Genomic DNA, 57,671 nt, shown 5'->3' on the forward strand with positions numbered 1-57,671 from the left:
ATTAATCGTAGATCCGGTGCTGTTCACACATAAATTCAACGGAACAGATTAATAAAGATTAAGGAAACGATCATACTACCAACCGATGCCCCGGACACACAACACCGGCAAGTTCTATTCATCACGAACCTGCCGGTGTTATTCGTTAAAATATTTAAACAAATAGTATTAGTATTTATAATTATTTAATACTCATATTAACATATTAAATTAATTTTAATAAAATAATGCAAAAATAATACTACCTATTGCAAAATAATCGTTAGTGCATCCTTTCAAACCACCATATTTTTGATATAAAATGAATATACGGCAATATAAACAGGGTTAAAAAGAGAATTAGTCAATTAAAAAGGGGTAAAAGTCCACAAAATTTACAAATTCGTGACATTTAACCTAATTCTAACACTTCTCAAGATCCATTTTCATTACCGGTATTCGCTAACTACTTAACAAACATATTTAAACTTAAATCATCAAGTATGGTAAAATTACACCTCAAAAGGTTACATGCTGAGAAGGGCTATCTAATGATACTTTTCTGCATACTGGGTGCTTTTTATGGTTTTGCACAGGAGCTTCAGGTTTCTGGTACGGTAACATCTTCAGCAGATAATATGCCTTTACCGGGAGCCAGTGTGACTGTGGTGGGAACCACTAATGGTACCATGACGGATTTTGACGGAAATTACAATTTAACTGTTGACGCTAACGACAAACTAGTGATCAGTTATGTTGGATTTCTTTCGAAAACGATTGAAGTAAATGGACGTACCAGGATCGACATCGATCTTCAGGAAGATGTACAAAGTCTGAGTGAAGTGGTCGTGATCGGTTACGGTGTACAAAAGAAGGAACTTGTTACCGGGGCGAATGTTCAGGTAGAAGGAGACCAGTTACAGAAGCAAAGTACCACCAACGCTTTACAGGCAATGCAAGGGCAAACCGCCGGGGTTCAGATCACCTCTACCTCAGGTCAGCCCGGTTCAAACCTGAACGTTGTGATTCGCGGATTAGGATCAACGGGGAGCAGTGCTCCACTTTATGTCGTTGATGGAGTACTGACCGGAGACATTTCTTATTTGAACAATGCTGACATCGAATCGATATCAGTTCTTAAGGATGCAGCATCTGCCGCTATCTACGGATCACAGGCTTCAAACGGGGTTGTTCTCGTAACCACTCGCGGTGGTAAAAAAGGTAAGGCTCAGATCACTTTCGATCAATACTACGGACTCCAAACGGTAGCCAATAAGATCGATATGCTCAATGGCTACGAATATGCAACCATTCTGAACGAGGCAGCAGTTAACTCTGGTAAACTTCCTTATTTCTCCAATGAAGAAGTAGCTGCTTTCGGAGCCGGAACTGACTGGATGGATTATATGTTCAAGGATGATGCAATAACACAGAACTATACCCTTGGTGTAACCGGGGGATCTGAAACTTCAACATACTCTTCTTCCTTGTCATACACCCAACAGGAAGGGGTTGTAGGCGGAAAGGATCTTTCCAACTATGAAAGATATAACTTCCGTATAAACTCCGAACACAAGCTTTATAATGACCGTATCAAGTTTGGTGAAAATCTGAGTTTTGCGTATATTAAGAACAATGGTATCGCAGTTGGAAACCAATACAGTAACTCGTTGAGAGGTGCCTTCAACACCAATCCTTTGGTTCCTTTCTATGACGAGAACGGCAATTTTTATAATACTGCCGATGATAGTGAGCCTTGGCTGGCAGGACAAAATAATCCCTATGCATCGATGTTGTACGGGAATCAGAACGAAAATAATTCCCAGAAATTACTCGGGAATGTTTATATGGAATTTGAGCTGCTTAAAGATCTTAAATTCCGTACCAGTCTGGGATTGGACTATTATGCCAGTGAAGGTCATTCGTTTAGTCCGATCTACCAGCTTTCCATCTATAGTTTCAGCGAATTCACCAGAGCTTCCCAATATATGAATAAGGGGTATTCTCTTCTTTGGGATAACCTGTTAACCTATACGTTCGACCTCAACGAAGAGCACAATTTCGAAGTGATGGCAGGTACCTCCTCCTATAAATTCGAGGGATCCTATCTAAGCGGCAGTAATGTGAACCTGGTCTTCGATGATCTCAAACACGCCTGGCTCGACAATGCGACCAATACTGATGGTGCGCAGATAGACCTGAGCGGCGGTCCTAATAATATCAATAAAAGGATGTCCTATTTTGGTCGTCTGAACTATAACTATAAGAATAAATATATCCTCAATGCTACTTTCAGAGCAGATGGTTCTTCTCAATTCTACGAAGAGAACCGATGGGGATATTTCCCTTCTGTATCTGCAGGATGGGTGGCTACTAATGAACAATTTCTTGAAGGTTCAGACTGGCTAAGCTTTCTTAAGCTCAGAGCCAGCTGGGGTCAGGTAGGTAATCAGAATGCCGGAAACTTCCAGTATCTGGCACCGATAACCTTCGCAAATACCAATTACATCTTTGGACCGGATGAAGGCGTACTTACCCCCGGCGCATATCCTAGCCGTCTTTCGAATCCGGATCTGAAATGGGAAACCTCTGAACAGATCGATATCGGATTTGATGCCAGATTCTTCATGAACAGATTCACCGTTAACTTCGACTGGTATAAGAAAACAAATAAAGACTGGCTTATCAAAGCACCAATCCTTGCAACGGCAGGGGCAGATTCCCCATGGATCAATGGTGGTAATGTGGTCAATAAGGGTGTTGAACTCGCATTGAACTATGCTGACAACATCGGGGAACTCAATTTCAGCGTAAGTGTCAATGGTGCTTATAATGAAAATGAAGTTGGTGATATTCCTACTCAGGATGGAATCATTCACGGTGAAACCAACCAATTATTTGATAACTCACCTGAATTTTACCGTGCACAAAGCGGTTATGCGCTGGGTTATTTCTGGGGACTTGAAACTGCCGGAATCTTCCAGTCTGAACAGGATGTTCTGGATCATACTTCCAACGGTACTCTGATTCAACCAGGTGCAGCACCTGGAGATGTGATTTATGTAGATCAGAATGGTGATGGGGTAATCAACGATCTTGATAAAGTGAACATCGGGGATCCGAATCCGAATCTCACTTACGGTTTCAATCTTTCACTCGATTACAGGGGATTTGATTTTTCTCTTCAAGCCAATGGAGTTGCGGGAAATCAGATCGTTCAATCCTACAGAAACAATGCGAACATATATGCAAACTATACCACTGCCGTACTGGACAGATGGTACGGTCCCGGTTCATCTAATACGGTTCCCCGTGTTACCGAAGATAACAGAAACCTCACTCAATTTTCAGACCTATATGTTCAGGATGGTGATTTCCTGAGAATCAGTAATGTAACCATAGGGTATGATTTTGCGAATCTTTTCTCGGAGGAGAAAGCATTTGCAAGTCAATGCCGTCTGTACTTCTCTGCACTGAACCTCGTAACTTTTACCAGTTATAACGGTATGGACCCGGAGATCGGTTATGGTATCTCCAATAACGACTACGGATTTTCTTCCGGAGTTGACCTTGGATATTACCCTAGACCAAGAACATTTATGATGGGATTAAATGTTAAATTCTAAAAAAGATGAAAATGAAAAATATACATATATGCTTACTAGTGGCAGGTCTGTTGACACTGGGATCTTGTTCTAAGGATTTCCTGGATTCAGAGCCTATTACTGATGTAACAGATACCAATTTTTACAAAACACCCGAGGATGCTTATGATGCACTGATCGGATGTTACGACGGGATGCAGATCGCTTCCGGTGGAATCGGTGGCCTGAGTTTTCCGGTGGCCAGTGAAGTACTCTCCGACGATTGCTTTGGAGGTGTTGGAAATTCTGACGGTTTCGGTTTCCAGGCAGTCGATGAATTTGATAAATCTCGATCTCCCGCAGATGTGAATCTCTTCTCCAATAACTGGACGCAATATTACCGTGCAATATATCGGGTTAATGTATTGCTTCAGAAAATGGAGCAGATCGATTGGACCGGTAACGACGACCTTCGTCTTCAATATGAATCTGAAGCACGCTTTATCCGTGCTCATATGTACTTTGAAATGGTCAGACTTTGGGGGAATATCCCATTACTCACCGAACCGTCTTCCGAAAACCTGCCTCAATCAGCCCCGGAGGAAGTTTATAAGGTGATCGCCGAAGATCTTGTATACGCCGCAGAAAATCTTCCTGATGCTTCACTGGCAGCTGCAGATTTCGGCAGAGTGACCAAATGGGCTGCGGAGGCCTATGTGGCGAGAGTATATCTTTATTATACCGGATACTACGGAGCCTCCGATCTTGTGGGGGTGGTAAGTAAAGCTCAGGCACTCTCCTATCTTGAAGATGTTATCGCAAATAGCGGACATTCCCTGCTGGATAATTTCGCCTCCTTATGGCCGGCTGCGTCTACTCTGGATGGCACCTATGCGGGTGAAGTAAATCCTGAAATTCTTTTTTCGGTACGACACACCTATACGAGTGATTACAATGGAAACACCGACGGTAATCATTGGATGGTCATGTTTGGTATGAGAGAATTCACCTATTATCCTTATGCAACAGGTTGGGGTGTAACCGTAACTCCTTCCCTTTGGGATGCCTATAGTGAAACCGATACCCGAAGAGGTGCGAGTATAATTTCTGTAGATGACGAAGACATTCCCTTCGACAAGATCGGAAGTCAGCGGGAATACACCGGATATTACAACAAAAAGTACTCGCCGATGTCTGATGAAGACGGAAATAGTGTTACCGTAGGTGTCGGAGGAACCGACTTCCAGATCGGGCAGTTCCAGGACTACGTCGTGATGAGATATTCCGATGTATTGCTGATGGCCGCTGAACTCGGCAGTCCGAATGCACAAACCTATTTCAATCAGGTACGCCAGCGGGCATTAAAATCTGATTATGTACAGATTCCTGTGAATACACAGAATATCATGAAGGAACGTCAGCTGGAATTTGCGCTTGAAGGACTGCGTTACTGGGACCTGCTTCGTCAGGGAGTCAGTACTGCAGCTTCAACTATCGCAGTTTCAACAGAAGTGATGAACGGTGGCGTAACAGTCAGCAAGACCATCAGTGCCTCTAAAATTCAGGAAACGATGGGACTACAACAGATTCCCAATGACCAGATAACGCTGTCCAATGGTGTTTTACAACAAAATGCCGGTTGGTAAACTAAACTTAAAATCAGACAAATGAAAACAATCAAATATATCTTTTCGATCTTGTTGCTCGCTGGCCTGATATTGGCTTCCTGTGAGAAAGAAGACTATGAATTGGGACGCATGCTGGATGCATCAGAGATCGAGTACGAAGTAGTACAGGATCTGCAGGCTGATGCGGGAGGAAATACAGTGATCCTACGAAACCTGACACCGAAGACCACGTCTATCTGGGATTACGGAACCGGGCGATCCAACAGAATGATCGATACCATCAGATTTGCTTTTAAAGGTGAATATACAATCAAGTTCTCTGCGCTGACCGCAGGAGGTGTGGTGGAACTCGACCCTGTAACCGTTAGTGTTACCGATGACAACCTGAATTATGTGAACGACCCATTATGGGATGCGCTTTCCGGAGGTGTAGGAAATTCAAAAACATGGTATCTCGACCTTAACGCAGAAGGTATCTCCAAATACTTCGTCGGTCCTCAGTACTTTTATGGTACAGACAACGGTTGGTTAGAAGGTGGTGATAACGGTTGCTACGGAGATGACTGCTGGAACTGGAATCCGGATTGGGCAGGTAATTCCTGGTTGATGCCTGCTGCCGATTACGGAAGTATTACCTTCAGTCTGCAGGGTGGACCCTTTGTTACCAGTGAACATTTAACGATCCCGGGACGAGGTACCGAGAACGGAACCTATTTCCTGGATGCAGATGCTAAAACGCTTACCATGACCGATGCTACGATCCTGCATCCCGTAGGCATAGAATCCTGCGTTGACAACTGGGCAAATATGAGGATCTTTTCTTTAACTGAAGAAAGTTTACAGTTAGGGGTCCTTCGTAAAGGATCATGTGATGGCGCCGCATATCTTGTCTATAATTTTATTTCAAAAGAATACAGCGACACCTGGGTTCCGGAAGAGACTATTCCGGAGCCGGATGAAGGCTTCGACCCTACATTTGCGGAAGGAGAGTTACTCGAAATGCTCACCGGAGGTGTAGGTTCCGGAAGAATCTGGAAACTGGATGGTGACGGAAATGCGGTCGACTGGCTGGCAGGAGGAATCGGATGGACCTCAAGCTCGGATGATTCAAGAGACTGGGGATGGAATGATGAATGGGCAGCTATTGCATCGAATTCATGGGTACGCTTCGATCAATTCGGAGGAACCCTAAACTATACCAGAAATCAAAACGGTGTAGAAACCACCGGTACATTCTCGATCGATGAAGCGTCCAACGAGATCACGCTGAATGGAGAAATGCTGATTCAGGGACCTGACGGACACTGGATGAATCCCACTACGAATGTAATCACCGTAGTGAAGGCATTCCCCGGTGAGTTCGGTACAAAAGGGATCTGGTTCGGAACTAATTATGATGAGTCCAAAGATGAATGGTTCGTATGGCACTACGTCATACCGTAATACATAAAATCTTATAATTGAAGTTCAGGAAGAAGTCAGGAAACCCAGACTTCTTCCCTTCTTCATATAAAATAAAACCTTTTCCTTTATAAAATTATAAGAGTCGGATATGATCAGAAAACTGGGAATTTTATGTTTTAGCAGTTTCGCTTTACTGTTATTTCTCCATTGTAATACACCCGAAGAAAACCCCTATAACCGAAAGATGGAATTCAATGACAACTGGCAATTTCAGTTGCTTGATTCCACTCAAAAAGATACAACTGCAACCTGGAGAACACTTTCCTTACCCCATGACTGGAGTATAGAAGGCTCCTTTGATGAAAAGCATCCTGCAACTTTTGGTGGTGGTGCCCTTCCTGGAGGACTCGCCTTCTACAAGAAAGAATTTAAACTCCCCAGGAATACAGAGAACAAGAAAGTCTATATACAATTCGACGGAGTATATATGAACAGTGAAGTCTGGATCAACGACCATCATTTAGGGAAACGGCCTAACGGATATATCAGCTTTGAATATGACCTTACACCATGGCTTAACAGGGAAGTTACAAACACCCTTGTTGTAAAAGTCGATAATTCACAACAACCAAATTCCCGATGGTATTCCGGATCAGGAATCTACCGTAATGTTTGGTTAAACTTTACAGATAAACTACATATAAAGAATTGGGGGACCTATGTAACCACCCCTGAAATTACAAACGATCACGCTAAAGTACATGCGGAAATAACAGTTATGAATCACTTCGAGCATGATCGCAATGCTGTTTTACGTACATCAGTTCTTAAAGATGGTGTGACTCTTGAGCTTTCTGAAATGGAAATACAATTGGCTGCGGGAACTGAAAAAACATTCAAAACGGCAATCGAAATTGTTGATCCCGAACTTTGGTCGGTGGAAAATCCTGAAATGTATACGCTGATGAACGAGATTATATCCGAAGGCATAACTGAGGATCTCTATGAGACTCCGTTTGGAATCCGTGATTTTAAATTTGACGCAGAAAATGGTTTCCTGCTGAACGGAAAGCAGGTAAAGATCAAAGGAGTTTGTAATCATCATGATCTGGGAGCTTTAGGTACTGCTATAAATATCCGGGCTCTGGAAAGACAGCTGGAAATTTTGAAAGAGATGGGTGTGAACGGAATCAGAACCGCACACAACCCTCCTGCCCCGGAATTACTGGAGCTTTGTGATCGTATGGGCTTTATCGTTATGGATGAAGTCTTCGATATGTGGAAGAAAGGTAAATCAGCATACGATTACCATTTATACTGGGATGAATGGCATGAAAAAGACCTTGTCGATTTTATCAAACGCGACCGTAATCATCCTAGTGTTTTCGTTTGGAGTATCGGGAACGAAATTCTGGAACAATGGGACTCTACCGGAGTTGCTATTACCAGAGAACTCGCCGCCACGGTAAGAAAACTCGATACCACAAGACCGATCACCACAGCAAATAATCCTCCCTCACCCACGAACAGCCTGAATGCTTCAGGGGTATTGGACCTGGTGGGCTATAATTATGCATTGAATTCCTATGAAGACCATCTTAAGGTATTTCCTGGAATGCCCTTTATAGCCACTGAGACCACGTCTGCACTTGAAACACGTGGCTATTATGACCAAAGATCAGATACCATAAAAAGATGGCCTTATAAATGGGATGAATTGTTTCTTGACGGAAATCCGGGAAATACGGTTTCCTCCTATGATCAGGTTAGCGCACCCTGGGGATCTACGCATGAAGAAACCTGGAAAGTGATCAAAAAACATGATTATATGTCGGGTATGTATATCTGGACCGGCTTTGATTATATCGGCGAACCAACCCCATATGTTTGGCCTTCAAAAAGTTCATATTTCGGAATTATCGATCTGGCAGGTTTTCCAAAAGATGTATATTACATGTATCAAAGTGAATGGACCGACAAGGATGTTTTACATGTATTTCCTCATTGGAATTGGAAACCTGGCGAGGAGATAGATATCTGGGCCTATTACAATCATGCCGATGAAGTTGAACTCTTTTTAAATGGAGAATCACTTGGAATTCGTTCCAAGGCGGGTGATGATCTCCATGTTATGTGGCGGGTTCCCTTTACCCCCGGAACCGTAAGAGCAGTTTCACGAAAAGATGGAAAGATCGTTAAGGAACAAGAGATTAAAACCGCAGGAAAGCCTGAAAAGATAGGCCTGCATGCCGACCGCGCTAAGCTGGATGCCGATGGTAAAGATCTTGCATTCATCACTGTTACCATTCTCGATAAAGAAGGGAATATCGCACCGATAGCCAGCGATACAATCTCTTTTGAGATTGAGGGCCCCGGAAGTATTGCCGGAGTTGACAATGGAAATCCTGTAAGTCATGAATCGTTTAAAGGAAACCAACGCAAAGCCTTTTATGGAAAATGCCTGGTCATCGTGAAAGCCGGAGAAGTACCGGGAGGAATCATAACACTAACAGCCAGTGGATCGGGACTGGAATCTCAAACCATTGAAATAACAACCTTATGAAATCAGCAGGAAACAGAAGGCTCTGTAGACACGACAACAATACCGCCCCTTTTAAGAATGCTGAACAGTATAAAATCAACATTATGAAAAAACTGATATTCCTATTAATGACGATCTTAACAACTCCGGCTATATTCGGACAATTACAGGGTACCAATGTTCTCAATGAACCCCCCGATATCAGTCAGGATTTTGAAAGCTTCAAAAATACTTTTTATCTGGCAGATGAGTTGACTTCCTTTGATCCGCAAACCGGAAAAGGAACTATAAAATACCTGAGACATAATCTTGCAACACGTCAGGCATTCAACAATATGCTAAGCAAGCTGATACCCGCTGAAGCTAATGAATTTCCAACGACAGAATATGCCGCGTCTCCGGAACTGCCATTCACCATAAGCTTTGTTTCCGACAGAACGATACGTATACAAACTTGTTCGGGACCTAAATTCCGGGAAGAAGAACCTTCACTGATGCTGATCGGAGGTCAGGCACCGGATGCCCGTAATTTATGGAAATACAGCAAAACAGCCGAAGGTCATCGTTATACCGGACCCCACGGATCGGTTTTGATCACGGAAAAACCCTGGCATGTATACATCTATGATACGAACGGAAAATTATTGACCGGTACACTACATCTGGATGATGTAAAAGGAACCTATACTCCCGTGACCCCTTTTTCCTTTATCAGAAGAGCGGATGATTATTCCAGATCCTTTGACGCTGCCTTTTCCATGTCACCTGAAGAAAAGATCTTCGGTTGCGGCGAATCCTTTACACAATTCAATAAGCGTGGCCAAAAGGTTATATTCTGGACCGATGATGCGAACGGTGTTCAGAACGAAACCATGTATAAACCGATTCCCTTTTATATGAGTAGTCGCGGGTATGGGGTCTTTATGCATCACTCCTCACCCATCACTGCTGATTTCGGAAAGTACTATAACGCTGCTAATTCAATGATGATCGGTGATGATGAGGCAGACCTGTTCGTTTTTATCGGAGAACCAAAAGATATCCTTGATGCTTATACAGATCTAACCGGTAAACCAGAACTTCCTCCTTTGTGGTCCTTCGGATTCTGGATGAGCCGGATCACCTATTTTTCAGAGCAGGAAGGTAGAGCCGTTGCCGAAAATCTGAGAAAAAATAAGATTCCCAGTGATGTGATCCATTTCGATACAGGTTGGTTCGACGTTGACTGGAGAAATAACTATGAATTTTCTGCAGATCGATTTGAGAATCCGAAGCAGATGATTAGCGACATGAAAGCACAGGGATTCAATGTTTGTTTATGGCAGCTACCCTATTTCACTCCTAAAAACACCTTGTTTCCGGAAATCATAGAAAAAGGACTTGCCGTTAAAGATAAAAAGGGGAACATCCCCTATGAAGATGCCGTACTTGATTTTTCCAATCCGGAGACCGTTTCCTGGTATCAGGCCAAAATCGCTTCCCTTCTTGAAATGGGTGTGGGGGTGATTAAAGTGGATTTCGGTGAAGCTGCCCCGGCCTCCGGATTGTATCATTCCGGTAAAACCGGTTTCTATGAACACAATCTGTATCCGCTACGCTATAATAAAGCTGTTGCTGAGATCACTAAAAAAGTAACAGGAAATACTATAATATGGGCGAGAAGTACCTGGGCTGGAAGTCAGCGCTATCCACTTCATTGGGGTGGCGATGCAGCTACGACGAACACCGCCATGGCTTCCACACTCAGAGCCGGGTTATCCATAGGATTAAGCGGATTCAGTTTTTGGAGTCATGACGTTGGTGGCTTTACTACAAAAAGTCCGGAAGATGTTTATCGCAGATGGACTCCTTTTGGAATGCTTACCTCCCACGTAAGAAGTCATGGAGAACCTCCCACAGAGCCCTGGGAATACAGTAAAGAATTCTTAAACGGATTCCGCAAAGCAGACAACATGAGATATGAATTGATGCCATACATTTATTCAGAAGCCAAGTATGCCACAGAACATGGCTTACCGATGCTTCGAGCATTATTCGTAGAATTTCCGAATGATCCGGGCTCATGGCTCATCGATGATCAATATCTTTTCGGATCTTCAATGCTCGTGGCTCCCCTATTTGAGAATATGGAAGAAAGAAACGTCTATCTTCCACCGGGTACCTGGATAGACTATCAGACCAACAAGGTCTATGAAGGTGGCTGGCATACGATAAAAGCCGGTGAAATCCCGATTGTTGTACTCATAAAGGATGGTACCGTGATACCAACGATTAAACTGGCTCAATCAACCAATGACATGGACTGGAGCAAGATCAACCTAAAAGTTTATAAGGAGGAGGCAGGAACTGCAATTGGAAAGATATTTCTCCCGGGAGCAGATCAAATTAAGGAAGTTGAAGTGACAAGATCCGGAAATAACCTGAAGATCACCAAGGCTCCTTTTGAAAATGAAACTACTTTTAAAATCAAGAATTAATAATAATTTACATATAACTAGTAACTATCAACTATTTAACTATACCGTTTAACTGAAAATATAAAAAATGAAAAAGACTTTATTGAGTTTGTTCGTCTTTGTCGGATTGGTATCCTGTCAACAGGAAGAAGTAAATACTGTGACGGCAACGTCTCCTGATGGACTAAACGCAGTTACTTTTGAACTTATCGATGGTAAGCCAGTCTATAGCGTAACACACGGAGACAAATCAGTGATCAAACCCTCGGCATTAGGATTTGTATTTCAGGACCATGATTCATTGTATTCAGGATTGGAAGTCGAAGATATTGTAGAAACCGAGGTTGATGATGAATGGGAGCAGGTATGGGGTGAAAAACAATTTATAACCGATCATTACAAGCAACTGGAAGTGGCACTTAAAGAAAAGAAAGCCCCCTACAGAACTGTAAAATTACAATTCAGAGCCTTTAATGATGGCGTTGCCTTTCGCTACCTGTACCCGGGAAATGGCTCCAAAGACAGTTTAAAGATCATGGATGAACTGACTACTTTCGATCTCGGATCAGACGGACAAGCCTGGTGGATCCCTGCTTATCAGGACAATCGTTATGAATATCTGTTCACAAAAAGTGCGATTAGTACACTGGACACAGTTCACACCCCTTTAACCATCGAAAGTGATAACGGCCTCTACGTAAGTTTTCATGAAGCAAGGCTTATCGATTTTGCAAGCATGACACTTGCCCATACCACAGGAACAACGCTAAAGGCTGATCTTGTACCGTGGGCTGATGGTGTAAAAGTAAAGACCAACGGTAGTTTCACAACTCCCTGGCGAACGATTCAGATAGGTGAGAAACCAGGCGACCTTATCACTTCGTATATGATCCTGAATCTCAATGACCCTAATGAGCTGGAAGATACAAGCTGGATCAAACCTCATAAATACCTGGGGATTTGGTGGGGAATGCATATCGGAAAATATTCCTTTTGGGAAAGTCCGATCCAGGGCGCCACTACCAGTAATTCTTTTAAATACATCGATTATTGTAAAGAACTCGGAATCGATCATCTGCTTATCGAAGGTTGGAACAAGGGTTGGACACCTCAGTGGTATGAAAATCATATGCATATGTTCAGTTTTACTGAGAATGCCGATAATTTCGATCTTAAAAAAGTAACCGATTATGCTCGTGAAAACGGGGTTAGCATCATTGGATATCATGAAACCGGTTCCAACATTATCAATTACCGCAAGCAGATAAATGCCGGAATGCAATTATACCATGATTATGGTATTCATGACGTGAAAATCGGACAGGTTGGTTCCCGAATGAACATGAAAGAATGGCATCATGGCCAGTTCGGAGTTGCATATTACAGGGAAGTTTTAAAAACCGCGGCTCAGTATCAACTCACTGTCAACTTTCACGAACCCATCAAAGATACAGGAGAGCGCAGAACCTTTCCAAATATGATGGCGAGAGAAGGCGCCCGTGGTCAGGAATATAATGCGTGGAGTGAAGGTAACCCACCCTCTCATACCGTTATACTTCCGTTTACGAGAATGCTGGCAGGGCCTATGGACTTTACCCCCGGGGTGCTGGATGTTGAAATTAAACAAGGATATGCAGGAAGAGACGTTCATACCACCGCAGCCAAACAACTGGCTCTATATGTGGTCCTCTACTCTCCTATCCAAATGCTTGCGGATCTCCCTGAGAATTACGTTGGAAATCCTGCCTTTAAATTCCTTCAGGATGTCCCAACCGATTGGTACGACACCAAAGTACTGAATGCCGAGATCGGAGCATACATCACCACCGTCAGAAAGGATCGCCATAGTGAAGACTGGTATCTAGGAAGCATCACTAATGAGCAGGAACGTACTCTGGAAGTTCCGCTGGATTTTCTTGAGGAAGGATCGGTTTATGAAGCGCAGCTCTATGCCGATGCAGCGGGTACCGGTTATGAGACCAATCCTACTGCTGTAACCATAAGCACCAAAGAGGTTACTTCTAAAGATTCCTTAACGCTGAACCTTGGAAAAAGCGGCGGCACTGCTATACGATTTGCTAAAAAATAAGAATCAATGTGCAGGTATATTTACATATTCATTCTATTGATCACTTTTCCGTCGGTGGCTCAGGAACGAAAATTTCCGTTTCAGGATCCATCAATTGCAATAGAGGAGCGCATCAATAACCTGTTATCCCTGATGACCCTCGATGAAAAGGTGGCTGCCTTAAGTACCGATCCTTCAGTTCCAAGATTAGGAGTAACCGGCACAAAACATGTGGAAGGCCTTCATGGACTTGCACTTGGTGGACCTGCACAATGGGGAGGGAAAAATAAAGATCCGCTTCCGACCACCACCTTCCCTCAGGCTTATGGTCTTGGAGAAACCTGGGATCGGGAGCTCCTCCAACAAGTGGCTGCTATCGAAGGTATTGAAACACGATTTGCTTTTCAAAAATATGGAAGAGGCGGCTTAGTGGTACGTGCACCTAATGCTGATCTGGGAAGAGATCCGAGATGGGGCCGTACCGAGGAATGCTACGGGGAAGACCCTTTCCTCACCGGTTCTCTGACGGTTGCTTTCATCAAAGGCCTGCAGGGAGACGATCCGTTTTACTGGCAAACCGCTGCACTTATGAAGCATTTTCTTGCCAATAGCAATGAAGATGGTCGCACCTATACTTCTTCAGATTTCAATGAACGCTTATGGCACGAATACTATGCGGCTCCTTTCCGTATGGGCATCCTCGAAGGAGGTTCGAGAGCTTATATGGCTGCTTATAATAAGGTAAATGGTATACCGGCAATGGTACACCCCATGCTTAAAGAGATCACGGTTGAGCAATGGGGACAGAACGGAATCATCTGTACCGATGGAGGAGCTTATCGACTGTTGATCTCCGATCATCACTATTACCCTGACAAATATTTAGGAGCTGCGGCTACGATTAAAGCAGGTATCAATCAATTTCTTGATGACCACACTGAAGGAATCTACGGCGCTATTGCGAACGGGTATTTGACCGAAAAAGATATTGACGACGTATTGAAAGGTGTTTACAGGGTTATGATCCATCTGGGAATGCTTGATCCCGCTGATAATAATCCGTATGCAACGATCGGTAAACAGGGAGAAACCGATCTCTGGGAAACTGAGATGCACAAAAAAACCGCATTACTGGCTTCTCAAAAATCGATCGTTCTTCTGAAGAATGATCCTCAGAATTCGCTCCTCCCGCTGCAAAAGGAAAAAATTAAATCCATTGCCATCATCGGTAAAAGAGCAGATAATGTTTTAGAAGACTGGTATAGTGGAACTCCACCCTATATGATATCTCCTTTGGAAGGTATAAAAAATCAAGCCGGAGCAAAAATTAAAGTCACCTATGTTCCGTACAATGCCGATGGCAAAGCGGTTGCAGCCGCCAGGAATGCGGATGTCGCTATTGTTATCACCGGAAACCATCCGACTTGCGATGCAGGATGGGCGGATTGTCCGTTACCGGATGAAGGTAAAGAATCGGTAGACCGTCAATCACTGGACCTGCCTGAAGAAAACCTCATAAAACTGATATCAAAAGCCAATCCCAATACCGTTGTGGTACTTATCTCCAGCTTTCCTTATTCGATAAACTGGACTGCTGATCACATCCCAGCCATCCTTCATATGGCTAACAACGGACAGGAAACCGGTAATGCGCTGGCCTCCGTACTTTTCGGCACATACAACCCAGCCGGAAGACTCACTCAAACCTGGGTGAGATCGATCACGGATCTGCCAGACCTCATGGATTATGACATCACCCACGGAAGGACATACAGGTACTTTAAAGGTGACCCCTTGTTCGCTTTCGGACATGGACTGAGTTACACCTCGTTTGCATACACCACAGCTGAACTCATTAAGACACGATACAAGGCTGATGAGGACATCGAACTAACTGTAAAAATCACCAATACAGGAGATCGCGATGGTGAAGAAGTTATCCAGCTCTACGCATCTTTTCCCGAATCATCAGTCGTTCGTCCGTTAAAACAATTGATCGCTTTCGACCGAACCCATATTGAAAAGGGGAGCTCCCGATCCGTCACACTGAAAATACCGGCAAAAAGACTGGCCTTCTGGGATGGTAAGCGATTTAAAGTAGAAAAAGGTAAGGTTTTATTATCCCTCGGACCGGCTTCCGATAAATTATTACAAACACTTCAAATAACTATAATCTAACGAACATGAAAAGAAATGTATTACTAATAACAGGCCTCACTGCCTTGCTTCCAATACTGAATTCCTGTAAGGAAGATGGAAAGCAACCGATCGCTGAAGTAGTTTCTCAGGAGATAAAGATCCAACCCACCGAATTTTCAACCAAATATGATGCTGAGATCGATAAGATCATCGCGCAAATGACACCGGAAGAAAAGATTGGAATGTTACACGGAAACAGCATGTTCACCACAACCGGTGTTGAAAGACTCCATATTCCGGAATTAAAAATGGGCGACGGACCATTGGGTGTTCGGGAAGAATTGGAAAGAGATACCTGGACACCGCTGGGACTGGATAATGATTTTGCGACTTTCTTCCCTGCCGGCGGTGGTTTATCGGCAACCTGGAATCCGGAGATGGCAGCACTTTTCGGTAAGAGTATCGGTGCAGAAGCCCGAGCAAGAGGAAAAGATATTCTTCTTGCCCCTGCCATCAATATCATCAGAACCCCTGTTGGTGGAAGAACCTTTGAGTATTTTTCTGAGGATCCTTTCCTGAATGCTATGATCGCTGTTCCATACACCACGGGAGTTCAGAGTCAGGATGTAGGTGTTTGTATCAAACATTATGCGGTGAATAATCAGGAGACCAATCGCGGAACAGTTGATGTTTTACTGGATGAACGTACGTTACGGGAAATTTATCTTCCCGCTTTCAAAGCTACCATAGATGCCGGAGCCTATTCGGTTATGGGAGCCTATAACAAGCTCAGAGGTCATTACCTGTGCGAAAATGAATATATGTTACAGGATATTCTTAAAGGTGAATGGGGTTTTAAAGGAATTGTTATCAGCGACTGGGCTGCGGTTCACAGCTCTGTAAAATCTGTTGAAAATGGCCTGGATATCGAAATGGGTTCAAACCTTGCTTTCGATGATTTCTATCTGGCGAATCCACTACTCGATTCACTCAAAGCAGGTAAGATCGATGAAAAAACTATCGACGGAAGTGTCAAACGAATCATGCGTGTTATGTTCAACTTAAAGCGTATGGGAGATACCCTTTCGCGTAAAAAAGGTGGACTGAATACACCGGAACATATCGAAAATGCCTATAAGATCGCTTCAGAATCCATCGTACTTTTAAAAAACACCGAAAATCTGTTACCCCTCAGCACCGACAACCTCCAAAGTATTGCGGTGATCGGAGATAACGCTGAACGAAAGTTCGCTTCAGGTGGATTCGGAGCAGGTGTTAAAACAAAATCGGAAGTTTCCGCGATGGAAGGATTAAAGAACAGACTTCCTGAAAATATTACTATCAATTATGCACAGGGTTATAAAGAAAGTTATGATGATAACCAGACCAACATGAGCTATGGAAGAAAATTAAGTTACGAAGCTGATGAAGCGATGATCGCCGAAGCGGTTGAGGCTGCCACTAAATCAGATGTTGCAGTGATCTTTGCCGGTTCTAACCGCTCTGTAGAATCAGAGGCTGCTGACAGAGAGACGTTGCAATTACCATTCGGTCAGGAAAAATTGATCGCAGCCGTAAAAAATGCGAATCCTAAAACCATTGTAGTGATCATTGCTGGCGGTCCTTTTGATCTTCGTAAAGTCGAACAATCAACCTCTGCATTGATCTGGTCCTGGTTCAATGGATCCGAAGGAGGAAATGCTCTGGCTGATGTAATTCTTGGAAATATAAATCCTTCTGGCAAATTGCCATGGACACTGCCTAAAGAATTAAAAGACTCACCTGCTCATGCCACTAATAGTTTTCCAGGTGATGAATCGGTAACTTACAAAGAAGGTATCCTCGTTGGATACCGATGGTTTGACACCCAAAAAATCGAACCTTTATATCCTTTCGGATACGGACTTTCCTATACCGATTTTCAGTACAATCAGGTAAACACGGATATGGACACTTATGACAAAAATGCCACTATCCATGTTAATGTAAAGATCAGTAACAGTGGAAGTATAGACGGAAAAGAAACCGTTCAACTCTATGTTTCTCAACCGGGATCAAACGTTGATAAAGCATTTCAGGAGCTAAAAGCTTTCAATAAAGTTGCTATAAAGGCGGGTGAGACCCTGAATGTACCGTTAAGCTTCAAAGCCAGTGACCTCGCTTATTATGATGAATCGAAATCAGCATGGGTGGTCGAACCAGGTACCTACACCCTAAGAATCGGATCTTCATCCAGAGATATACGCGGCGAACAAACCATAAGCATTAAATAATTTACCATGAAATTACACTTTTTAGATCGGAGTGATCTCCTTAATAAATCAGTTACGGTACATCATAATTGCTATTCAAATTTTTTAAAGGTTTGGCATTATCATGAACAACTGGAACTCGTATATATTCTAAAAAGTACCGGAACAAGGTTTGTGGGAGATAATATTGAAAAATTTCAGGAAGGAGAGATCATTCTCCTCGGTAGAAATGTACCCCATATGTGGTTAAATGATAAGATCTATTTTAAGGAAGATTCGAAATTAAAAGCAGAAGCCATCGCTGTCCATTTCCGTGAAGAATTTCTTGGGGAAGATTTTTTCCATACTCCCGAAATGAAACCGCTACGGCAATTGCTGGATCGTGCCAGAAGAGGTTTACGTTTTAACGGGAATCTGGATCGAATACGGTCAGAAATCGTGCTTTTGAATGATATGGATGATTTCAATCGGGTGATCAAAACACTGGAGATTCTTAACCTTCTCGCGCAGGAAGACGATGTCATCGAACTATCCAGTACTGGTTTTCTAAGTTCTTTTATGAAGACTGAGAATGAAGTATTAAGCCGGGTTTATTCTTATATGTTCAAAAATTTTAAAAATCCAATATCACTGAATGAAATGGCTGAAGTCGCGCATATGAACCCTTCCGCATTCAGTAGATATTTCAAGAAAATGAGTCGCAAGACCTTTTCCAGGTATCTGAATGAAATTCGAATAGGATATGCCTGTAAGCTCTTACTCGAACAACGTTATAATATTACAGACATATGCTATGAATCAGGGTTTAACAACCTTTCAAACTTTAACAGACAATTTAAATCGATAACCAGCCATTCCCCAACGGAGTATATCAAAGATTATACGCAGGTAAAACAACTCAGTTAACTTATGAACCACAAGATCAAAATAACGGATATTGAGGTTAAGGATGTAAGATTCCCTACCAGTAAATACCTCATCGGATCGGATGCCATGAACCCTGATCCCGACTATTCAGCAGCTTACGTCATCTTAAAAACAAATCACCCAGCTAAACTTGAAGGACATGGTTTGACCTTTACCATCGGTAGAGGTAATGAACTCTGTGTTAAAGCGATTGAATCACTTTCCTACCTCATTAAAGGAAAAGAACTGGAAAGCTTCACTCAGGACATGGGAGCTTTCTGGCGTATGATAACAGGTGATAGTCAGTTTCGTTGGCTGGGACCTGACAAGGGTATTATCCATTTGGCTACCGGCGCCCTGGTCAATGCCGTGTGGGATCTCTATGCTAAAGCAGAAGGTAAACCCTTATGGCGTCTGATCTCAGATATGAGCCCTGAAGAATTTCTGAGTTGCATCGATTTCAAATATATCAACGATGCGGTCTCTCCGGAGGAAGCCTTAACGATGCTCAAAGCGATGGAAGCCGGGAAAAACGAAAGGATCACTATTCTGGAAAACGAAGGGTATGCCGGTTATACCACCTCAGCAGGATGGTTGGGATATACTGATGATAAGATCAGAAAATTATGTAAAGAAGCCGTACAAGACGGTTGGAAACATATAAAAATGAAAGTTGGCTCAGACCTCGGGGATGATGTTAGGCGTGCCGCAATAATACGCGAAGAGATCGGAATGGATCTGAAACTCATGATGGATGCCAATCAAAAATGGGATGTTGAAGAAGCGATCGAAAATATGAAAGTTCTTTCGCAGTTCCAACCCTGGTGGATCGAAGAACCTACCAGCCCGGATGATATCCTGGGGCATGCCCGGATCGCAAAGGAAATTACTCCAGTAGTAGTGGCCACCGGTGAACATTGCCAAAACCGTATTATCTTTAAGCAACTGTTCCAGAGCAATGGTCTCGGCATCTGCCAGATCGATAGTTGTCGTGTTGGCGGTGTCAATGAGGTACTCGCAATCTTACTGATGGCCCGTAAATTCAACATCCCGGTTTGTCCTCATGCCGGGGGTGTCGGACTTTGTGAATATGTTCAACACCTATCGATGATTGATTTTGTAGCTATCAGCGGTTCAAAAGAAGGCAGGGTAATCGAATATGTAGATCATCTGCACGAACATTTTATCGAACCGGTCGTGATACGAAATGGTGCTTACATGCCCCCGAAATTACCCGGATACAGCATAACCATGAAACCGGAATCCTTAAATGAGTATAGTTTTCCGGATGGAGCTTACTGGAAGAACGAAATGGATGAAAACACTAAAAAAATGTCCGTATAATGGGGAAGCCTAAATTTAGTCTTGAAAATAAAACTGCGATCGTAACTGGCGGCGCCAGTGGCATCGGAGAGGCGATATCATTGAATTTCGCCAGACAGGGTGCACGCGTGATCATTTTGGAACGAAATCGTGAAGCAGGCAAGAAGATCATGGCTCAGGCCGATTCTGAAGGACTGAACATTCAGCTTGAACTGTGTGATGTATCCGACAGTGAACAGGTGAACGAAGTGATCGCAGATATTGCAAACGATTACCGTATCGATATCCTCGTTAATAATGCCGGGATCGCGCATGTAGGAAATGTGGAAAACACCACTCCAGAAGATTTGGATAAACTTTATAATGTAAATATCAAGGGCGTGTATAATTGTCTCTATGCGGTAATCCCTTATATGAGATCACGGAATTACGGCGTGGTGATCAACATGGCCTCCATAGCATCAACGGTTGCTGTAGCAGACCGTTTTGCCTACTCCATGACCAAAGGTGCCGTTCTGGCGATGACCTATTCCATCGCCAAGGATTATATCGGTGATGGTATTCGGTGTAATGCCATATCCCCGGCCAGGATCCATACGCCTTTCGTAGACGGATTTATAAAAGCTAACTATCCGGGTAAGGAAAAAGAAATGTTCAAAAAGCTTGCAGCTACACAGCCGATCGGACGCATGGGTATGCCTCAGGAAGTTGCCGATCTGGCACTCTTTCTGGCTTCAGATGAAGCCTCCTTCATCACTGGAACGGAATTTCCCATCGATGGCGGATTTATTAAATTAAACGGTTAAAAAATACAATAAATGAAACTCATACGATTCGGAAATCCCGAAAACGAAAAACCCGGTTTACAGCTGGAAAACGGTAAAAGAATAGATGTCAGTACATTCACTTCAGATTACGATGAACAGTTCTTTGCTGCTGACGGAATTAAAAAATTGAAAAATTGGTTGACCGAAAACCTTACATCCTGTCCTGAAATACCTGAAAACACCCGACTGGGATGTCCGGTGAAAAGACCATCCAAATTAATCTGTGTAGGTCTTAACTATGCCAAACATGCTGAAGAAAGCGGAATGGCCATACCAAAAGAACCCGTGCTTTTCTTTAAAGCCACCTCTGCTATTGTCGGCCCCGATGATGACCTGATCATTCCTAAAGGAAGTACCAAAACTGACTGGGAGGTGGAATTGGCGATCGTTATCGGAAAAAAAGCCAGCTATATAAATGAAGAAGAGGCATTAGATCATATAGCGGGCTATGTATTGCATAATGATTATAGTGAACGTGCCTTTCAATTGGAACGGGAAGGACAATGGGTTAAAGGTAAAAGTTGTGATACGTTTGCACCGATAGGGCCTTTTATGGCAACCAGCGAGGAAATTCCCAACCCGAACAATCTGGAACTATGGCTAAAATTGAACGGGGAGATTAAACAAAAAAGCAACACCTCAGATTTTGTCTTTAATGTACAGGAAGTTGTTAGCTACATCAGTCAGTTCATGACCCTCCTACCGGGAGATATCATCTCTACAGGAACACCTTTTGGAGTGGGAATGGGACTTAAACCTCAACGTTATCTGGTTTCAGGTGACGTGGTTGAACTCGGTATTGAAGGACTGGGAGAATCCCGTCAAAAAGTAAGAGCCTACGGAGAATGATCATTGACGCCCATCAGCATTTCTGGAACTATGATCCTATCCGGGATTCCTGGATCGATGATTCTATGTCGGTATTACGTCAGGACTTCTCTCCGGAAGCTGCCCGGAAACTTTTGCGTGCAAAGGGTATCTCCGGTTGTGTAGCCATACAGGCAGATCAATCGGAAGAAGAAACGCGTTTCCTGCTGACTCAGGCAGAACGATACGATGTGATCAAAGGAGTTGTTGGATGGGTTGATCTGCGAGGCTCCAAGGTGGAAGAACGTCTGGAATATTACAAGATGAATTCATTTTTTTGTGGCGTACGCCATATAGTACAGGCAGAACCTGTCGGATTCATGGAGGATAAAAATTTCAGGAACGGAATCTCTAAACTTCAGGATCTCCAACTCACGTATGATATTTTGATCTATCCTCAACAATTAACAGAAACACTCTCGCTGGTAAGAGCCTTCCCCGAGCTAAAATTCGTCATAGACCATATCGCAAAACCCGATATTAAAAATATTCAGATCACTGATTGGAAACAGGCAATCAAGGAAATCGCTGGTTTTGATAATGTTTACTGTAAAATCTCGGGAATGGTTACGGAAGCTGGAGATGATCTCAGAGAAACCGTATTCTCCCCTTATCTCGATGTCGTGACAGAAGCCTTTGGATGTTCCCGGCTTATGTTTGGCTCCGATTGGCCGGTATGTCTTTTAAAAACAGATTATAATCACGTTTTCGAATTAATCGATAACTACTACACTGACTTCTCTCAATTTGAACGAGCACAGATCTTCGGGCAGAATGCTATTGAATTCTATGATCTTTCAGTATGAGAAATCATAAAAAAACCTTGAAATGTAGTTCGACATTCGACCTGACCGATTTAAAACATTGAATTATTTCTATGAAATTAAAACTTAAAAGCATAGCAATACTGATCATCTTTTTGATCACCTCCTGCAATAAGGAAATTGCAGACACCTATGAAGACCGCATTTGGTATACCGCTCCGGCTTCTGAATGGAATGATGCCCTTCCGGTAGGTAATGGCCGTTTGGGTGCCATGGTCTTTGGAATTCCAGGGCTGGAGCGAATTCAGTTGAATGAAGATTCCATGTGGCCCGGAGGCCCAGAATGGGGTAATTCAAAAGGAACCCCGGAGGATCTCACATTATTGAGAAATCTTATGAATGCGGGCGACCTCGAACTGGCCGACAGTCTTATCGTAGAAAAATTCTCCAATAAATGGGTAACTCGCTCCCATCAGACCATGGGAGATCTTTGGATACAATATCCCGAAGGAGAAGTTACCGATTACCGGAGATCTCTTAATCTTGACAGGGCACTCGTCATTTCTGAATATAAACTCGATGGTTTCCAAACGAGTCAGCATGTTTTCGCAAGTGCTCCCGATGATGCATTAGTCATTTCCATAGCTTCAGAAAATCCTGAAGGCATCTCCATAGAATTACAGCTTAGTCGTCCTGATGATAAAGGTCATCCAACCGTGAAAGTACATGCGGATGAAAACGGAAGTATTATCATGGATGGTATGGTTACCCAATTTGGAGGACAACTCAACTCCACTCCTGCCCCACTGGATCACGGAGTAGCCTTTCAAACGGTACTTAAGATCAATGGCCTCGATGGAAAATATGAGGTAAAAGGCAATAATCTTATCCTGTCCGGAGTAAAAAAACTTTCATTGGTACTGGTCTGCAATACCTCCTTTTATACACCGGATTTCAAATCGAGAACCGAAGGGCAGATCGCTAAACTTGACAAACTTTCTTTGGAAAAACTTTATCGCAATCATTTAAAGGATTACAGCAGTTTGTATAATCGCGTGAATCTGGATCTCGGTGGACAGGATTTAGATTCCATACCAACAGACCAACGGCTTGCTCAAATAAAAAATGGTAAACTTGATCCCGACTTTATCGCAAAATTATTTCAATACGGGAGATATCTGCTGATCTCCAGCTCCAGACCCGGTACCAATCCCGCAAACTTGCAAGGAATTTGGAATGAACATATCGAAGCTCCCTGGAATGCCGATTACCATTTGAATATCAACCTTCAGATGAATTACTGGCCTGCCGAGGTGACCAACCTTAGTGAACTTCACATGCCGCTTTTCGATCTTTCCGATCGACTTATAGAGCGTGGCAAAGTTCTGGCGAAAGAACAGTACAACATGAACGGTGCGATTGCCCACCATACAACAGATCTTTGGGTTGCACCCTGGATGCAGGCAGCACGTTCACAATGGGGATCCTGGATTCATGGCGGACCATGGCTTGCGCAGCATTACTGGGAACATTTTCGTTTTACCAAAGACACTACATTCCTAAAGGATCGTGCCCTACCGGCCTTTAGTGCCTATGCAGCGTTTTATTGTGACTGGCTCGTCGAAGATCCTTTAACTCATGAATATTATGCCACCCCAGATACATCTCCGGAAAACGAATATCTTACCGCTCGGGGTAACCCGGTGGCAGTGGCAAATGGAACTGCAATGGGACATCAGATCATAGCCGAGATTTTCGATAATTATCTGGCTACTACCGATATTTTGAATATTGAAAATGATCTGACAAATGAAGTTCGTGAAAAACGCAAACGACTACGTCCAGGTATTCGAATAGGTAGTGATGGCAGAATCCTGGAATGGGACCAGGAATATCCTGAGCCGGAAAAAGGACATCGTCATATCTCCCACCTTTACGGATTATACCCGGGAGATGATATCAGCATCGATCAAAAAGACCTTTTTAATGCAGCTGAAAAAACCATTCATTTCCGGCTGGACAACGGCGGTGCAGGCCCTGGATGGAGTCGTGCATGGATCATAAATTTCTTTGCAAGATTACAGGATAAACCCGCGGTTGCTGAAAACATACAACTTTTTCTGCAACGCTCTATCTTTAGTAATATGCTGGATATTCATCCCCCTTTTCAGATCGATGGAAATTTCGGATTCACAGCAGGAATCGCTGAAATGCTACTACAATCACATGACGGATTTCTTCGCATCTTACCCGCTTTACCCGAAAATCTTCCGCAGGGAAGCATTTCAGGTCTTAAAGCACGAGGAAATATCACCGTTGACATCGCCTGGGCAGATAACAAATTAACAAGTTTGATACTGCTTAGCGAATCGCATCAATCGATCAGTATCAAATATGGAAATACTGTGAAAAAGATCGAACTTGAAAAGAATAAACCATTAACTTTCAATGGACAACTGGAAACAAACTAACTAAAATGGATCTTAATTTAACAGATAAGGTTGTTATTATAACGGGAGGAACCAAAGGGATTGGCGAAGCAATTACCCGAGGTGTCGTTGCGGAAGGTGGAATTCCTGTGTTTATAGGACGTGGGGCTGAAAGTGGCAATGAACTTGAAAATGTATTCAGATCCGAATCGAAGAGAGCCCTGTTCATCCAGGGCGACCTTAGTGATTCAACTACTTGTAAAACCATAGTAAACCGGGTAATCAAAACTTTTGGCAAGATCGACATCCTGATTAATAATGCCGGGAAGAATGACGGTATCGGCTTGGAATCCGGAGGACCTGAAGCATTTAGAAATTCGCTGGAAACAAATCTGGGTCATTATTATGATATGGCGCATTATTGTCTTCCTCATTTAAAGAAAACCAAAGGAAACATCGTAAATATTAGCTCAAAGACTGCAGTTACTGGTCAGGGAAATACTTCCGGATACGCTGCCGCCAAGGGAGCTCAATTGGCGTTAACACGCGAATGGGCCGTAGAACTACTACCCTTCGGAATCAGGGTAAATGCGGTAATTCCCGCTGAGGTTATGACACCACTTTATCAGTCCTGGTTAAAAACATTTGCAGATCCGGAAGAAAAATTGAATCAGATCATCGCTCGTATTCCTTTAGAAAAAAGAATGACCACCAAAGAAGAAATTGCTGATTCCGTTCTGTTTCTTATCTCTGATCGCGCTTCACATATAACCGGACAACAGATCTATGTCGATGGTGGATATACGCATCTCGATCGCTCCATTACCTGATCAAAACACCAAACTACAAACGAACACTATGCCAACTAAAATACTTTCTAAACAAATACTACTGCCCTTTTGTATTGTCACAATACTTTTCGCTTTATGGGGGTTTGCAAATGCTGTCACCGATCCTATGGTTTCAGCCTTCAAAAAGGTACTGGAATTAAACAATTTCCAAGCTTCACTTGTACAATTGGCCTTCTACGGTGGTTATTTCACCATGGCGCTTCCAGCCGCATACCTTATGAGAAAGTATTCCTATAAGGCGGGTATTCTGGTCGGATTGGTTTTATATGCCTCCGGGGCAATACTCTTTTACCCCGCTGCAGCCATAGAAAGCTATCCCTTTTTCCTGGCAGCATTATACATTCTAACTTTTGGATTGGCTTTCCTTGAAACTTCGGCGAATCCCTATATTCTGGCGATGGGCGATCCTGAAACCGCAACACGCCGTCTGAATCTGGCACAATCCTTCAACCCAGTGGGGCTTATTACCGGACTCTTTGTTGCTCAGAACTTTGTTTTAAGTCGTTTGCAATCGGATGATATCACCGATTTTAAAGCCCTTGACCCCGGGATCAGAGAGCAGATCAGAACATCTGACCTCGAAGTGATCAGGAATCCATATGTGATACTCGGACTGGTATTGATCATCATGATCGCGCTTATTAAAAGTAGTAAGATGCCTGAAGTAAAACATGAACACGAACATATCGATATCATGAGTTCCATCAAGAGGATCTTCAGGATAAAGCGATTTCGAGAGGGAGTGATCGCACAATTGTTTTATGTAGGAGCCCAGATCATGTGCTGGACTTATATCTATCACTATGCAGAACAGATCGGCATCCCCAATGAAAATGCCATTAATTATGCCTATGTCGCCTTCGGACTCTTTCTCGGTGGGCGGTTTATATGCACCTGGTTTTTAAAATATGTTAAATCGGCAACTTTACTGGCGTTACTTTCCATAACTGCCATACTCCTCTGTATAGGTACCATATTTATTTACGGTATTTACGGGCTGTATTGCCTGGTTGGAATTTCTTTCTGTATGTCACTGATGTTCCCTACGATCTACGGTATTGCTCTGGAGGGGCTCGGAGAAGATGCCAAATTCGCTTCCGCCTTTCTGGTAATGGCAATCGTGGGCGGAGCTATCATGCCTATGTTTCAGGGTATCATACTGGATATAGGAGGTAGCGGTTTTGATGATCACCGCATACTCGGGGTTCCGGAAGTTAATTTTTCGTTTATCCTCCCGATGATCAGTTTCATAGTGATTACCATGTACGCTGTTCGCAATAATCAATAAATGCTCGAAAAAAAATAACGACACTAGTGGTACTAATGTTACCAGTGTCGTTATTATCACAAATGAAATTAGTTTATTTTAGTGCTGAAAGGAGAAGCCGGAAGATCCAGACTATTATACAGATTAGCCTTCGATGGATTATTCGCCCAAGCATATCTAACATGAACCGGTGAAGTTACTTCCGGAGTACTGACAATGACTTTATCACCTTTTAATTTGGCTGTGGCCGGATAGAATACCCCGTCTGCACCCGCAAGATCAAAACTGAAGATTTCATCCGTAGCTCCTTTAGCTTTTAGTCCTTTTCCGGTATGATCGAATGTCAGGATCACCTGGTCATTATCTTGTACAACCGATTTTAAAACCGGACCTGAATATTCTATATCCTCTCCGAGATAGATCTTTCTGGCCGGAAGAGAAAGTCTGTACCCGACATCCTGTTTGTTCTTAGGATGTATATCATCAGCCTCTCCTAGATCGATGATCACCGCTTCGCCCGTGTAAGGAAGTTTCAGTGTTTGCGATTGCGCCTCTCTTAACAATGCCCAGTTACTTTCTTCAGGACCCGTTTTCGGCGTCATGAAATTAGCAAGCTGAACCCATAGAAATGGTAGATCATCCTGATTCCAGTCCTTACGCCATTGTTGGATCATATCTGGAAAAAGTTCTTTATAAGCCACTGCATCGGCTTCGTTATCTGCATTTGATTCCCCCTGATACCATATCACTCCAGCTAAAGGAAAATTCAAAATAGGATGAATCATTTTATTATAAAGAAGTGTTGCTATTTGATTATATGCGGGTTGCGGAGGAGTGATCTTACCAATCCTGAATTTCCAGGTACCTGCAAGACTATGAGTACCCGAAGCTGTTTTAAGATAGAGACCTTCAGCTCCTCCATGAATTCCTCCACCTCCACCCGTATCTTCCACACGGATAGTGATCACATTCTTTCCAGCTTTTAGAATACCGGATTTAACCGGATATACACGATCTGACTCATAGGATTGTTCGGTTGAACCTACCAATACCCCATTGACCCAGGTATAATCGGTATCATCCACTTTTCCAGCGCCAAGTTCTGCAACCTGCTGAGCCTCCTCGGGAGTAAGCTCAATGGTCTTCCTGTACCAGGCAAAACCGTCAAGAGCATTAAAACCCTGCGACTCCCATAACCCGGGAGCCTGGATATCAGCCCAACTGCTTTCGTCGAGATCAACAGTGTTCCAAAGTGGCTTAATCCCTTTCATTCCCATATCCTTGTCGGAAATGTCCAGTTCCCTGAACTTTTTACGGTACTCGTTGATACTGGTCTCAAATTGTCTGGCACTTTTAACTTCCTGTTCTTTCAGGTAAGCTTTAAGATTTTCGATGTCCAGTGTCTCCATACTCATCCAGGGTTCGATCCTGCTGCCTCCCCAACTACTGTTTAGGAGTCCGATCGCCACATTACCGTTATAGGGTAGTAAATTCCTGGCAAAATAATAACCAACAGCCGTAAACATACCTGTATTCTCCGGATTACTTACCTGCCATTCACCTCCTGCCAATTCACTTTCCTCCGCAGTTGAATAGGTAAGCGGTACCTTAAAGTGACGTATTAGAGGATTTTCCGCATTGCTGATCTCTTCTTCTGCATTATTGGCGTTCACCACCAGCCATTCCATATTAGATTGACCTGAACAAAGCCAAACATCTCCCACCATTATATCTTCCAATGCAATTTCTTCAGTTCCGGAAGAAATGGCCATTTCGAAAGGCCCGCCCGCTGTCATCTCGGGAAAAGTAACCATCCAGCCTCCTTCCTTATCGGTGATGACGGTTTCAGTGACGTTGTTGAAAGTTACCGATACTTCAGCACCGGGGCTATTCCATCCCCATACATTTACTGGTTTTTCCCGTTGGATCACCATATGATCTGTAAATAGTTTAGAAGTACGTAATTGCGAGAATCCAAATAATGGCAAGAGCCATGCAAGAATTCCCAGAAGTCGAATTTTATTGTAGTATTTCAAAGTAGTGTTTATTATGGATTAATGTCTTTGTATTTATCAAGTTCTAAAATTTCAACAGAATAACCTGGAACAGAAAATGGATCACTGTTCAATACCTGTGAAAAAACATGAATTTCCTTAGGGTTATTCCTCCGAAATTAAATTGGCGAATAATTTTCAGCACCAGAGAATTTTATCCTTCCTAAACTTAGGTGCTATTATTTCTGCTGGCACCCAGCATAGATTTCCTATAAAAATAAAAACTTTATCCTATAGTCTGAAAATAAAAATAGAATCCTTCCTATTTGCAAAAAGGGAAGCATTTTGCTTCCCTTTTGTTTAAAGAACAATTTTCCAAGTAGCTAACTAACAATAATTATTCTATCTAACTATTCGGTTAAAATTACAACTTCAACCCTGGCTTTACTAGTAAATATTTAGCGAAATATCATACTATAATTGCCACTGATCAACTACAATTGCAAACGTTACTTCGATTTCTCATTTTGAGATATATGTATTGTCTCCGATCACTTATTTCCTGGAATTATCGGTTTCATAATAAACTCATACGACATATCCTCAGCATATAACCGGTATTCTTCCCAGGCTTTTGCTCCCCAACTGTTATCACCACCAAGTCCCATCTGTTCATGATCGATATGCACACTGATCAGCGCTCTCGGCTTGACATCGGTAGTATGACGATTATGTTTTTCCCGACCTTCATCAAAATCTTCGGTAAGGTTATGATGCGCACTGAAAGAGAAAGCAGGCAACCCCTGGAACAGGATTCCTTTACCATTAGCATCTTCGAACTTCAACCAGCGAACACCTGTTCTGTTACCATTTTCCTGAGGCCTGATATAGGCAAAATAGAGGTCCTTAACTTTCATATCATAGGTTCCCATGAATGAAGATGCCTTTCTGTCTATATAATTTTCATGTGGACCTCTTCCATACCATTGTACATTATCCATAGCTACGGGTAAGATCATATCCATACCGAATCTCGGCAGTTCTTCCTTCTCTGAATTTGCCGCTACTTTGAATTCATTTCGAACAGAAATTTCACCGGCCCGATTGATGGTATAGATCTCTTTTAACATTGCCTGCTGAGCGGTTAATTCCTTTTCGATTGTTACCCTGATCGATTTACCCTCCTTATCTATCGTCACATCCTTAATCAAAGCCTTTGTACTTGCTTCTTTCCAGCTTTCCGTTCTCTTTTGCTGATTATTCCCATAATCATTATCCGTTGGCGCTCTCCAGAAATTGGTTTCCGGTCCTGAAGTCATCAATTCATTTCCATGATCTGTCCAGCTAAGTATTGTACCTTTTTGTAAGTCAAACATCACTTCAAACTCCTCCCCGTATACACGCAACTCAGTCTCTGACTTTTTATACTTAATCTTTTTGCCATCTACCTGTGTATTCAACCCTACGAGGTTCAATCCTGATGATGCTATTGGAAGTTGATCAAAGAATTGCTGATGACCTTTATTTACCAGAGGGGTAGTCTTTGTTGTAAATCCTTCGATCGTCACAAAATACTCACCAGGTAAGCTCACAATACTCTGATCGACAGGTAGCTGAATAACCTCAGAAGCCTGAGGATTTACTTCAGCAGTGAATTCACCACTTGCAACGACAGCACCATCCTTTAATACCGTATATTTAAATATATAATCATCCAGTTTTGTAAAGAAGAAACGGTTCTGAAGTCTTACTTTGAATCGATCTTGATCTTCCCATTCAAATTTCGCGTTCTGATAAGCAAACTTAACCTCTTCCATAGCCGGATGGGGTGTTCTGTCCGGATTCAAAATTCCGTTAAGGCAGAAGTTACCATCGTTTCTATATTCTGACGGAGCGAAATCACCTCCATAGGCCCAGTATTTCTCTCCATCCTCCGTATATTTCACCAATCCCTGATCTATATAATCCCAGATGAAGCCACCTTGAAACTTGGGTTCCTTATAAACCATCTCCCACCAGTCAGAAAGATTTCCGTTGCTATTTCCCATCGCATGGGAATATTCACACCATATAAAAGGTCTTTCCGGATCCCCTTTCAGGTAATTCGTAACCGATTCTCTTCCTGCATACATCCAGGCTATGATATCCGTATGCTTTTCTGTCGTATTGGTTTCACGTTCTGCTCTTTCGTATTGCACTAACCGGGTCGGATCCGTTTCCTTTACCCAGTTATAAGCCTTTACAAAAGTAGGACCATCTCCTGCTTCATTTCCTAATGACCAGATAATTACGGAAGGATGATTTCGATCACGGGAAACCATACGCGCCACCCGATCGAGGTGCATCGGTTCGAATTCAGGTTTATTTGCCGGTGTCTTATCGATATCATACCCAAATCCATGAGTTTCTATATTTGCTTCATCGATAACATAGATACCATATTCATCACAGAGTTCATACCAATACGGATCATTCGGGTAGTGACAAGTACGTACCGCATTGATATTGTTCTCTTTCATCAAACGAATATCCTGCAGCATCAGCTCCTTACTGACAACATGTCCTTTACTTTCGTCATGTTCATGTCGATTTACACCTTTTAAAATAATAGGTTTCCCGTTAACCAGTAACTGACCATCTTTTAACGCAACACTGCGGAATCCGATCTTTCTGGAAGTTGCATGTGTTACCTGCCCCTTGTCATCAAGAATTTTGATAAGCATCGTATACAGGTACGGTGTTTCGGCTGTCCACGCGTCTACATTTTCAATCACAGCAGCGATCGAAACCACTGCCTCATCCTCTGTAGCCGCCTTAAACGCTTCAGCTTTTTTGAAAACTTCCGTATTCCCTTTAAGCAGGGATACTTCAACTGTACCTTTTGAAGAACGATTTCCAAAGTTCTTCAATGTAAAAGCAGCGTCGAACTTTCCATTGGTATAGGTAGGATCTAAGGTAGCATCTACGATGATATCCCTAAGGCTCATCTTTGGAGTCGCGTACAGGTAGACATCTCGTTCAATTCCGCTTAAACGCCAGAAATCCTGATCTTCAAGATACGAACCATCAGACCAGCGAATCACTCTTGCAGCAATGCTGTTCTCTCCTTTTGTGATATAAGGTGTAACATCGAACTCCATCGGGGTTTTACTTCCCTCACTATAACCGACCTGTTGTCCGTTTACCCATAGATACATGGCAGAATTAACTCCTGCGAAATGAAGAAATAGCTGTTCCCCATCCCAGCCTTCCGGCAATTGAAAGGTTCGATAATAATTACCTGTTGGGTTATAATCATGTGGGACGTAAGGGGGATTTATATCAAAAGGATATCCTGCATTGACATACAATGGAAAATCATCGGTATGAAATTGCCAGTCTGCAGGAACCGGTATTTTTTGCCAGTCGGAACGATCAAATGTTTTATCGAAAAACCCTTCCGGAGCCTCCTCCATATTTTTTGATAATTTAAAATCCCATTCTCCATTCAATAGCAGATACCTCTCAGAAGCGAGCACTTTAAGAGCATTTTGAGCATTAGAATACGGAATAAAAGTTGCATGTGGTTTCGTTGTATTCACAGAGAACACCTTAAGATCTTCATATTCGGGAGATTGCTGATCTTGAGCAATACCGGCAAACGTACCGGTCAACATTAATAAGCAAAGTGGTAATTTTCGCTTGTGGCGGGTTAAAAACATCTATGTAGGATTAGTTTAAAATTTTCTAAAACAGAAAATGCAAGGTAAGAATTTATAAGTGTATTCAGAACACTAATAAATTGAAATCTTTCTTAAATTTTTTATGAATTATGGAATATGGATTATGAATTATGAATTATGAATTGTGGATTAAGGATCACTGGAGTCGGGGTATAAGCCCTAAATAGCGACGACACGCGACGACTGCGCCGCATAGGATCCTGCCTCGCCGGTAGGCAGGATCGTCACTTCCATTGCGCCAGCAGACAAAAATTTTTTAAAATTAATCTTCAGCCATATGCTTTACCGAACCCAGCGCTCTCGGCCATGTCTTATCAAAATATTCAAGGTTTGCCTCATCGATATCCATGCTCACTTCCACCAGTGTATTTCCGTTATTCTCCGTGAGATCATATCGCTCAATCGCGCCTGCCCATTTCTTCACATTTTCGCTGTCCAGGTCTTCCACCCCATCCATGATCATCCCGAGATGCCTGAAAACCATCAAAGATCCCGGGATTATATCTTCGATCTCGGAGACCATACCATCACCCTTGGCATCATGAAAGATCACCCTGCTACCTTTTTGCCAATCGGTGGTGACATCTGAACCCTCTGCAAATGCGGAGGTCCATTTGGGATAGGTTCCCTCACCCCATAAAACTTCCCAAACCTTATCTTTTGAGGCTTGAATCGTAATCGAATATTCTCTGCGTTCCACTTTCTTATCGTTTAAATTTAAAGTTACATCATAATCTTTCCGGTACTACTAATTTAACAATAGAAAATAATCCGGAACCAACGATTTTCGAAGTAATATTGTATCTTGACCGGAATTAAAGAATATCGAATGAACCGCTTTCTAATACTATTTTGCCTGTTTCTTATCAGCACCTCCACCACCTTTGCACAATCTTTAGAATCTTATCTGATACCCAACCCCAAAAATTTGGAAACGGCTTCAGATATTGCTTTGGAAGCCCCCTCCAGGGATGCATTATATGCATTTATATTACCCTTAATGGAAGCTTATGCTTCTCCACTAGAAGCCAGATTTTTGGTTCCTAACGGAAATAAGGACAGCTTATCGGTTCATCTGGATACAAGTAATTCAGCACTAAAAGCTCAGGAATACGTCCTTGATATCAAACATAATTCGATCTTTCTTATTTCCGGAGATGATGCGGGCTTGTATTATGGAGTACAAACTTTACGACAGGTATTATCTTACTATAAAGACACAGAGACCGCCGTTCCATCGATGAAAATACAGGATCATCCCGATTTTGAAAGAAGAGGTTTTATGCTGGATATAAGCCGGGATAAGGTTCCAACCATGACATCCCTTTATAAACTGGTCGATCTGCTGGCAATGCTAAAGATCAATGAATTACAGCTATACACCGAACACACCTTTGCCTTCAGGAATCACCGCACCGTTTGGGAAGATGCTTCCCCTATGACCCCGGCACAGATCCGCGAACTGGACGCATATTGTAAAAAGCGTTTTATCGATCTCGTACCGAACCAAAATAGTTTCGGACATATGGAAAACTGGTTGAAGCATGATGAATATCTTCCCCTTGCGGAATGCCCTGACGATTGTAATACGATCTGGGGAATGCGAAAAAGAACCAGCCTCGATCCAACCAATCCGAATTCCCTTAAATTAATGGAAGAACTCTATGCCGAACTTTTACCAAATTTCAGCAGCGAATACTTCAATATCGGTTGTGACGAAACCGTAGAGCTCGGTCTTGGAAGATCTAAAGAAATATGTGATGAACAAGGAAAAGGCAATGTTTACCTGGATTATGTCATCAAACTTAATGAAGCTGCGAACAGAAATGGTAAAAAGGCTCAATTCTGGGGAGACATTATTTTAAACCATCCGGAACTTATCGCCAGGATCCCGGAAAACATGACCGCATTGGTTTGGGGTTATAGCGCCGATTATCCCTTCGAAAAAAACCTCCCGAAATTCAAGGAGGCCGGTATCCCTTTCTATGTTTGTCCCGGCACTTCCAGCTGGCGTTCACTGATCGGACAAAATGAAAATGCATTCACCAATTTAAAACGTGCTGCTCAGGAAGGACTTGCGAATAAGGCTAAGGGGTATTTAAATACCAATTGGGGAGATTATGGTTACTGGCAACCTTTCTCGATCACTTATGCACCCTTGATGGCTGGTGCGGCCTATTCATGGAACGCAAACAGTGATCCTGTTAAAAACCTGGAATTTCAATTGAACCGGTATGTTTTTGAAGATGAAACACAAAATACTGCCAGGGCCATTCTTAAACTAGGAAATGCTTATACTTTAACCGGAATACCGGCAGGTAATGCCAATCTTTTTCACCTGATGCTGCACCGTTATAAATGGACCATCAATGGAAACTATCAGACAAAACAAATAAATAAAAATGGTCTGAACGCTGCTGAGAAGGAAATCAATGATGCCCTTGGAATTCTTGAAAGCGGTGCGATGCGTTCAAAAGATTCTGCTCAGGTAATGGCCGAGATAAAACTCGCCGCTGCCCTTTCTCTCCATGCCATCCATCTCGGAGAAGCAAGAATGAACGCTCCCGAAATGGCTACAAAGAATATACCTCAGGATATTAAACAGCAACTTCATGATGAATTGGAACCCTTGATCGAAAAGTATAAGGAATTGTATGTGATCAGAAATAGAAAAGGCGGACTGGAAGATTCAGTCAGCAAGCTTCAGGAGGTTTTAGATGCTTACAAATAGAAGGTTTTACACCAAAATTAAACGTTAAACAAAATTTTATTCCTGCAGATGATCTTCATGATTTAACAGGAAAAATATCTTGATCTTAACCTTTAATTATAAGTTATTAATTATCTGATTTGCAATTACTTATATTATATTTTAACAATAGTGCTCAAGTAAAGAGCGAACAGGGATTTTATCGAGTCAAATTCATTCACAAGTCCAAAAATGAAACATAGCCCCGATCATAAGCACTATGCCTGCATCCTTTCAATAGAATTGCGACATTCTTCTTATTACCGTCAATAATTCATCATGATCATGCATGGAAGAATGCTTTACAGGTCTTACCTCAGTCAGACCCGTCGTAATTCCATCTCCACCTGCGTTGACCTCTTTTTGAAACTCTGAGACCGTCAATAGCATATCAGCATCGGAAAAACTGTCATTCATACAATTTCCTGAGTTTTCCAAGAACCATGCATCCTGTGAAGGTCCGTCATAAATCGCACCCCACAGACTTACAAGTGTACCATTACGCAACTGATCGATTACAATATAAGGAGGATCCACTCTGTTTTCCAGAATAATTTCCAGAAGATGTGGCGACAAAGCTCCTTGTTCTCTACCCATATTCTTTTGAAGCGATTGCATACTATGATCACATACAATGACCGGTGATATAGTTGAGATCTCAGCGATAAGCCGATCCATATCTTGTACAGATATTGCATTATACACCTCCAGAAGCACCACCGCCTGGCCATATTGTCTTGATTCCAATCCGCTTACCATTAACTTTTGTAAGTGTCCCTGCTGAGCATATGATGCGTTAAGCGATATTAAAAATAGGGGTATTGAAGTAATTAGGGTTCTGATACTTTTCATTGTTAGTTCCATCTTTCTGTATTTAACCTTAGTAGTATTCGATAAAGGTTTGAGGAACCATAAAGACAATTCAGGTCAGTTCCGGACAAGATGAATTGCGGCGATCACATCGTGGTAACTAATCGCTGATTTAAGTGTAGTATCCCAGTTCTCAGGCAAGTCTGATCGGGTTTCAGCTTTTACTCCTTCTGAGACAGTAGCATTATAGATCGCAACCATCCAGGCGATCTTATCCATCTCCTTATTTCTTTGATCCGCAATATCCTCAGAGGATGCAATAGAATCCTTATTCAGTAGGATAAGTCGTTTAGGTTGATCAGGATGATCAGGATCATATCCTGTAATTCTATAGGCAACCGGATCATCATCGACAATGATAAAAGGAGTATCATAGCCGATCTCAGCCATCAGCAATTCTGTTTTATTGGATAATAAGAACCGATTACCCTCCAATGAATTTGAAAGCAAGTCCTGATCAGATTGATCGAGACAGATGACCGGCCCCTGGGATGCGATGACTTTCATCAATTCATGATGATCGGATAAAGAAACCCCATGACCATTTCTGAGTATCACGATTGGTTCCATGGTCCAGTCTCCTGAAAAGCCTGCTACATGTACCTGTGGATGTTCCTGCATTGCAAAGACTGAAGAGAAGGTTAAAAAGATCAAGACACCGCAAAACCTTTTTAAATTACTAAAGGTGTATTTCATATCGATAGTATTTAATTAAACGCGGGGGAGTCTTATACTATAAAGATAACGATAATACCACAGTTGTTACAGGGTATATTTCACTGTTTTTCAGGTAAATACCCCCTTTTTACTTATATCAGTACATCGGCGATAAAAAAACCCGCTCTTCAGGCCAAAGAGCAGGTTCTTCAAAATCAAAAATCAAAAATCAATCAAACCGATAAAGATTTATAAAGATCCATTCCATGATCAATAGGATCATTATTCACCTGAATTTCCGGATTAGTACAGTCAGGTCAGATTCGTATGAAAATAAAGAATTCTTACCCCCTATGAACACATCCGTATCGGTGTCAATTACTATTAAGACGTTTGAAAATTGAAAAACCCTCAATAAAAAAGTAAAAAAATGGAAAAAAAATGTGATTCGAATACCTTGTAAAAATTCCATCACTATTCAGATACGCCAAAATTAATCATAGCAGGAACATTTATCATCAGTCTTTTTGCAGTATCACAAAAAAACCCGGTCATTCTATTGACCGGGTTCATTCATACTTTTTATAGCGTTGCTATCAAATACTCAATTGATCGAATACTTCCCGTACTTCTGTATCGGAAGGACGTGGTGCATCATAATCAACGATCTTTCCTTCCGGATCGACAATGATAAATCTTGGAATACCCTTGATCATATAATCTTCCACGAATTGAGATTTCCAATTGTTATCAGCAAGTAACTGAACACCTTTCAATTCTTCGTCTACTACCATCTTCTTCCAGGTCTCATAGTCTTTTTCCTCATCGATCGAAATACTGACGAACTCGATGTTCTTCCCGTGATAATCTGTTTCCAGTTGTTTTAAAGATGGAATCTCTCGCCTACAGGGTCCGCACCAGGTTGCCCAAACATCGATATAAAGATATTTTCCTTTCAGGTCTTCCAGTGAAGTGGTTCCCCCGGCATGATTTTCGTAAGACTTGAACTCCGGTGATGGATTTCCTGAAGCCAAGGACATAAGTTTATTATAATCGGCAGTGATCTTCTCTTTGTGCTCGGCATTGGTTGAAGACTTCTGAAAAAGATCATAATAATTTTCAAGTTCATCTTCTGAATATGCCATATTATAGCGGGCAGCATCCCAAAGCAACGTATTTCTGATCGGTTCGCTCTGGATTCCGGCAACCTCTTTAAGATAAACCATATAATAATTAGCTGTTGAATCCTTTTTCATTGCTTCATCCGCTAATTCATTATAATGAGCACTTACCAGATTCTTATAGGCAGAAGAAAAAGTAAAATCTTCAGTTTTATTGTAATCAATACCATCAAGCTCGCTCTTTAAGACATCTGAGGCTTCATAATCGGGCATTTCGGCATAATGTTTATGATACATCGGATAGCGATTCAGCATTTCCAGATATGCATATTCCAGATTGCGTTCCTCCTTAGCTTTGAAGTCTTCTGATACTCCTGCCGTTGCGCTTAATAGCGTTTTTTGTGCCTCCTTAGCCTCCTTTAATGCTGCTATATAAGCAGCTTCATCCAATTTATAAAGTTCTACACCCTGACTTCCGATGATCTCTTTATACTTCTTCGTCTTTTCAAAGAGATAATTACTGTTAGCGATATTATCACCAGAAAGAGCAAAGGTCTTGTCATGATCGGTAGCATCATAGGTCATGTTCAGATTTGAACCTGGCTCGATGTAGAGATTATCAACATTTTTTCCATCATGGATCGTGTAAACTCCAGGAGCGAGCTTTAGTGTATCCATAAAGCTTCCATCCTCTTTAAGAGCGACTTTCAGGTTTACACTTCGATCATTGTTAAACATAGTGAGCTCTTTTGCTTTCTCATTGGTGATCTTACCTGAGAGCACTGCATAATCCACAGGTGTTTCCTGCTTACAAGCTACCACCGATAGTGCAGCAAGGAAAATCCAGTTTTTTTTCATTTTTGGGTAGTTTTAATTATTAAAATTCATTTAAGTGTCAGGGGCTTATAATCATTATAATGAATCCGGTTTTTAAAATTATCCGTTAACTTCCAAAAACACAATTCAAATGGCCTGATCTTAATTATCAGCATCCCGCAAATCACAGCTAAAATAAAGAATTTCCGAAGGTAATAGAGGTAATTTTACACAACAAAAACTTAATAGCTTATTTCCAGTCACTTACGTTTAATCAGTGATAGAAACGATCAATTTTGAACCGGCTATGAATCCCAATATTTTCTTAAAATTTTATAAGGCATTACTTTAAATTTTCAGGACTACAGGCTCGGGACCTGAATTTTTATATATTTATGAGCTTGAAATAATAATCCTAACCATAACTATGAAGCAAATCTTTTATTGCGGATTAATTTTTGCCATGGGCTGCAATAGTGCTCAGAACAAATCTGCTGATCCGGAGAAACTCACTGAAGCAACCGAAGAACAGCGTATAAGCTTCGCAAACACCATTACTGAAGAAGAATTAAAAGAGCATCTTTACACCTACGCCTCTGATGAATTCAAAGGAAGAGAGACGGGAACGGAAAGTGAAAAGACCGCAACAGCCTATCTAAAGAAGAATTATGAGGAAATGGGCATACCTGCTGCTAAAGGAGGGGATAACTATTTTCAAAATGTGCCTATTGAACAAACGGAAATCCCTACCGGTTCGATCACAATTGACGGCAAAACCTATACGATCGGCAGCGAAATAATCACATACTCAAGTCTGAAAGGAAATGATCTAGAAATTGCTTATGCAGGTTATGGAATCGATTCTCCTGATTATTCCGATTATAATGAACTCGATGTGAACGGCAAGATCGTACTCATCAAGTTAGGGGAACCCATTAGTGCAGACGGTACCTACCTGCTCAGTGGAAGCAAGGAGCCTTCAGACTGGTCTAACTGGAGAGAAACTTTATCGAAACGTGTACAGATCGCAAAAGAAAAAGGCGCTGCAGGTGTATTATACAGTGATGACCAATATTTTGGACGGACTAAACAACGATTTGATTATTATAAATCTTCAGGTCACAGCGGTCAAATGCGTTTGAAAAGTGACGATAACCCGATCGCGGTTATGTTCATCAATTCGGAAACCGCTGCAAGTATCTATCCTGAGTTTGCAACTGCTGAATCAGGTTCAGTGCTTGCAACGAAAGCACAGATCGATATCGATAATCATGCTAAAGAAGTTACTGCAAATAATGTGGTAGCCCTCATCAAAGGAAAAACCAAACCCGATGAATATGTTGTGGTTTCTGCCCACCTCGATCATGTTGGAGTGGACGCCAATGGAAATGTATTCAATGGTGCAGATGATGATGGTAGTGGTACAGTAGCTGTATTGGAAATCGCCGAAGCATTTAAAAAAGCTGCAGATGCAGGTTATGGTCCTGACCGTTCTATTATTTTCCTCCATGTAACCGGAGAAGAAAAAGGATTGTTCGGTTCCGAGTATTATACAGATCACCCGATATTTCCATTGGCTAATACGGTAGCTGACCTGAATATCGATATGATCGGTCGTATCGATCCAGACAGAACCGGAGACAGAAATTATATCTACCTGATCGGCTCTGATAAGCTCAGTACTGAACTACACAACCTTTCAGAGGAAGTAAATAAGAAATATGCTAATATTCAACTGGATTACAAATACAATGATAAAAACGATCCAAACCGTTTTTATTACAGAAGTGACCATTACAATTTTGCAAAGAATAATATCCCGGTAATCTTCTATTTTAATGGAACACATGCCGATTATCACAAGATTTCGGATACTCCTGACAAGATCAATTATGACTTACTGACCAACAGAGCAAGACTGGTTTTCCAAACTGCCTGGGAAGTAGCCAATCGCCCGGAAAGAATCATAGTTGACAAAGCAGAGGCTACCGAATAAAAAGTAGTAAACATGTAAACAGATAACCGTTTACATAGAATGTTTTACGGAAAACAGCAAACAGTGATCGGGTGACTGATAATTGTTTGCTGTTTTTTTTATGTTATGAAGTTACAGAGTTACGAGGTTACAGAGTAACAATGTAGTCACAGAGTCACAAAGTCACAAAGTCACCTTGTAACATTGTAACATAGTTACAGCTGTAAAATTCAATAAACAAAAAAAGCCTCCAGATAAATCTGAAGGCTTAAACGGGTGGAAGACCGGGTTCGAACCGGCGACCTCTGGAACCACAATCCAGCGCTCTAACCAGCTGAGCTACAACCACCGTTTTAAAGAACTGCTTGCTGTTGTTGCAAAGCAGGTGCAAATGTAATCTATTTTATTATTTCCCGCCAAAAAAAAAATCAAAAAATTATCGGGATTTTTATAGTGATCTCTATTTCAGATCCCAAACCGAATTAACTGCTAAGAGTCGCTCTACAGTAAAGCCCTCAGCATGATCCGTTCCGGTTAACCGGCCCAGATCACGTGCCCTGTAATCCAGACTGTCAAAAAAGTTTCTCGAAGTTATCGGTGTTTGAGGTTCCTCGCTATTTGGATCATAGAATTGGGAAGCATAGGCCTTGATCGACTCCATTTTCACATCCATATATCCGGTAACATCAACCACGAAATCAGGCTCCAGGTTTTTCCATTGGATATAATGATACACCACTTTAGGTCTCCATGGAAGTTGCACTTCCCCATCCAGTAAGGTCACAACCTTTACGAGTCCACTTAAAAAGCAGGCATCGCTTACCAATTTACTACCTTTCCCGTGATCGATATGACGATCATCGATCGAGTTACAAAAAACGATCTCCGGACGATATTTACGAATCATTTTGATGACTTCCAGTTGATGCGCCTTGTCATTAACAAAAAATCCATCGGCAAAACGCAGATTCTCCCGCACCGACACCCCTAAGATCTCCGCAGCTTTAGCGGCTTCAAGATCTCTGAGTTCTGCGGAACCGCGGGTTCCGAGTTCTCCACGGGTAAGATCGATGATCCCGGCCTTTCTTCCTGATTTAATTTCTTTAGCAAGTGTTGCTCCACACCCAAGTTCCACATCATCCGGATGACTTCCGAATGCAAGAATATCTAGTTTCATAAATAGTATGCTGTTTTCACGACAAAAGTAAGCAATGTTTTACATTCGTCCCTAATGCCCTGAAATACATCCAGTGGTATATTACCCTTCTAAACGTAACGTTTTAGGCAGTTACGGTCATTTTACCTGCGGCGAGTACTGCCTGTTCAATATCAGCAATTATATCCTTACGGTCTTCAATCCCAACTGAAAAGCGTAACAAACGATCACTGATACCCTGGGATTTTCGTTCTTCAGGAGTCAAAAGTGCATGTGAGGTTTTGGAAGGATAAAGAATTGTCGACTCCACCCCTGCCAGACTCATCGAAGGTTTAATAAGTTTCAATGCTTTCAGGAAAGCTGAAGTATCCAGTCCCTCCTTCAATTCGAACGACATCATTCCTCCAAAGCCATTCATCTGTGCTCTGGCGATCTCATAACCCGGATGATCTTTCAATCCTGGATAATAAACCGTTTCAACCGCTTCGTGCTTCTTCAGATATTTTGCAATACGGCGCGCATTACGATTGTGAGCCTTAACCCTTACCCCCAGCGTCTTTATACTGCGCTCGAGTAACCAAACCGTATAATCACTTAAATTTCCACCTAAATTCTTAGCCAGCGAAAACACCTGTTTTATATGTTCATTACTGGCACAAACAGCTCCGGCAAGTATGTCACTGTGCCCACCCAGATATTTAGTCGCAGAATGGATGATAATATCGATTCCAAGATCGGAAGGGTTTTGATTTACCGGACTGGCAAAGGTATTATCAATCATAGAGATCAACCCATGCTTTTTGGCAAGTCCGGCGATCATTTTCAGATCTGTAATGGTCAGTAACGGATTAGATGGCGTTTCCACATAGATCACCTTGGTATTTTCTCTTATCTCCTTTGCAAAGGCATTCTCATCCCAACCTGAGGTGAATGAATAGGCTATCCCGAACTTATCGAATTCTTCCATAATTAAGTTGTGCGTACCTCCATACAGGGTTTGTTGTAAAACCACATGGTCTCCTTTACCAAGAAATGCTAAAAGTGCTGTACTTACAGCTGCCATACCACTTCCAAAGATCAACGCATTCTCAGTATGTTCCAATGCAGCCAGTTTAATGGCCAGAGCCTCCTGATTAGGTGTATTGAAATAGCGTGGATATCTTTTAACTTCAACATCCTCAAAAGCATAAGAGGTAGCCATATACAATGGGGAAACCGCTCCTTTGAATTGTTCATCCTTTAATTCTCCTGCATGCGTACAGACTGTATTAAGTCCGGGCCTTTTTTTCATGTCCATTATTTGCTGATTATCCAGTTTACAATTTCATCATCCATAGGGTCGGTCTTTGGGCTGATCACCTTTTCCAATTGTCCGGATTCATTGATCAGGTATTTCTGAAAGTTCCAGGTAACTTCTGAATCCTGCAGACCATTCTGAGATTTTTCAGTCAGAAAGTGATATACAGGATGCATATCATCCCCTTTCACAGATATCTTAGCCATCATCGGAAAAGAAACTCCATAATTCTGTTCACAGAATTCCGCGATCTCCTCATTGGTTCCAGGCTCCTGATTTCCGAAATTATTTGCCGGAAAACCAACGATCACAAACCCTCTTCCAGAATAGGTCTCATAGAGTTCCTGAAGCTTTTCATATTGCGGGGTAAGACCGCATTTGCTGGCGGTGTTCACGACCATCACTTTTTTGCCTTTCAGGCTTTCCATATTAAAAGGTTTTCCTTCCAGATCAGTCACCTCGAAATCATACAAACGCTTTAACTGTATCGCACTATTAAATTCGATCGATTCTGAATCTTCTTCAGAACCAAAGCCAGAGAAGACCATGGCAAGCACGATCATACACATTGATTTATACATTACTTTTCAATTTTGAACTAAAATTACTAATTCCCGGGTGAATATCGACCGGGCTATTTTTAAATATTTGTTATAAAAATGCTTATACCTGTACACTTTTCCAGGCTCCTTTCCGGAACCAAACCAACGCTAACAAGGCAATCAGGGATTCTGCAAGTGTAATGGCTATAAAAACACCGACGGGACCTTTCGACAAGACAATGGCCACGAGATAAGCAAATGGCAATTGAAAGAACCAGAATGCGATTAGATTGATAACAGTTGGTGTTCGTGTATCCCCGGCACCATTAAAGGCATTGGTAAGCACCATACCATAAGCATAAAAAATATACCCGGCTGCAATGATCTTTAAACTCAGACTACCATATCGAATCACTTCCTGCCCATCACTGAAGAACCTCATAAGCTCGTCGGAGAATACCAGATAGAATACCGATACCCCACACATAAAAAAAGCGGTATATTTCCCGGTCACCCAAACCGATCTTTCCGCCCTATCCGGTTTTCCAGCACCTAGATTCTGACCTACCAAGGTAGCAGCAGCGTTACTCATTCCCCAGGCGGGCATCAACGTAAATACAAGTACCCTTATCGCGATGGTATAACCGGCAAGAGCCTCGCTTCCAAATTCACTCATGATCCGCATTAAAAAGACCCAGCTGGAAGTTCCGATCAGAAACTGTCCGATTCCCCCCAGAGAAACCTTCACCAGTTTAAACATGATCACTGTATTCAGGCGTATACGAGCCAGTGTCAAATGTATTCGCTTGCTGCCGCGAAACAATAGATAGCATTGAAATAAGACCGCTGTACCCCTGCCGATGGTAGTAGCCACGGCAGCCCCTTTAACCCCCATTTCGGGAATGGGTCCAAATCCGAAAATAAAGATCGGGTCCAGCACAATATTCAAACCGTTGGAAAGTATCAAAGTATACATGGCTAAAGAGGCATCTCCTGCCCCTCTAAATACGGCGTTGATAAGAAATAGCATCACAATGGTTATATTGAAACCGATAAGTATTTGTGTATATCCGAATCCTTCCTCAATCAACTCCGGCTCCCCTCCCATTAATTCCAGTATCTCTCTGGGATATAAAAATCCAAGCACTCCGATTACCACTGAAATCATCACCCCGAGTATAATTACCTGGACGGTCGTGATATTAGCGCCTTCAAAATCCTTTTCCCCAACTCTTCTCGCCACCACCGCAGTTGCAGCCATACTCAACCCAATGGCCAGTGCATAAACCAGCGTGATCACAGATTCGGTGAGTCCGATCGTTGCAACCGCATTCGTACTTACTCTGGAAACATAAATGATATCTACCAAGGCGAAAATAGATTCCATACACATTTCAAGTATCATTGGTACCGACAACAAAAAAATCGCCCTTTTAATACTGATATTCGTAAAATCGATATCATTTCCCCTAACTGCCTCCTTGAATAATCCCGGTAAACGTTTCCAGATCGAACGTCCTGACGTCATAATTTAATGGTAATGGTTGATTAACACGAAACTATAAAACATTCGTATACAACCCTGTTTTCGAATTAGAATAATTTTAATGACGTATATATCCTACATTAAAGTAGCCAAACCCCATTAGAATGTTAAATTTGCATTTTTTAAGTAAACTTTAAGACTTAAAAGTAAGGGATTTTAGAATTTCCTGCGTCTATAAGGATAGAAGACCAAGAGTGATTTTATACCTGTTTAACCTATCATATAAATAGGGTAGTTACGTGGATTTTTCCGAGAATTTGATAAAAACAACAGATAAATACTATCGAATTTTCAGAATATTTAAATAATTCTTAAAGTTTTCTAAAAAATTAACAACAGTTTGTGCTTAATCAAACAACCCGCTTAGTTTTGCACAAATCTTGAAATACCTGACTATGAGAAAATTTTTACTAAGTGCCTTACTTTTAGCCACTTCACTGGTATCTGCCCAGATACTGGATCCGGTCACATGGAAGACCGATGTCAAAAAACTATCCGACACCGAGTATGAACTCATCGCCACAGCCACTATCGATATGGGATGGCATTTATATTCACAGGATGTACCCAAGGGAGGACCGAATCCAACCTTATTCAGTTTTAAAGAGAACGATAGCTATGAACTACTAGGAAAGGTAGCTGAGGAAGAAGGTCATACCGTTATGGATCCGACCTTTGAAATGATGATTAAATTTTTCTCGGATAAAGCTGAATTTCGTCAAAAAGTAAAGGTTCTCAAGGATGTAAAAGTTATTAATGGTGAAGTTGAATTCATGGTATGTAACGATACTCAATGTCTTCCTCCAAAATATGTAGATCTTAATTTCAAGGTTAATTATACTGCTCCTGCCGCTGCATCCACTACGAAAGCATCGGAAGCTCCGGTGAAAGAAGAAGTTGTAGTAGAAGAAGCTGAAAAAGCTGTCACAGAGGAGGTTATTCCTGAAGAGACTCCGGAAGTCATCAAGGCAACTGAGACCGAAAAATCACTGGATTCAAAGCCGTCAGCAATTGTCAAACATGAGGACACTCCTAAGTCTGACCGAAGTATCTGGACGATATTTATTCTGGCCTTTCTTTCAGGATTTGCAGCACTTTTAACACCCTGTGTTTTTCCTATGATCCCGCTAACCGTATCTTTCTTTACTAAGCAAAGTAAAACCAAAGCAGCAGGGATTAGAAATGCAATATTATACGGACTCTCAATAATAACGATTTATGTCTTATTGGGAACCTTTGTAGTCTGGATCTTTGGTCCGGATTCATTGAACAGACTTTCTACCAATGTTACCTTTAACATTATATTCTTTCTATTATTGGTGATCTTTGCTATTTCCTTTATGGGTGCTTTTGAGATCACACTACCCAATTCATGGGCGAACAAAGTAGATCAAAAATCCAATAAAGGAGGAGTTGTAGGGATCATCTTTATGGCACTTGCCCTGGCGATCGTTTCTTTCTCTTGCACTGGTCCTATCGTTGGTACTCTACTGGTTGAAGCGGCTTCAAAAGGAGGGTATGCTCCCGTGATCGGTATGTTCGGATTCTCACTTGCTCTTGCATTGCCGTTTACACTGTTTGCAGCGTTCCCGGGTTGGATGAATTCATTACCTAAATCTGGTGGATGGTTAAATACCGTTAAGGTAGTTCTTGGATTTCTGGAACTGGCTCTTGCCTTTAAATTCCTTTCTAATGCAGATCTGGTACTTCAGTTACACATTTTCGAACGTGAAATATTCCTGGCTATATGGATCGCCATCTTCGGTGCCCTGGCCTTCTACCTGTTCGGAAAGATACAGTTACCTCATGATTCACCGGTAACACATATTTCGGTTGGACGGTTATTATTAGGACTATTAGTGCTTACCTTTACCATATATCTAATCCCGGGTCTATGGGGCGCTCCTTTAAAAATGATCAGTGGATTCCCTCCACCGTTAAACTATAGTGAATCTCCTTATGGCGTTGGATATACAAAGACCAGTAATCTTGCCAGCAGTGAAATCAAGGAATTCCCGGAAGGTGCTCATCTCGGACCTCATGACATTATTTCTTTTCATGACTATGAGGAAGGACTCGCCTATGCGAAGAAAGTCGGTAAACCGGTACTGATCGATTTTACAGGACACGCATGTGTAAACTGCCGTAAAATGGAAGACAATGTATGGTCTGAACCCGAAGTTCTCGATATACTGAATAATGATGTGGTATTGATCTCACTTTATGTGGATGACAAACGCGATCTTCCGGATGCTCCGGAGAACATCTCTAAACTTACCGGAGAGAAGTATCGTAATATCGGTCAAAAATGGAGTGAATTCCAGCAGATACGTTATCAGGCAAATGCACAGCCTTATTATGTGATCATCAATCACAATGAAGAAAATTTAGTAGAACCGTCAGCTTATAATCCCGATGTTGAAGAATATTACAACTGGTTACAAGAAGGTGTTGGAAACTTTAAAAAATAAGACCAACGGCCAAGATGATCTGGAAGGATATTTCCTTCCATTTCGCGAGCGCATATTAGGAATCGATAAAAAATACCCTTCACCCTACGGTGAACAACCTTTGATCTATGCAGACTGGACTGCCAGTGGAAGAATGTATCGGGATATCGAAGATAAGTTCGTAAACCAGATCGCTCCTTTCGTAGCAAACACCCATACGGAGACCACTTTTACCGGATCTGCGATGACCATGGCCTATCACAAAGCCCGTACGATCATTAAAAAACATGTGAATGCAGGTCCTGATGATGTACTGATCACAGAAGGTACCGGGATGACCGGTGCTGTAAATAAATTTCAGCGTATTTTGGGAATTCGTCTCAATGAGAACCTGAAAGATCATACCGTAGTACCCGAAGAAAAACGCCCATTGGTATTCATTTCACACATGGAACACCATTCCAATCAGACCTCCTGGCTGGAAACCATCGCGAAAGTGATCGTGATCCCAAGTAATGCAGAAGGTTTGATATGCTTCGACAGCTTTGAAAAGCTTCTGGAAGAACATCAGGACCATCCGATCAAAATCGCCTCGGTAACTGCATGTTCCAATGTTACCGGAATAAAGACCGATTACCATCGCATCGCGAGAATGATCCATAATTATAACGGACTTTGTTTTGTGGATTTCGCATGTTCTGCTCCTTATGTGGAGATCGATATGCACCCCAAAAGAGAGGAAGATTACCTCGATGCCATTTTCTTTTCTCCTCATAAGTTTCTGGGCGGACCAGGATCTTCAGGAGTATTGATCTTCAATAAGAAACTTTATAAGAACATGGTACCGGATAACCCCGGTGGAGGAACGGTATCCTACACCAATCCATGGGGTGACCATGATTATTTCGACGATATCGAATCACGGGAAGATGGAGGAACCCCAGGTTTTCTTCAGGCGATACGTATCGCTTTTGCTATCGAACTCAAAGAAGAGATGGGTGTGGAAAACATTCTGAAAAGAGAGCATTTCCTCAACAAACGTATCTTCAAAAGACTAAGAAAGATCAACAACCTGCATATCATGGCTGATGATCACACCGATCGTCTGGGAATCTTCTCTTTCTATATCGATAAGGCCCATTTCAACCTGGTGGTAAAGCTTCTCAATGACCGTTTTGGTGTACAAACCCGCGGTGGATGTTCCTGTGCAGGTACTTACGGACACTTTTTACTAAACGTAGATCAAACTACTTCCAAAGCTATTGAAAAAAAGATCCTTGAAGGATGCCTGGTAGACAAACCGGGTTGGGTACGGATGTCAATTCACCCTACCATGACCAACGAGGAAATAGAACGTATTTGCGATGCGATTGAAGCGGTTGCGGCCAATCATGAAGCATGGAGTGCAGATTATGATTACGATGCCTCTCACAACGAATATCGTAATAATAAAGTCAAAGGACTTGAAGAGGAATTCATTCAAAACTGGTTCAGCAATTAAGAATCCTATTCCTTTTTAAGAATTCTAATTTTAATTACTCATAACAATTAAAAGCCGGTAACAGCACTGTTACCGGCTTTTATATTTAATAGTATATAGTATAATGTCTTACAGACCGGGATGTCTAAGTTCAGAAAATCTTCTTAAAAAAACTTTTTACAACCTCTGATCATAAATCTTATTTCTTCTTATAATGTTTTGAATATCGCCAGTAACTAACCGCTCCGAGTACAAATACCACGAATACGGAAACATATACAAAACTCGGAGTAATCACCTTGTCACCACTGGCATACGAGTGCAAACCAACCAGATAGAAGTTCACCCCGAAATAGGTCATCATAATACTTGCATAAGCAACAACACTCGCGAAATTGAACGCCCATCTACCGCGTAGTCCTGGAACAAGTCGCATATGTATCACGAAAGCATAAACCATTATACTGATCAACGCCCAGGTCTCCTTAGGATCCCAACCCCAGTATCGTCCCCAACTTTCATTAGCCCATTGCCCGCCAAGGAAGTTCCCTATGGTCAGCATAACTAGTCCAACAGTCAGTGCAAGTTCATTGATGATGGTTATCTCCTGAATATTCAGTGCCATTTTTTCCTTATTCTCCCGTGTTGTAAATATGATGAGCAGCATAGATACCACTCCCAGAATCATTCCCAGGGTAAACGGACCATAACTACCTACGATAACCGCCACGTGAATCATAAGCCAGTAACTGTCGAGTACAGGCTGCAAATTGGCGATCGCCGGATCCAGCCAGTTCATATGGGCACCAAACAGAATAATGGCAGCCACAAAGGCGGTTGAAGCTACCGTTAGATCACTCTTTCTTCCAAAGATGAGTCCGAGTCCCATGGTACTCCAGGCTACATACAACACACTTTCATAGGCATCACTCCAGGGCGCATGTCCGCTGATATACCAGCGCATCCCTAGTCCGATAGTCTGAGCAATAAATAACAAAGCGATCGCAATCTTTGAAGCATTCAGCGCATAATGCAACCATTTTGCATCTCTAAAGATCTGCATAATGATAAATACAAACATGACTACGCCAAACACCATATACCAGATCAGTAATTTTTCAAAGAGGTTTATATTGTTATAAAATACTTCGATATCGATCTTACGATCAGAAGGCATAACCTCTGCCCCGTAATTATGCTGATTCTGGCGAAAAGCTTCAAGGATCTTATCCGCCCTTGAATAATCCCCGCTCACTTTAGCCTCTCTCAACGACATCAGATAGAAAGACAATGAATTATTGATAAAGTTTGCATACAGTGAATCCTTCACCTGGAACTCACCTTTTCTAAACTCCGGAGCTGAGATCCATTTATTATTGGCATCTCCGGGTAATGGATAAATCCTGAGTATTTCTCCACCCAGTGCTTGATTTAATAGTCCGAGTTTCAGATCGAATTCCCTGAATCCCTTTTGAAACTGATTCGGTGTATTGGTCGCATAGGCAGACTCCAGATAAGGCGATAACAAATATTGAGTGCCATCAAAGAAATCAAGCGCTTTAACCAACTCCTGACCATGAGGTACATTCAGGATCTTCCGGATGCTATCATTCTTTCTGGTAATATAGATCAGGTCAACATTATACCAAAGAGCCGGATTTTGTAACATCGATAACAATACCTGGTTCGCATCCATACCTTCGAACTCACCGCTCTTACTCATTTTTCTCAAAAGCTCTGAAGCGAAGGTGTTTACAGGCTTCATCCTACCTCTGTCATCTTGTATTACGAGTTTTCCAAACTTATCAGCATGCGCTTTCGGCACCAGATTCGCTTTTAGCAGGGAATCAATTTGAGATACTGTTGGAGGAACTACTGCATGTTCATGATTATCAGGAACCGAATCCTGCATAGTAACCACTGTTTGTTCATCATCATGTGAATGATCATGATCTACTCCGGTTTCCTGTTGCGCCTGCAGGCTCATAACAGAAAACAATATCAGTAAGGTTGTAAGGCCTGCCTTTTTTGCTTTCACTTTCTTCAACATGATTTCCAACTCCTTAAAACGGGTCTTACCAAAGAACATGATTCCCATCAAACCGGTATATAACAGAAAATAGCCAATATAAGTAATCCAGGTTCCATAGAAATCATGATTCACCGAAAGTCTGGTTCCAAGTTCATCAGGATCGAAACCGGCCTGGAAAAAGCGATAGCCTTCATGATCCAGCACATGGTTCATATAGATATCATAATCAAAAGATCTTTCATCATTTACAGTAACCTTACTCATAAAAGAAGAATATCCGCGTTCAGTACCGGGATACTTCTCTGCAATAAAATCATTAAGCTTTATCGAAAACGGCAATTGATGCCTGATTGACCCATAGGTGAAATAAAAATCGAGCCCGCCCAGCTTCACTTCAACCGGATCGTTGATATATCCTTGTCCTCCCATGATCTTCACCTGCCTGGTCTCACCATTGGTTGTTAGGTCAAGGATTAAGGCATCCTGCATATTTTCCATCTTTTCGGCTGCTTCAACGACACCATAACGACCTTTGACTAATGGATCTGGAAATACGAACTGCATTCCGGCTGCATTATAAAGCGAACGGAACATCAATGGCTGAACACTATCCTTGACAAGCGTACCGCGAAACTGATCTGCCATTCTCATAAAATCACCTTCAAAAGGCGAGCTGATCGTACTCACAGAATCATTCACCGTAAGATTTACAGCTCCATCGGTAGGGATGTTCAAAGCAAACAAAACATTATGAATACTGGAAACCTCACCACTTTTCAGAAAATGATCATGCCGATTCCCTCCCCCTGCTTCAACAATCTTCAAATAGGTGTCCCCATTTTCATCTTCGATGAGTCCTTCTTCTGCACCCTGAATAAAACCCGCATAGGAAACGGTAAACTGCTGCCCATTGAAATCATATTTCCATGGAAGTGTTGTACTCAACGCTTCCGGAGTTACCATGATCTCGTCCTGAAATCCTCTTCTTCGGGTTTCCCCATCTACATCTCCGTCTACGAACAAAGTCAGATACTTTTTCTGAGAAAGAATATAATCGGAAGTTTCTCCTTCACGGATCGGCATCATTCCTTCAAAACTTATATAACGGGTAACAAAAGCGCCCATAATGATCAGAATAAAGGAGATATGTAGCAGGAACACCGGCCACTGCTCCTTTCTGAACAATCGGTAACGCTTGATATTTCCAAGAAAATTAATTACGAAGAACACCATGATCGCTTCAAACCACCAGGTATTATAGATCCATATTTTGGAAGTTTCTGTACTGTACCAACTTTCAATAAATGTCCCGAAAGCCATCGCTGTAGCAAAAACAACAAAGAGAATGGCCATTAAACGTGTAGAGAAAAGTATTTTCTTTATCGACTCAATCATCGGAGGGTATTAATTTGCATTTTCAGTGTGCAAAAATAGGGTATTTTAAATTGAAAATGGTGAATTGACCACTTTAAGTTATGGCGGTTAAGTCTATGACATTTGTAAGAAATCTGAAGAATCCCCACCCTCAATTTTACTAATTATTCTGAATGTCCTTCCTTTTACTCGTAAAAAAAGACAGGTCAAAAACCTGCCCTTTTTCAAAATATAGAGATTTTAAGTTGTTTCCCGGTATTTCCTACTCTTCGATTCCTTCCATAAGCGCGTCAAGAGCCTGTTGATCGTAGACCGAATTCGTATTTCGATCGAATAGTGCAGTACTGTTATTTCCGAGTCCGCCTGCATCCCAGTAAAAAGGAGTTATACCATAGTTTTTTGCCTTCTCTGTTACAAATTTGAGATAATAAGCCCTGCTATCGAGATGCAATTGTAAATTGTCACCGGTTAATCCTTCTCGTTTGATCGCAGCATATTCTCCCAGTACAACAGGAATTCCATTGGTCACGTATTTATCATACATCATTTTCAAAAGGTCTTCTACGGTTTCCTCTTCACCCCAATCGGCATTATGTGCGGAGTCTGTATTAGAGTGGTATCCTTCCCCCCAATAATAAAACCTATTACCCCAATCGGCATCTTCAGTCATAAGGCAGAACTGATAAGGCGTATAGAAATGTATTTCGGTCATCAAACGATTTTCAGCACTATCTTCCGGCAAGGAGTTCATCAGGTTTTTCGTTTTTTCAATATCGGTGGAAGGCCCCTGAACGATCAGGGTACGGTATGCATTTCTACCCCCGGTAGACCTCACGGCATCGACGAAGGTCTGATGGTAGGAATTCAAAACTTCCATTTGATCTTCATTGTCAACATTGGGTTCATTGGTGCCTGCAAAGAGTAAGTGTTGATCAAAATCACGCATTGCGGTTGCTATTTGCTGCCAATAGGCTTTTTGCCGGGCATTATTAATCTCCTTTTTTTCAGGGGTAACATTATTTTCTAACCAGCCCCCGTCCCAATGAATGTTAAGTATTACATACATATCATTCTTCACACAATAATCAACCACAGTTTTAACCCGGTCCATCCAGGTTTCACGGATCTTAGCGGTTGCCGGATCATCCACATACTGATCCCAGGAACAGGGTATACGGATCGCATTGAATCCTGCTTCTTTTACGCTTTTTATCAATTGTTCACTTACCATGGGATTTCCCCAGGCGGTCTCTCCCCCGGTTGCTTCCAACGTATTTCCCAGATTCCACCCAATCCGCATCAATACTGCCAGTTCTTCCGCAGTTAGGTTCATACCGGTGTTGTCAGCAGCATCAGGATCACGATTGTAATCGGGAAAACTGCCATTCTGAGTAACCGGAATAGTCACCTCACTTGCAAAATCTGCCGTTAAACGAATCACTCCCGCTCTGCTTTCAGCATTATTGTTACCAGACACCGTAACCTTTACCGTGGTTGTACCATCCGATCCGGATTCCGGACTAAAAGACAGCCAATCTGCTTCTGAACTCAGGATCCATTCCGGAGCCTCCGATGTGATTTCCATTTCCAGGATTCCCGAGGTGAAATCCAATTGAAGAGAACCCGGTTCAGCTTTTAATTCATAGAAAGATGCAGCCGATACTTGTTGCACCACTACGCTAACCGGATCAGCATCTCCTGCTGAAATTATTAAAGTATCCTGTCGTGCTGTCAGGCTTTTTGAATCTACGGTCACCATAACCTTTTCTTCACTGGTAGTGCCCGATGTAGCAGAAAGCGATATCCAGTCATCAGCAGGATTGAAAATACTCCAGGATGCAGCACTGGTGCGAATCGTAAAATCCAACACACCTCCTCCCGGAGACATATTGAGGGTTTTCTTTGAAGTGGAAAGTGTATCAGGATTATCACTGTCTTTATCACAACCGATAAATATGAACAGCAAGGCCAATAGTATTGGCCTGATCATCATTTTCATGATAAAAGATATTTTTAGTTTGTAGTAGTCCCTACAAAATAACCAATAATCAACTCAATATCATAGTATTATTTAATCTCCTTTACATATATAATTTGCCTAAATCAAAGAACAAACCATCCATGGCCATTGAAGTATTACAAAGGTTTTTGTATGCCGAATCTTACACAGTTCATAGCTGTACGCCTTCAAAGCATCTCAAAGTACATGATTTATTAAATTTTGATTATTATTTATTGTTTTTCAATAAATTTTTACCGAAGTTTACAACATCAATTAAAAAATCGAATCTTATGAAACCGACAACCCAAAAAATCCTGACCGTACTCCGAATATTCTCCTGGGTGCTGTTTTTCTCCTTTTGCATAAAGGCTGGGGCTTTGCTGATCTCTTTCATTGTCAGCCTTTTATCTAATCACGCGGCATCTGTGAATCTTTATTCCGGATTTGACCTGACAGAACTTCTGAAATTCAGTAAATGGCATTATGTGGTCATGAATATTGCCATTATTATTTTGATCGCTCTGAAAGCGAATCTCTTCTTTAGAGTGACCCGGCTATTTTCAAGTATCAATCTGGAAAACCCCTTCAGTGATCGGGTAGCAACCCTCATCACGTCCATCAGCCATATAGCTCTCCAGGTTGGTGTTGTCGGGGTCATTATAGGAATCTATGCCAAATGGTTATTAAAAAAGGGACCCCTGTTCAGTTATGAAGGTGATAACAGTGAATATCTCTTTCTTGCGGCAATTGTTTTTATAATTGCCCAAATATTTAAAAGAGGTATCGAACTACAAACAGAGAATGATTTAACCGTTTAAACAAGACCTATGCCCATAATTGTCAATTTGGATGTGATGATGGCGAAACGGAAAATGTCATTGAATGAACTTTCAGAGAAAGTCGGACTAACGTTATCCAATTTATCCATCTTAAAAACAGGTAAAGCCAAGGCTATACGATTCAGTACACTCGAAGCGATTTGTCAGGTTCTGGAATGTCAGCCGGGTGATATTCTGGAATTCAGAGACGATTAAGTCTTTTTTACCGAGGGTAGTTCTTTCCATTGACCACTCTCGGCAAATTCTAAAATCACCCGATTTCTCCGAGACAGAAATCGTGTCATATAACGTTCAAGAAACAATTGGTCTGCAATTCGACCCAGCCAACCAAAAGGAGCCTCATATTCAAATAAATCGGTCATGATCGTACGCTGGGCAGCATCTTCAAAAATATGTTCATGCCTAAAGAATCTGAAGGGCCCTTTGACCATTTCATCCGTAAAGAAATCGGGATAACGTAATTCCGTAATCCTAGAAGTAAGCGTCTGCATCATACCAAAATGCCTGGCCTTCCAGGTAACGGTTTCATTTAATTCTATCAACCCGGTAGTCCTACCTGCAACTGCGCTTTCCCCTGTTTGCGAAGCAGAAATTTTATGTAGATCAATATTTCTGCACAGATCAAAAACCAATGATTTCGGAGCATCGATCTCTGTTTTTAATACAATTTGGGGCATAATAAACAATTAAAGTAAGGGCTCACCGAAAGTCAGCAGATTATTATCAGGATCGAGAATCGAAAATTCCTTTTGCCCCCAAGGTTTAACCTCCAGAGGCCCACCAGGATGAATACTAACCTTATTTTTAAGTAAACTCTGGTAAAAACTATCTATTTCCGACACCCTGATATATACTTGTCCGTAATTCTCAGCAGGATCAAGGTCCGGAAATTCAAAGAAATGTATCTGAATATGATCCCGACTAACCATAAGATAACCGTCATAATCAGTCATGCCATATACCTCAAATCCCATAAGATCTACATAGAATCTTTTGGTCACATTCTTATCTCTCATGGGTAATTTTGGATGAACAGAGGTCAGCATCTCGTGAGAATTTTGTTCTGCCTGAACTATTTTGTCTTAAAGGTAAGAATCAATTCTTTAATGTCCTCGGCAGCCGATGGAAATTCAGCCTGGTATTGACCTAAAAAAATATAATACCCCCCTTCTTCCGGGAATAAAATCACCTGGTAAAGTGCACTGGCAGGTTCTTCCACCCTTAATGCGAAGAGTTCATAACCCAGTATTCCATCAAGGATAATCTCGTTTATACCGGTTTCCGGAACTATCGAATAATCTTCAGGTAATTTTTTCAATCGGGACAAAGAGAACAGCTTCTTGTCTTTAATGATCGCATTGGAGTATGCGCGATCACAGACCAAGGTTGCCTGATCTTCACTCTGAGTGGGAATCTGACCATCCCGATTGAATATCATTCCATTTCCGGTTACGCTTACAAATTTAAAACCACCCCCACTCTCGTCCAGCGTATAATCCAGTCCCTGTCTCGGATCTACCTCCATATCTCTTAAAACAACCGTGCTAAGCACACAGTTTTTCACAGATTCGAAAGTGGCTTCATCATAGTCCGGGCTTATTCCGTTGAGTATGGTACTAGACCTTTCATCTCCATAGATCAGGATCAATTTACTGAATTTAAGCGCTCCTGCTCCCTGATCGACCCGTAATAAAAAACCATCATACCCTGAAATCTCAACAGCTGTTTTTTGCTTCAATTCCATCCCACGGGTTTCCATCATT

38 protein-coding genes and 1 tRNA gene (2 of these 39 only partly in view) are annotated in these 57,671 nt (G+C 41.9%); 23 read left to right on the forward strand and 16 right to left on the reverse strand.

The genetic code is table 11. From position 1 onward, the window contains the following. The 17 genes from DMZ48_RS14660 to fucP all read left to right on the forward strand — a co-directional run. A protein-coding gene (locus DMZ48_RS14660; RefSeq protein ID WP_143955910.1) for an alginate export family protein crosses the window boundary here: on the forward strand, window positions 1-52 show its final stretch. The gene continues 1,229 nt to the left of window position 1, outside the view; the window shows 52 of its 1,281 coding nt (coding positions 1,230-1,281); its start codon lies beyond the left edge, outside the window; the stop codon is at window positions 50-52. 430 nt (window positions 53-482) lie between these two features. Then, entirely contained in the window at window positions 483-3,605 is a 3,123-nt protein-coding gene (locus DMZ48_RS14665) for a SusC/RagA family TonB-linked outer membrane protein (RefSeq protein WP_199288005.1), read from the forward strand. A gap of 11 nt (window positions 3,606-3,616) precedes the next feature. Continuing rightward, window positions 3,617-5,209, forward strand: coding sequence for a RagB/SusD family nutrient uptake outer membrane protein (locus DMZ48_RS14670; RefSeq protein ID WP_199288007.1), 1,593 nt, complete (start codon window positions 3,617-3,619; stop codon window positions 5,207-5,209). 21 nt (window positions 5,210-5,230) lie between these two features. Next, window positions 5,231-6,634, forward strand: a complete 1,404-nt coding sequence (locus DMZ48_RS14675) for a hypothetical protein (protein WP_143955912.1) — start codon at window positions 5,231-5,233, stop codon at window positions 6,632-6,634. A 109-nt stretch (window positions 6,635-6,743) separates the two neighbouring features. Continuing rightward, entirely contained in the window at window positions 6,744-9,158 is a 2,415-nt protein-coding gene (locus DMZ48_RS14680) for a glycoside hydrolase family 2 TIM barrel-domain containing protein (RefSeq protein WP_143955913.1), read from the forward strand. A gap of 83 nt (window positions 9,159-9,241) precedes the next feature. Further along, window positions 9,242-11,614, forward strand: coding sequence for a glycoside hydrolase family 31 protein (locus DMZ48_RS14685; RefSeq protein WP_143955914.1), 2,373 nt, complete (start codon window positions 9,242-9,244; stop codon window positions 11,612-11,614). 67 nt (window positions 11,615-11,681) lie between these two features. Beyond that, the gene (locus tag DMZ48_RS14690; RefSeq protein WP_143955915.1) at window positions 11,682-13,682 is read left to right on the forward strand and encodes a glycoside hydrolase family 97 protein; all 2,001 of its coding nucleotides are present in this window, start codon (window positions 11,682-11,684) and stop codon (window positions 13,680-13,682) included. Window positions 13,683-13,688: 6 nt separating this feature from the next. After that, window positions 13,689-15,839 carry a glycoside hydrolase family 3 C-terminal domain-containing protein gene (locus tag DMZ48_RS14695; RefSeq protein WP_143955916.1) on the forward strand — a complete coding sequence of 717 codons (2,151 nt, stop codon included), beginning with the start codon at window positions 13,689-13,691 and terminating at the stop codon, window positions 15,837-15,839. Window positions 15,840-15,844: 5 nt separating this feature from the next. Beyond that, on the forward strand, window positions 15,845-18,073 hold the full coding sequence (locus tag DMZ48_RS14700; protein WP_143955917.1) for a beta-glucosidase family protein: 2,229 nt from the start codon (window positions 15,845-15,847) through the stop codon (window positions 18,071-18,073). 6 nt (window positions 18,074-18,079) lie between these two features. Next, window positions 18,080-18,958, forward strand: a complete 879-nt coding sequence (locus DMZ48_RS14705) for an AraC family transcriptional regulator (protein ID WP_143955918.1) — start codon at window positions 18,080-18,082, stop codon at window positions 18,956-18,958. Between the two features lie 3 nt (window positions 18,959-18,961). Further along, window positions 18,962-20,302: an L-fuconate dehydratase gene (locus DMZ48_RS14710; protein WP_143955919.1), complete on the forward strand. Its 1,341-nt coding sequence runs from the start codon at window positions 18,962-18,964 to the stop codon at window positions 20,300-20,302. Next, entirely contained in the window at window positions 20,302-21,087 is a 786-nt protein-coding gene (locus DMZ48_RS14715; protein ID WP_143955920.1) for an SDR family NAD(P)-dependent oxidoreductase, read from the forward strand. Before DMZ48_RS14710 ends, DMZ48_RS14715 begins: the two co-directional genes overlap by 1 nt. 12 nt (window positions 21,088-21,099) lie before the next feature. Next, complete coding sequence (locus DMZ48_RS14720; RefSeq protein ID WP_143955921.1) at window positions 21,100-21,957, forward strand: fumarylacetoacetate hydrolase family protein; 858 nt, start codon at window positions 21,100-21,102, stop codon at window positions 21,955-21,957. Beyond that, window positions 21,954-22,781: an amidohydrolase family protein gene (locus DMZ48_RS14725; protein ID WP_143955922.1), complete on the forward strand. Its 828-nt coding sequence runs from the start codon at window positions 21,954-21,956 to the stop codon at window positions 22,779-22,781. The genes DMZ48_RS14720 and DMZ48_RS14725 overlap by 4 nt, the downstream gene beginning before the upstream one ends. 71 nt (window positions 22,782-22,852) lie before the next feature. Further along, on the forward strand, window positions 22,853-25,210 hold the full coding sequence (locus DMZ48_RS14730; RefSeq protein WP_143955923.1) for a glycoside hydrolase family 95 protein: 2,358 nt from the start codon (window positions 22,853-22,855) through the stop codon (window positions 25,208-25,210). A gap of 5 nt (window positions 25,211-25,215) precedes the next feature. Further along, window positions 25,216-25,998 carry an L-fucose dehydrogenase gene (locus DMZ48_RS14735; RefSeq protein ID WP_143955924.1) on the forward strand — a complete coding sequence of 261 codons (783 nt, stop codon included), beginning with the start codon at window positions 25,216-25,218 and terminating at the stop codon, window positions 25,996-25,998. A gap of 28 nt (window positions 25,999-26,026) precedes the next feature. Beyond that, the gene (gene fucP, locus DMZ48_RS14740) at window positions 26,027-27,307 is read left to right on the forward strand and encodes an L-fucose:H+ symporter permease (RefSeq protein ID WP_143955925.1); all 1,281 of its coding nucleotides are present in this window, start codon (window positions 26,027-26,029) and stop codon (window positions 27,305-27,307) included. Between the two features lie 68 nt (window positions 27,308-27,375). On the opposite strand, the gene DMZ48_RS14745 is transcribed toward fucP, so the two are convergent. The 3 genes from DMZ48_RS14745 to DMZ48_RS14755 form a co-directional block, all read right to left on the reverse strand. Beyond that, window positions 27,376-29,322 (reverse strand): sialate O-acetylesterase, encoded by a 1,947-nt coding sequence (locus DMZ48_RS14745; protein ID WP_143955926.1) that lies wholly within the window; start codon window positions 29,320-29,322, stop codon window positions 27,376-27,378. Between the two features lie 509 nt (window positions 29,323-29,831). Continuing rightward, on the reverse strand, window positions 29,832-32,981 hold the full coding sequence (gene lacZ, locus DMZ48_RS14750; protein WP_242009222.1) for a beta-galactosidase, LacZ type: 3,150 nt from the start codon (window positions 32,979-32,981) through the stop codon (window positions 29,832-29,834). Between the two features lie 283 nt (window positions 32,982-33,264). Then, on the reverse strand, window positions 33,265-33,702 hold the full coding sequence (locus tag DMZ48_RS14755) for an SRPBCC family protein (RefSeq protein ID WP_143955927.1): 438 nt from the start codon (window positions 33,700-33,702) through the stop codon (window positions 33,265-33,267). Between the two features lie 129 nt (window positions 33,703-33,831). On the opposite strand from DMZ48_RS14755, the gene DMZ48_RS14760 reads away from it, so the two are divergent. Then, window positions 33,832-35,733, forward strand: coding sequence for a beta-N-acetylhexosaminidase (locus DMZ48_RS14760; protein WP_242009223.1), 1,902 nt, complete (start codon window positions 33,832-33,834; stop codon window positions 35,731-35,733). A 252-nt stretch (window positions 35,734-35,985) separates the two neighbouring features. Here DMZ48_RS14760 and DMZ48_RS14765 read toward each other — a convergent pair whose 3' ends face one another. The 3 genes from DMZ48_RS14765 to DMZ48_RS14775 form a co-directional block, all read right to left on the reverse strand. After that, the gene (locus tag DMZ48_RS14765) at window positions 35,986-36,615 is read right to left on the reverse strand and encodes a hypothetical protein (protein WP_143955928.1); all 630 of its coding nucleotides are present in this window, start codon (window positions 36,613-36,615) and stop codon (window positions 35,986-35,988) included. Between the two features lie 63 nt (window positions 36,616-36,678). Beyond that, complete coding sequence (locus tag DMZ48_RS14770) at window positions 36,679-37,317, reverse strand: hypothetical protein (RefSeq protein ID WP_143955929.1); 639 nt, start codon at window positions 37,315-37,317, stop codon at window positions 36,679-36,681. A gap of 557 nt (window positions 37,318-37,874) precedes the next feature. Continuing rightward, entirely contained in the window at window positions 37,875-39,257 is a 1,383-nt protein-coding gene (locus DMZ48_RS14775; protein ID WP_143955930.1) for a TlpA family protein disulfide reductase, read from the reverse strand. Between the two features lie 385 nt (window positions 39,258-39,642). On the opposite strand from DMZ48_RS14775, the gene DMZ48_RS14780 reads away from it, so the two are divergent. Beyond that, window positions 39,643-41,211 (forward strand): M28 family peptidase, encoded by a 1,569-nt coding sequence (locus tag DMZ48_RS14780; protein WP_143955931.1) that lies wholly within the window; start codon window positions 39,643-39,645, stop codon window positions 41,209-41,211. 253 nt (window positions 41,212-41,464) lie between these two features. On the opposite strand, the gene DMZ48_RS14785 is transcribed toward DMZ48_RS14780, so the two are convergent. The 5 genes from DMZ48_RS14785 to DMZ48_RS14805 form a co-directional block, all read right to left on the reverse strand. Next, window positions 41,465-41,540 (reverse strand) — tRNA-His (locus DMZ48_RS14785). A gap of 110 nt (window positions 41,541-41,650) precedes the next feature. Continuing rightward, window positions 41,651-42,367 carry a bacillithiol biosynthesis deacetylase BshB1 gene (gene bshB1, locus DMZ48_RS14790; protein ID WP_143955932.1) on the reverse strand — a complete coding sequence of 239 codons (717 nt, stop codon included), beginning with the start codon at window positions 42,365-42,367 and terminating at the stop codon, window positions 41,651-41,653. Between the two features lie 103 nt (window positions 42,368-42,470). Further along, on the reverse strand, window positions 42,471-43,637 hold the full coding sequence (locus DMZ48_RS14795) for a trans-sulfuration enzyme family protein (RefSeq protein WP_143955933.1): 1,167 nt from the start codon (window positions 43,635-43,637) through the stop codon (window positions 42,471-42,473). A 5-nt stretch (window positions 43,638-43,642) separates the two neighbouring features. Further along, window positions 43,643-44,224, reverse strand: coding sequence for a glutathione peroxidase (locus DMZ48_RS14800; protein WP_242009224.1), 582 nt, complete (start codon window positions 44,222-44,224; stop codon window positions 43,643-43,645). Between the two features lie 82 nt (window positions 44,225-44,306). Next, the gene (locus DMZ48_RS14805) at window positions 44,307-45,713 is read right to left on the reverse strand and encodes an MATE family efflux transporter (RefSeq protein WP_143955934.1); all 1,407 of its coding nucleotides are present in this window, start codon (window positions 45,711-45,713) and stop codon (window positions 44,307-44,309) included. 413 nt (window positions 45,714-46,126) lie between these two features. On the opposite strand from DMZ48_RS14805, the gene DMZ48_RS14810 reads away from it, so the two are divergent. Further along, the gene (locus DMZ48_RS14810) at window positions 46,127-48,202 is read left to right on the forward strand and encodes a protein-disulfide reductase DsbD family protein (RefSeq protein ID WP_143955935.1); all 2,076 of its coding nucleotides are present in this window, start codon (window positions 46,127-46,129) and stop codon (window positions 48,200-48,202) included. Then, window positions 48,183-49,682, forward strand: coding sequence for an aminotransferase class V-fold PLP-dependent enzyme (locus DMZ48_RS14815; RefSeq protein ID WP_242009225.1), 1,500 nt, complete (start codon window positions 48,183-48,185; stop codon window positions 49,680-49,682). Before DMZ48_RS14810 ends, DMZ48_RS14815 begins: the two co-directional genes overlap by 20 nt. Window positions 49,683-49,860: 178 nt before the next feature. Here the strand turns inward: DMZ48_RS14815 and DMZ48_RS14820 are convergent, their stop codons facing one another. Both DMZ48_RS14820 and DMZ48_RS14825 read right to left on the reverse strand, forming a co-directional pair. Then, on the reverse strand, window positions 49,861-53,088 hold the full coding sequence (locus tag DMZ48_RS14820) for a cytochrome c biogenesis protein CcsA (RefSeq protein WP_143955937.1): 3,228 nt from the start codon (window positions 53,086-53,088) through the stop codon (window positions 49,861-49,863). 241 nt (window positions 53,089-53,329) lie between these two features. Beyond that, a complete protein-coding gene (locus DMZ48_RS14825) occupies window positions 53,330-55,066 on the reverse strand; it encodes a cellulase family glycosylhydrolase (protein ID WP_199288009.1) in 1,737 nt (578 codons plus the stop codon). Between the two features lie 293 nt (window positions 55,067-55,359). On the opposite strand from DMZ48_RS14825, the gene DMZ48_RS14830 reads away from it, so the two are divergent. After that, window positions 55,360-55,887: a DUF2975 domain-containing protein gene (locus tag DMZ48_RS14830; RefSeq protein WP_162558734.1), complete on the forward strand. Its 528-nt coding sequence runs from the start codon at window positions 55,360-55,362 to the stop codon at window positions 55,885-55,887. Window positions 55,888-55,896: 9 nt separating this feature from the next. Then, complete coding sequence (locus tag DMZ48_RS14835; protein ID WP_143955939.1) at window positions 55,897-56,103, forward strand: helix-turn-helix domain-containing protein; 207 nt, start codon at window positions 55,897-55,899, stop codon at window positions 56,101-56,103. Here DMZ48_RS14835 and DMZ48_RS14840 read toward each other — a convergent pair. The 3 genes in view from DMZ48_RS14840 to DMZ48_RS14850 are tightly spaced (at most 26 nt apart) and all read right to left on the reverse strand, a layout consistent with a single transcriptional unit that may run on beyond the window. Beyond that, complete coding sequence (locus DMZ48_RS14840; protein WP_143955940.1) at window positions 56,100-56,585, reverse strand: SRPBCC family protein; 486 nt, start codon at window positions 56,583-56,585, stop codon at window positions 56,100-56,102. The two genes, DMZ48_RS14835 and DMZ48_RS14840, sit on opposite strands and share 4 nt — an antisense overlap. Window positions 56,586-56,594: 9 nt before the next feature. After that, window positions 56,595-56,954 (reverse strand): bleomycin resistance protein, encoded by a 360-nt coding sequence (locus tag DMZ48_RS14845; RefSeq protein WP_143955941.1) that lies wholly within the window; start codon window positions 56,952-56,954, stop codon window positions 56,595-56,597. Window positions 56,955-56,980: 26 nt separating this feature from the next. Beyond that, on the reverse strand, window positions 56,981-57,671 hold the 3' portion of the coding sequence (locus tag DMZ48_RS14850; RefSeq protein WP_143955942.1) for a hypothetical protein. It continues 254 nt past the right edge of the window; the window shows 691 of its 945 coding nt (coding positions 255-945); the start codon falls outside the window, past its right edge; its stop codon occupies window positions 56,981-56,983.

Origin of the sequence: Robertkochia solimangrovi (assembly GCF_007279655.1) — a bacterium.
Taxonomy (GTDB): Bacteria; Bacteroidota; Bacteroidia; order Flavobacteriales; family Flavobacteriaceae; genus Robertkochia; species Robertkochia solimangrovi.

Coding starts and splice junctions, on each gene's coding strand:
- DMZ48_RS14765 (WP_143955928.1), bottom strand. CDS start 36,615: ATGGAACTAACAATGAAAAGTATCAGAACCCTAATTACTTCAATACCC.
- DMZ48_RS14715 (WP_143955920.1), top strand. CDS start 20,302: ATGGGGAAGCCTAAATTTAGTCTTGAAAATAAAACTGCGATCGTAACT.
- DMZ48_RS14800 (WP_242009224.1), bottom strand. CDS start 44,224: ATGTATAAATCAATGTGTATGATCGTGCTTGCCATGGTCTTCTCTGGC.
- DMZ48_RS14675 (WP_143955912.1), top strand. CDS start 5,231: ATGAAAACAATCAAATATATCTTTTCGATCTTGTTGCTCGCTGGCCTG.
- fucP (WP_143955925.1), top strand. CDS start 26,027: ATGCCAACTAAAATACTTTCTAAACAAATACTACTGCCCTTTTGTATT.
- DMZ48_RS14725 (WP_143955922.1), top strand. CDS start 21,954: ATGATCATTGACGCCCATCAGCATTTCTGGAACTATGATCCTATCCGG.
- DMZ48_RS14770 (WP_143955929.1), bottom strand. CDS start 37,317: ATGAAATACACCTTTAGTAATTTAAAAAGGTTTTGCGGTGTCTTGATC.
- DMZ48_RS14775 (WP_143955930.1), bottom strand. CDS start 39,257: ATGAAAAAAAACTGGATTTTCCTTGCTGCACTATCGGTGGTAGCTTGT.
- DMZ48_RS14835 (WP_143955939.1), top strand. CDS start 55,897: ATGCCCATAATTGTCAATTTGGATGTGATGATGGCGAAACGGAAAATG.
- DMZ48_RS14730 (WP_143955923.1), top strand. CDS start 22,853: ATGAAATTAAAACTTAAAAGCATAGCAATACTGATCATCTTTTTGATC.
- DMZ48_RS14695 (WP_143955916.1), top strand. CDS start 13,689: ATGTGCAGGTATATTTACATATTCATTCTATTGATCACTTTTCCGTCG.
- DMZ48_RS14665 (WP_199288005.1), top strand. CDS start 483: ATGGTAAAATTACACCTCAAAAGGTTACATGCTGAGAAGGGCTATCTA.
- DMZ48_RS14690 (WP_143955915.1), top strand. CDS start 11,682: ATGAAAAAGACTTTATTGAGTTTGTTCGTCTTTGTCGGATTGGTATCC.
- DMZ48_RS14805 (WP_143955934.1), bottom strand. CDS start 45,713: ATGACGTCAGGACGTTCGATCTGGAAACGTTTACCGGGATTATTCAAG.
- DMZ48_RS14720 (WP_143955921.1), top strand. CDS start 21,100: ATGAAACTCATACGATTCGGAAATCCCGAAAACGAAAAACCCGGTTTA.
- DMZ48_RS14840 (WP_143955940.1), bottom strand. CDS start 56,585: ATGCCCCAAATTGTATTAAAAACAGAGATCGATGCTCCGAAATCATTG.
- DMZ48_RS14830 (WP_162558734.1), top strand. CDS start 55,360: ATGAAACCGACAACCCAAAAAATCCTGACCGTACTCCGAATATTCTCC.
- DMZ48_RS14670 (WP_199288007.1), top strand. CDS start 3,617: ATGAAAAATATACATATATGCTTACTAGTGGCAGGTCTGTTGACACTG.
- DMZ48_RS14680 (WP_143955913.1), top strand. CDS start 6,744: ATGATCAGAAAACTGGGAATTTTATGTTTTAGCAGTTTCGCTTTACTG.
- DMZ48_RS14685 (WP_143955914.1), top strand. CDS start 9,242: ATGAAAAAACTGATATTCCTATTAATGACGATCTTAACAACTCCGGCT.
- DMZ48_RS14820 (WP_143955937.1), bottom strand. CDS start 53,088: ATGATTGAGTCGATAAAGAAAATACTTTTCTCTACACGTTTAATGGCC.
- DMZ48_RS14705 (WP_143955918.1), top strand. CDS start 18,080: ATGAAATTACACTTTTTAGATCGGAGTGATCTCCTTAATAAATCAGTT.
- DMZ48_RS14795 (WP_143955933.1), bottom strand. CDS start 43,637: ATGAAAAAAAGGCCCGGACTTAATACAGTCTGTACGCATGCAGGAGAA.
- DMZ48_RS14825 (WP_199288009.1), bottom strand. CDS start 55,066: ATGAAAATGATGATCAGGCCAATACTATTGGCCTTGCTGTTCATATTT.
- DMZ48_RS14845 (WP_143955941.1), bottom strand. CDS start 56,954: ATGCTGACCTCTGTTCATCCAAAATTACCCATGAGAGATAAGAATGTG.
- DMZ48_RS14735 (WP_143955924.1), top strand. CDS start 25,216: ATGGATCTTAATTTAACAGATAAGGTTGTTATTATAACGGGAGGAACC.
- DMZ48_RS14780 (WP_143955931.1), top strand. CDS start 39,643: ATGAAGCAAATCTTTTATTGCGGATTAATTTTTGCCATGGGCTGCAAT.
- bshB1 (WP_143955932.1), bottom strand. CDS start 42,367: ATGAAACTAGATATTCTTGCATTCGGAAGTCATCCGGATGATGTGGAA.
- DMZ48_RS14710 (WP_143955919.1), top strand. CDS start 18,962: ATGAACCACAAGATCAAAATAACGGATATTGAGGTTAAGGATGTAAGA.
- lacZ (WP_242009222.1), bottom strand. CDS start 32,981: ATGTTTTTAACCCGCCACAAGCGAAAATTACCACTTTGCTTATTAATG.
- DMZ48_RS14700 (WP_143955917.1), top strand. CDS start 15,845: ATGAAAAGAAATGTATTACTAATAACAGGCCTCACTGCCTTGCTTCCA.
- DMZ48_RS14760 (WP_242009223.1), top strand. CDS start 33,832: ATGAACCGCTTTCTAATACTATTTTGCCTGTTTCTTATCAGCACCTCC.
- DMZ48_RS14810 (WP_143955935.1), top strand. CDS start 46,127: ATGAGAAAATTTTTACTAAGTGCCTTACTTTTAGCCACTTCACTGGTA.